The organism is Streptomyces sp. CHD11 (assembly GCF_018638295.1).
In the GTDB taxonomy this organism is placed as follows: Bacteria; Actinomycetota; Actinomycetes; order Streptomycetales; family Streptomycetaceae; genus Streptomyces.
Window position 1 is genome coordinate 112385 of record NZ_JABTTS010000006.1, and the last position, 57671, is coordinate 170055.

The 57671-nt window shown below is 71.7% G+C and carries 49 protein-coding genes (2 of these 49 running past the window's edge); 21 read left to right on the forward strand and 28 right to left on the reverse strand.

The window, feature by feature from the left end:
• Positions 1-2124, forward strand: the 3' portion of a protein-coding gene (locus HTV45_RS08285) for a bifunctional [glutamine synthetase] adenylyltransferase/[glutamine synthetase]-adenylyl-L-tyrosine phosphorylase (protein WP_215204992.1). The gene continues 879 nt to the left of window position 1, outside the view; 2124 of the gene's 3003 nt are visible here — the last part of the coding sequence; the start codon falls outside the window, past its left edge; its stop codon occupies positions 2122-2124.
• A gap of 61 nt (positions 2125-2185) precedes the next feature.
• Here the strand turns inward: HTV45_RS08285 and HTV45_RS08290 are convergent, their stop codons facing one another.
• Together HTV45_RS08290 and HTV45_RS08295 are read right to left on the reverse strand one after the other, a co-directional pair.
• Positions 2186-3067 carry a phosphatase PAP2 family protein gene (locus HTV45_RS08290; protein WP_215204993.1) on the reverse strand — a complete coding sequence of 294 codons (882 nt, stop codon included), beginning with the start codon at positions 3065-3067 and terminating at the stop codon, positions 2186-2188.
• A 131-nt stretch (positions 3068-3198) separates the two neighbouring features.
• Positions 3199-4233, reverse strand: a complete 1035-nt coding sequence (locus HTV45_RS08295; RefSeq protein ID WP_215204994.1) for a LacI family DNA-binding transcriptional regulator — start codon at positions 4231-4233, stop codon at positions 3199-3201.
• A 444-nt stretch (positions 4234-4677) separates the two neighbouring features.
• Here HTV45_RS08295 and HTV45_RS08300 point away from each other — a divergent pair, with 444 nt between their 5' ends.
• The 7 genes from HTV45_RS08300 to HTV45_RS08330 all read left to right on the forward strand — a co-directional run bounded on the left by HTV45_RS08300 (position 4678) and on the right by HTV45_RS08330 (position 17391).
• Positions 4678-5949 carry an extracellular solute-binding protein gene (locus HTV45_RS08300; RefSeq protein ID WP_215204995.1) on the forward strand — a complete coding sequence of 424 codons (1272 nt, stop codon included), beginning with the start codon at positions 4678-4680 and terminating at the stop codon, positions 5947-5949.
• Positions 5950-6046: 97 nt separating this feature from the next.
• Positions 6047-7051, forward strand: a complete 1005-nt coding sequence (locus tag HTV45_RS08305) for a carbohydrate ABC transporter permease (protein ID WP_215204996.1) — start codon at positions 6047-6049, stop codon at positions 7049-7051.
• 13 nt (positions 7052-7064) lie between these two features.
• Positions 7065-7976: a sugar ABC transporter permease gene (locus tag HTV45_RS08310; RefSeq protein ID WP_215204997.1), complete on the forward strand. Its 912-nt coding sequence runs from the start codon at positions 7065-7067 to the stop codon at positions 7974-7976.
• 144 nt (positions 7977-8120) lie between these two features.
• Positions 8121-9821 (forward strand): glycoside hydrolase family 13 protein, encoded by a 1701-nt coding sequence (locus HTV45_RS08315; protein WP_215204998.1) that lies wholly within the window; start codon positions 8121-8123, stop codon positions 9819-9821.
• 164 nt (positions 9822-9985) lie between these two features.
• Positions 9986-11359 (forward strand): alpha-amylase family protein, encoded by a 1374-nt coding sequence (locus HTV45_RS08320; protein ID WP_215204999.1) that lies wholly within the window; start codon positions 9986-9988, stop codon positions 11357-11359.
• A gap of 204 nt (positions 11360-11563) precedes the next feature.
• A complete protein-coding gene (gene pulA, locus HTV45_RS08325) occupies positions 11564-16975 on the forward strand; it encodes a pullulanase-type alpha-1,6-glucosidase (protein ID WP_215205000.1) in 5412 nt (1803 codons plus the stop codon).
• 56 nt (positions 16976-17031) lie between these two features.
• A complete protein-coding gene (locus HTV45_RS08330; protein ID WP_215205001.1) occupies positions 17032-17391 on the forward strand; it encodes a 5-carboxymethyl-2-hydroxymuconate Delta-isomerase in 360 nt (119 codons plus the stop codon).
• A 17-nt stretch (positions 17392-17408) separates the two neighbouring features.
• Here the strand turns inward: HTV45_RS08330 and HTV45_RS08335 are convergent, their stop codons facing one another.
• From HTV45_RS08335 to HTV45_RS08345, 3 genes are all read right to left on the reverse strand, one after another.
• Positions 17409-17846, reverse strand: coding sequence for a hypothetical protein (locus tag HTV45_RS08335; RefSeq protein WP_215205002.1), 438 nt, complete (start codon positions 17844-17846; stop codon positions 17409-17411).
• Positions 17843-18538: a TetR/AcrR family transcriptional regulator gene (locus tag HTV45_RS08340; protein WP_215205003.1), complete on the reverse strand. Its 696-nt coding sequence runs from the start codon at positions 18536-18538 to the stop codon at positions 17843-17845. Before HTV45_RS08340 ends, HTV45_RS08335 begins: the two co-directional genes overlap by 4 nt.
• Positions 18539-18644: 106 nt before the next feature.
• Positions 18645-19157, reverse strand: coding sequence for a tetratricopeptide repeat protein (locus HTV45_RS08345; RefSeq protein WP_215205004.1), 513 nt, complete (start codon positions 19155-19157; stop codon positions 18645-18647).
• A gap of 147 nt (positions 19158-19304) precedes the next feature.
• Here HTV45_RS08345 and HTV45_RS08350 point away from each other — a divergent pair, with 147 nt between their 5' ends.
• Positions 19305-19736: a hypothetical protein gene (locus tag HTV45_RS08350; RefSeq protein ID WP_215205005.1), complete on the forward strand. Its 432-nt coding sequence runs from the start codon at positions 19305-19307 to the stop codon at positions 19734-19736.
• Positions 19737-19855: 119 nt separating this feature from the next.
• Here HTV45_RS08350 and HTV45_RS08355 read toward each other — a convergent pair whose 3' ends face one another.
• The 6 genes from HTV45_RS08355 to HTV45_RS08380 all read right to left on the reverse strand — a co-directional run bounded on the left by HTV45_RS08355 (position 19856) and on the right by HTV45_RS08380 (position 25751).
• Complete coding sequence (locus HTV45_RS08355) at positions 19856-21352, reverse strand: DUF1996 domain-containing protein (RefSeq protein WP_215205006.1); 1497 nt, start codon at positions 21350-21352, stop codon at positions 19856-19858.
• Between the two features lie 216 nt (positions 21353-21568).
• Complete coding sequence (locus tag HTV45_RS08360; RefSeq protein WP_215205007.1) at positions 21569-21841, reverse strand: hypothetical protein; 273 nt, start codon at positions 21839-21841, stop codon at positions 21569-21571.
• A gap of 19 nt (positions 21842-21860) precedes the next feature.
• Positions 21861-22871 carry an NAD-dependent epimerase/dehydratase family protein gene (locus HTV45_RS08365; RefSeq protein WP_215205008.1) on the reverse strand — a complete coding sequence of 337 codons (1011 nt, stop codon included), beginning with the start codon at positions 22869-22871 and terminating at the stop codon, positions 21861-21863.
• Positions 22872-23322: 451 nt separating this feature from the next.
• On the reverse strand, positions 23323-24351 hold the full coding sequence (gene glnII, locus HTV45_RS08370) for a glutamine synthetase (protein WP_215205009.1): 1029 nt from the start codon (positions 24349-24351) through the stop codon (positions 23323-23325).
• 267 nt (positions 24352-24618) lie between these two features.
• Complete coding sequence (locus HTV45_RS08375) at positions 24619-25281, reverse strand: septal ring lytic transglycosylase RlpA family protein (RefSeq protein ID WP_215205010.1); 663 nt, start codon at positions 25279-25281, stop codon at positions 24619-24621.
• Between the two features lie 98 nt (positions 25282-25379).
• A complete protein-coding gene (locus HTV45_RS08380) occupies positions 25380-25751 on the reverse strand; it encodes an arsenate reductase family protein (RefSeq protein ID WP_215205011.1) in 372 nt (123 codons plus the stop codon).
• Between the two features lie 234 nt (positions 25752-25985).
• Here HTV45_RS08380 and HTV45_RS08385 point away from each other — a divergent pair, with 234 nt between their 5' ends.
• From HTV45_RS08385 to HTV45_RS08410, 6 genes are all read left to right on the forward strand, one after another.
• Complete coding sequence (locus HTV45_RS08385; RefSeq protein WP_215205012.1) at positions 25986-26300, forward strand: hypothetical protein; 315 nt, start codon at positions 25986-25988, stop codon at positions 26298-26300.
• Between the two features lie 202 nt (positions 26301-26502).
• A complete protein-coding gene (locus tag HTV45_RS08390) occupies positions 26503-27762 on the forward strand; it encodes a sensor histidine kinase (RefSeq protein WP_215205013.1) in 1260 nt (419 codons plus the stop codon).
• On the forward strand, positions 27762-28436 hold the full coding sequence (locus HTV45_RS08395) for a response regulator transcription factor (protein WP_215205014.1): 675 nt from the start codon (positions 27762-27764) through the stop codon (positions 28434-28436). Before HTV45_RS08390 ends, HTV45_RS08395 begins: the two co-directional genes overlap by 1 nt.
• 169 nt (positions 28437-28605) lie before the next feature.
• A complete protein-coding gene (locus tag HTV45_RS08400) occupies positions 28606-29046 on the forward strand; it encodes a hypothetical protein (protein ID WP_215205015.1) in 441 nt (146 codons plus the stop codon).
• Positions 29047-29069: 23 nt separating this feature from the next.
• On the forward strand, positions 29070-29840 hold the full coding sequence (locus tag HTV45_RS08405) for an ABC transporter ATP-binding protein (protein ID WP_251691685.1): 771 nt from the start codon (positions 29070-29072) through the stop codon (positions 29838-29840).
• A gap of 122 nt (positions 29841-29962) precedes the next feature.
• The gene (locus tag HTV45_RS08410; RefSeq protein WP_251691740.1) at positions 29963-32401 is read left to right on the forward strand and encodes an FtsX-like permease family protein; all 2439 of its coding nucleotides are present in this window, start codon (positions 29963-29965) and stop codon (positions 32399-32401) included.
• Between the two features lie 216 nt (positions 32402-32617).
• Here the strand turns inward: HTV45_RS08410 and HTV45_RS08415 are convergent, their stop codons facing one another.
• Positions 32618-32875: a hypothetical protein gene (locus HTV45_RS08415; protein WP_215205017.1), complete on the reverse strand. Its 258-nt coding sequence runs from the start codon at positions 32873-32875 to the stop codon at positions 32618-32620.
• A 112-nt stretch (positions 32876-32987) separates the two neighbouring features.
• Between HTV45_RS08415 and HTV45_RS08420 the strand changes: the two genes are divergently transcribed.
• Positions 32988-33422 (forward strand): VOC family protein, encoded by a 435-nt coding sequence (locus HTV45_RS08420; protein ID WP_215205018.1) that lies wholly within the window; start codon positions 32988-32990, stop codon positions 33420-33422.
• Between the two features lie 107 nt (positions 33423-33529).
• On the opposite strand, the gene glnA is transcribed toward HTV45_RS08420, so the two are convergent.
• On the reverse strand, positions 33530-34939 hold the full coding sequence (gene glnA / locus HTV45_RS08425; protein WP_215205019.1) for a type I glutamate--ammonia ligase: 1410 nt from the start codon (positions 34937-34939) through the stop codon (positions 33530-33532).
• A gap of 209 nt (positions 34940-35148) precedes the next feature.
• On the opposite strand from glnA, the gene HTV45_RS08430 reads away from it, so the two are divergent.
• Positions 35149-35619 carry an RDD family protein gene (locus HTV45_RS08430; RefSeq protein WP_215205020.1) on the forward strand — a complete coding sequence of 157 codons (471 nt, stop codon included), beginning with the start codon at positions 35149-35151 and terminating at the stop codon, positions 35617-35619.
• A 155-nt stretch (positions 35620-35774) separates the two neighbouring features.
• On the opposite strand, the gene HTV45_RS08435 is transcribed toward HTV45_RS08430, so the two are convergent.
• The 4 genes from HTV45_RS08435 to lipB all read right to left on the reverse strand — a co-directional run bounded on the left by HTV45_RS08435 (position 35775) and on the right by lipB (position 38974).
• Complete coding sequence (locus HTV45_RS08435) at positions 35775-36482, reverse strand: DUF4191 domain-containing protein (protein ID WP_215205021.1); 708 nt, start codon at positions 36480-36482, stop codon at positions 35775-35777.
• Positions 36483-36552: 70 nt separating this feature from the next.
• Positions 36553-36753: a hypothetical protein gene (locus HTV45_RS08440; protein ID WP_215205022.1), complete on the reverse strand. Its 201-nt coding sequence runs from the start codon at positions 36751-36753 to the stop codon at positions 36553-36555.
• 304 nt (positions 36754-37057) lie between these two features.
• The gene (gene lipA, locus HTV45_RS08445) at positions 37058-38023 is read right to left on the reverse strand and encodes a lipoyl synthase (protein WP_215205023.1); all 966 of its coding nucleotides are present in this window, start codon (positions 38021-38023) and stop codon (positions 37058-37060) included.
• Between the two features lie 153 nt (positions 38024-38176).
• On the reverse strand, positions 38177-38974 hold the full coding sequence (lipB, locus tag HTV45_RS08450; RefSeq protein ID WP_215205024.1) for a lipoyl(octanoyl) transferase LipB: 798 nt from the start codon (positions 38972-38974) through the stop codon (positions 38177-38179).
• 280 nt (positions 38975-39254) lie between these two features.
• Between lipB and HTV45_RS08455 the strand changes: the two genes are divergently transcribed.
• Positions 39255-40718 (forward strand): regulator, encoded by a 1464-nt coding sequence (locus tag HTV45_RS08455; protein WP_215205025.1) that lies wholly within the window; start codon positions 39255-39257, stop codon positions 40716-40718.
• Positions 40719-40763: 45 nt separating this feature from the next.
• Here HTV45_RS08455 and HTV45_RS08460 read toward each other — a convergent pair whose 3' ends face one another.
• The 3 genes from HTV45_RS08460 to HTV45_RS08470 form a co-directional block, all read right to left on the reverse strand.
• Positions 40764-41444 carry a hypothetical protein gene (locus HTV45_RS08460; protein ID WP_215205026.1) on the reverse strand — a complete coding sequence of 227 codons (681 nt, stop codon included), beginning with the start codon at positions 41442-41444 and terminating at the stop codon, positions 40764-40766.
• A 241-nt stretch (positions 41445-41685) separates the two neighbouring features.
• The gene (locus HTV45_RS08465; protein ID WP_215205027.1) at positions 41686-43083 is read right to left on the reverse strand and encodes an NAD(P)/FAD-dependent oxidoreductase; all 1398 of its coding nucleotides are present in this window, start codon (positions 43081-43083) and stop codon (positions 41686-41688) included.
• Between the two features lie 225 nt (positions 43084-43308).
• Positions 43309-44211 carry a TIGR01777 family oxidoreductase gene (locus HTV45_RS08470; protein WP_215205028.1) on the reverse strand — a complete coding sequence of 301 codons (903 nt, stop codon included), beginning with the start codon at positions 44209-44211 and terminating at the stop codon, positions 43309-43311.
• Positions 44212-44282: 71 nt separating this feature from the next.
• Here HTV45_RS08470 and HTV45_RS08475 point away from each other — a divergent pair, with 71 nt between their 5' ends.
• Complete coding sequence (locus HTV45_RS08475) at positions 44283-44774, forward strand: GNAT family N-acetyltransferase (RefSeq protein WP_215205029.1); 492 nt, start codon at positions 44283-44285, stop codon at positions 44772-44774.
• 104 nt (positions 44775-44878) lie between these two features.
• On the opposite strand, the gene HTV45_RS08480 is transcribed toward HTV45_RS08475, so the two are convergent.
• The gene (locus HTV45_RS08480) at positions 44879-46063 is read right to left on the reverse strand and encodes a MarP family serine protease (RefSeq protein ID WP_215205030.1); all 1185 of its coding nucleotides are present in this window, start codon (positions 46061-46063) and stop codon (positions 44879-44881) included.
• A 197-nt stretch (positions 46064-46260) separates the two neighbouring features.
• Here HTV45_RS08480 and HTV45_RS08485 point away from each other — a divergent pair, with 197 nt between their 5' ends.
• Entirely contained in the window at positions 46261-47184 is a 924-nt protein-coding gene (locus tag HTV45_RS08485) for a peptidoglycan recognition protein (protein ID WP_251691688.1), read from the forward strand.
• A complete protein-coding gene (locus tag HTV45_RS08490; protein ID WP_215205032.1) occupies positions 47181-47357 on the forward strand; it encodes a hypothetical protein in 177 nt (58 codons plus the stop codon). The genes HTV45_RS08485 and HTV45_RS08490 overlap by 4 nt, the downstream gene beginning before the upstream one ends.
• A gap of 28 nt (positions 47358-47385) precedes the next feature.
• Here the strand turns inward: HTV45_RS08490 and HTV45_RS08495 are convergent, their stop codons facing one another.
• The 7 genes from HTV45_RS08495 to HTV45_RS08525 form a co-directional block, all read right to left on the reverse strand.
• Positions 47386-47907, reverse strand: coding sequence for a DUF4240 domain-containing protein (locus HTV45_RS08495; RefSeq protein ID WP_215205097.1), 522 nt, complete (start codon positions 47905-47907; stop codon positions 47386-47388).
• Positions 47908-48086: 179 nt separating this feature from the next.
• Complete coding sequence (locus tag HTV45_RS08500) at positions 48087-49073, reverse strand: YafY family protein (RefSeq protein WP_215205033.1); 987 nt, start codon at positions 49071-49073, stop codon at positions 48087-48089.
• A 73-nt stretch (positions 49074-49146) separates the two neighbouring features.
• A complete protein-coding gene (gene aceE / locus HTV45_RS08505) occupies positions 49147-51852 on the reverse strand; it encodes a pyruvate dehydrogenase (acetyl-transferring), homodimeric type (protein ID WP_215205034.1) in 2706 nt (901 codons plus the stop codon).
• Between the two features lie 359 nt (positions 51853-52211).
• Positions 52212-52835 (reverse strand): GntR family transcriptional regulator, encoded by a 624-nt coding sequence (locus tag HTV45_RS08510; RefSeq protein WP_215205035.1) that lies wholly within the window; start codon positions 52833-52835, stop codon positions 52212-52214.
• Between the two features lie 219 nt (positions 52836-53054).
• A complete protein-coding gene (sucB, locus tag HTV45_RS08515; protein WP_215205036.1) occupies positions 53055-54842 on the reverse strand; it encodes a 2-oxoglutarate dehydrogenase, E2 component, dihydrolipoamide succinyltransferase in 1788 nt (595 codons plus the stop codon).
• Positions 54843-54902: 60 nt separating this feature from the next.
• Positions 54903-56291, reverse strand: a complete 1389-nt coding sequence (gene lpdA / locus HTV45_RS08520) for a dihydrolipoyl dehydrogenase (RefSeq protein WP_215205037.1) — start codon at positions 56289-56291, stop codon at positions 54903-54905.
• A 355-nt stretch (positions 56292-56646) separates the two neighbouring features.
• Positions 56647-57671, reverse strand: the 3' portion of a protein-coding gene (locus HTV45_RS08525) for a leucyl aminopeptidase (protein WP_215205038.1). Its footprint extends 520 nt past the window's final position; 1025 of the gene's 1545 nt are visible here — the last part of the coding sequence; its start codon lies beyond the right edge, outside the window; it ends in the stop codon at positions 56647-56649.

Genomic DNA, 57671 nt, shown 5'->3' on the forward strand with positions numbered 1-57671 from the left:
TGGGAGTTCCAGGCGCTGCTCAAGGCCCGCCCGGTCGCCGGTGACCTGGCGCTCGGCGAGGAGTACGTCGCCGCGCTGCAGCCGCTGGTGTGGGGGGCCGCCGAGCGGGAGAACTTCGTCGCCGACGTGCAGAAGATGCGCCGCCGGGTGGTGGAGAACATCCCCGCCGGCGAGATCGACCGCCAGCTCAAGCTCGGCCCCGGCGGGCTGCGGGACGTCGAGTTCGCCGTGCAGCTGCTCCAGCTGGTGCACGGCCGCGCCGACGCCTCCCTGCGCAGCGGCACCACCCTCGACGCGCTGAAGGCCCTCGCCGCCGGCGGCTACGTCGGCCGCAGGGACGCCGCCCAGCTCGACGACGCCTACCGTTTCCTGCGCTCCCTGGAGCACCGCATCCAGCTCTACCGGCTGCGCCGCACCCACCTGGTCCCCGAGGACGAGACCGATCTGCGCCGGCTGGCCCGCTCCCTCGATCTGCGCACCGACCCGGTCGCCACCCTGAGCCGTGAATGGCGGCGGCACGCCTCCGTCGTACGGCGCCTGCACGAGAAACTGTTCTACCGGCCGCTGCTCGACGCCGTCGCCGCCCTCGCCACCGGTGAGGCCCGGCTCAGCGCGGAGGCGGCCCGCGAGCGCATGGTGGCCCTCGGGTACGCCGATCCGGCCGCCGCGCTGCGCCACCTGGAGGCGCTGGCGTCCGGCGTCACCCGCAAGGCCGCCATCCAGCGCACCCTGCTGCCCGTGCTGCTCGGCTGGTTCGCGGACTCCGCCGACCCGGACGCCGGTCTGCTGAACTTCCGCAAGGTCTCCGACGCGCTCGGCAAGACCCCCTGGTACCTGCGGCTGCTGCGCGACGAGGGCGCCGCCGCCGAGAACCTGGCCCGGGTGCTCTCCGCCGGACGGCTCGCCCCCGATCTGCTGCTGCGCGCCCCCGAGGCGGTGGCGCTGCTCGGCGACGGGGACGGCGCGGGACTCGCCCCCCGCTCACGGGTCTCCCTGGAGCAGGAGGTCCTCGCCGCGGTCCGCCGCGCCGACAACGCCGTGCAGGGCGTCACCGCCGCCCGCGGGGTGCGCCGCCGCGAGCTGTTCCGTACCTGCGCCGCCGACATCGTCCGCTCCTACGGCACCGAGTCCCGGGCCGCCGAGGCCGAGCAGGGTGCCCTGGTGGACCTGGTGGGCGGCGCGGTCTCCGACCTGACGGCCGCCACCCTCGCCGGCACGCTGCGCGCTGTGGTCCGGGAGGGCTGGGGGGACACCCTCCCCACCCGGTTCGCGATCATCGGCATGGGCCGCTTCGGCGGCCACGAACTGGGCTACGGCTCCGACGCGGACGTCCTGTTCGTCCACGAGCCGCGCGACGGCGTGGACGAGCGGGAGGCGTCCGAGGCCGCGAACAAGGTCGTCTCCGAGATGCGCCGGCTGCTCCAGGTCCCCAGTGCCGACCCGCCGCTGCTGATCGACGCCGGCCTGCGCCCGGAGGGCAGGTCGGGCCCGCTGGTGCGCACACTGAAGTCGTACGAGGCGTACTACCGCCGCTGGTCGCTGGCGTGGGAGCGGCACGCGCTGCTGCGCGCCGAACATGTCGCCGGGGACGAGGAGCTGGGCCGCCGCTTCACCGAGCTGATCGACCCGCTGCGCTATCCGGCCGCCGGGCTCGAGGAGGAGGCCGCCCGGGAGATCCGCCGGCTGAAGGCCCGTATGGAGTCCGAGCGGCTGCCGCGCGGTGCGGACCCCAAGCTGCACGCCAAGCTCGGTCCGGGCGGGCTGTCCGACGTGGAGTGGACCGTGCAGCTGCTCCAGCTCCGGCACGGCGCGCGGGAGCCGGCCCTGCGCACGACGCGGACGCGCGAGGCGCTGGCCGCGGCCCGCACGGCCGGCCTGGTCCCGGAGGAGGACGCCGGCATCCTCGACGAGGCCTGGGTGCTGGCCACCCGCGTGCGCAACGCGGTGATGCTGGTCCGGGGCCGCGCGGGGGACACCTTCCCGGCCGCGCCCCGCGAACTGGGCGCCGTCGGCCGCTACCTGGGCTACGGCCCCGGCCACGCGGGCGACATGCTCGACGCCTACCGGCGTACGGCGCGGCGGGCGCGGGGTGTGGTGGAGGAGCTGTTCTACGGAGGGGCGTAGCGCCCGCCGGCGCCGAGGGCCCCGCGGTCAGCCCTGCCGGGGCGGTGGAGGGGCCCCGCGGTCAGCCCTGCTTGGGAACCGGAATCCGCTCCCGCTCCCGCTTCCGCTTCCGTTTCTCCCTTTCCGGGACCTGCCTCGGCAGGGCGTACGGCTGGCGGCCGTACCAGAGCAGGGCGATTCCGTACCCGACCCCCAGGCAGATCACACCGCCCACCGCGTCCAGCCAGAAGTGGTTGGCGGTGGCGACGATGACCACCAGGGTGGCCGCCGGGTACAGCAGACCCAGCACCCGCGCCCAGGGAACGGTGGCCAGGGCGAAGATGGTCACACCGGCCCAGACCGACCAGCCGATGTGCATCGAGGGCATCGCGGCGTACTGGTTGGACATGTTCTTCAGGTCCCCGGAGGCCATCGAACCCCAGGTCTGGTGGACCAGCACGGTGTCGATGAAATCCTGGCCGTTCATCAGCCGGGGCGGGGCCAGCGGGTACAGGTAGTAGCCGACCAGGGCGAAACCCGTCGTGGTGAACAGCACCAGCCGGGTCGCCGCGTAGCGGCCGGGATGACTACGGTAGAGCCACACAAGGACACCCAGCGTGACGACGAAGTGCAGGGTGGCGTAGTAGTAGTTCATGCCGACGACCAGCCAGGTCACCGAGTTCACCGCGTGGTTGACCGACTCCTCGAAGGCCAGGCCCAGTCGCTGCTCCAGGCCCCAGATCCCGTCGGCGTTGCGCAGTGCCTCGGCCCGCTGTTCGGGCACGGCGTTGCGGATGAGTGAGTACGTCCAGTAACTGACCGCGATCAGCAGGATCTCGAACCACAGGCGCGGACGGCCGGGGGTGCGCCGACGCAGGAACCGCCGCCCCGTCGTCTCGTCCGCGACGGGTGGTGCTGCGGCCTCTGCGCGGCCTTCCAGCGTGGTCACGGTCGGTTCACCCATGGGCACAGAGTCTGCCAGAAAAGACGTCCCCCTCGGATCATCCCCCGGTCGGGCCCGACCCGCATCCTCTCCCCCGGGAGACAGACGGCCCGCCTCCTCCTGCGGAGTGGGGAGAGGCCGTTCCCTACGCCCTAGGGACGACTCCGGTCCCCGGGGGCCGACGCGGTCGAACCGCGCACCACCAGCTCCGGCATGAACACGAACTCGCTGTGCGGGGCGGGTGTTCCGCCGATCTCCTCGAGCAGGGTGCGCACCGCGGCCTGGCCCATCGCGGGGACCGGCTTGCGGACGGTGGTCAGCGGCGGGTCGGTGAAGGCGATCAGCGGGGAGTCGTCGAAGCCGACCACCGAGATGTCCTTGGGCACGTCCAGACCACGCTGCCGGGCCGCCCGTATCGCGCCCAGCGCCATCATGTCGCTGGCGCACACCACCGCCGTGCAGCCGCGGTCCATCAGCGCGGCGGCGGCCGCCTGCCCGCCCTCCAGCGTATACAGCGAGTGCTGGACCAGCTCCGTCGCGACAGTCCCGGCGCTCAGGCCCAACTGCTCCTGCACGGCGCGGACGAACCCCTCGATCTTGCGCTGCACCGGCACGAACCGCTTCGGCCCGAGCGCGAGCCCGATCCGGGTGTGGCCGAGCGAGGCGAGGTGGGTGACGGCGAGCGACATCGCGGCCCGGTCGTCGGGGGAGATGAACGGCGCCTGCACCTTTGGCGAGAAACCGTCCACGAGCACGAACGGCACGCCCTGCGCGCGCAGTCGCTCGTAGCGCTGCATGTCGGCGGTGGTGTCCGCGTGCAGCCCGGAGACGTAGATGATCCCGGCCACCCCCCGGTCCACCAGCATCTCGGTCAGCTCGTCCTCCGTCGACCCGCCGGGGGTCTGGGTGGCGAGCACCGGGGTGTAGCCCTGGCGGGTCAGCGCCTGCCCGATGACCTGGGCCAGCGCCGGGAAGATCGGGTTCTCCAGCTCGGGAGTGATCAGGCCGACCAGGCCCTCGCTGCGCTGTCGCAACCGCACCGGGCGCTCGTAACCCAGGACGTCGAGGGCGGCGAGCACGGACTGGCGGGTGGTGGCGGCGACGCCCGGCTTCCCGTTCAGGACCCGGCTGACGGTCGCCTCGCTCACCCCCGCCTGAGCAGCGATATCAGCAAGCCGTGTGGTCACAGGAGTGGACTGTAGCCGCCGGTTCGCACCTTGCACACCGACAGGACGCCTGGCGCGCGCCGTCGGACGGCCCGCTGCGGGCTGCTGGGTCATCGCGATCCTCACGTCGTGGTCGGCGTCCGGTCCGCAAGGGATGATTCCGCCGGCGGTACCGGATAGCAAGTGCTTGCAGAGTCTTGCACAACAGTGCGAAGCCCTGCCGTACGGGCGGAAACCCGGGTTGCGCAACGGTCGAGAACAGGTCACGGCGACGTAACTCTCGGCGTCGCTTGCAAAACTTTTCTGCAAGGTCTTTCGAAAAGATTCCAGCGCTGTTACGTTCACGTCGCCCGGCGGCTCCATCGGCGCAGTCGGCACGTTTCGCAGGACGGCAGACGGGGCCGGCACCTGCGGGGCTCTGTCGTCAGAGCCCACCTCACGGGCATAACCCTCAAGGAGAACCTCATGCGGCGTGGCATAGCGGCCACCGCGCTGGTGGCGTCCCTCGCCCTCGCGGCGACGGCCTGCGGCGGAGACAGCGACAGCGGCGACAAGGCCGGCGGCCCGGTCACCATCACCTGGTGGGACACCTCCAACGCGACCAACGAGGCGCCGACGTACCAGGCCCTGGTCAAGGAGTTCGAGGCCGCCAACAAGGACGTCAAGGTCAAGTTCGTCAACGTCCCCTTCGACCAGGCGCAGAACAAGTTCGACACCGCCGCCGGTTCCAAGGGCGCGCCCGACGTGCTGCGCTCCGAGGTCGGCTGGACCCCCGCCTTCGCCAAGAAGGGCTTCTTCCTGCCGCTGGACGGCACCGAGGCCCTCGCCGAGCAGGACAAGTTCAAGTCCAACCTGCTCGAGCAGGCCAAGTACGAGGGCAAGACCTACGGCGTCCCCTTCACCACGGACACCCTCGCCTTCGTCTACAACAAGGCCCTGTTCGCGAAGGCCGGCGTCGAGGCCCCCAAGACCTGGGAGGACCTGAAGAAGGCCGCCGCCACCATCAAGGACAAGACCGGCGTCGACGGCTACTGGGGTTCCACGGCCGGCTACTACGCGCAGCCGTTCCTGTACGGCGAGGGCACCGACATGGTCGACGCCGACGCCAAGAAGGTCACCGTGAAGTCGCCCGCGGCCGAGAAGGCCTACGGCACCTGGCTGAGCCTCTTCGAGGGCAAGGGCCTGCACAAGGCCGACGTGACCGCGGACGCCTACGCGCACATCCAGGACGCGTTCGTCAACGGCAAGGTCGCCTCGATCATCCAGGGCCCGTGGGAGATCACCAACTTCTACAAGGGCACCGCGTTCGAGGACAAGGACAACCTCGGCATCGCCACCGTCCCGGCCGGCTCCGCCGGCAAGGCGGGCGCCCCGACCGGCGGCCACAACCTCTCGGTCTACGCCGGCTCCACCAAGGAGAAGCAGGAGGCCGCGCTGAAGTTCGTGAACTTCATGACCTCGGCCAAGGCGCAGGAGACCATCGCGCTGAAGAACTCCACGCTGCCCACGCGCGACGACGCCTACACCGACCAGGTCAAGGCCGACCCGGGCATCGCCGGCTACCAGACGGTCCTCTCGGCCGCCCAGCCGCGCCCGGCGCTGCCGGAGTACAGCTCGCTGTGGGGCCCGATGGACACCGAGCTGCCGCAGATCGCCGGCGGCAAGGAGTCCCTGGACAAGGGCCTCGGTGACGCGGAGACCGCGATCGCCAAGCTGGTTCCGGAGTTCAGCAAGTAACGCCCGCGTGGCCGCCGGACCCGCTTCCAGGAGGGGAGGGTCCGGCGGCCGCCGGCCTGTGTGCCGTCCCCCTTGACCATCCAGAAGGTGCCGAACCATGACAGTCGCCATCGACCGCGCGACCGGCAAGCGCCGCGGTGACCGCGCGCCCCGCCCCGGGCCGGTCAGCCGCCTGAAGCGCGGATACCAGAAGTACTGGTACGCCTACGCCATGATCGCGCCGGTGGCGCTGGTGCTCGGCGTCATCGTGCTGTATCCCCTCGGGTACGGCTTCTATCTCACGCTCACCGACGCCGACAGCCTCAACTCGGCCCGCACCATCGGCGTCAACGAGATCGAGGCCACCTGGAAGTTCATCGGCATCGACAACTACGCCGACATCCTGTGGGGCGAGACGGCCTACGACCGCTTCTGGTCCAAGTTCATCTGGACGATCGTGTGGACGGCGGCCTGTGTCGCCCTGCACTACGGCATCGGCCTGGGCCTGGCCCTGCTGCTCGACCAGAAGCTGCGCGGCCGCACCCTCTACCGGCTGGTCCTGATCCTGCCGTGGGCCGTGCCGACCTTCGTCACCGTCTTCGGCTGGCGGTTCATGCTCGCCGACGCCGGCATCATCAACTCCGGCCTGGAGTTCCTCGGCATGCCCACTCCGGCCTGGCTGGAGGACACCTTCTGGCAGCGGTTCTCCGCCATCATGGTCAACACCTGGTGCGGTGTCCCCTTCATGATGATCTCCCTCCTCGGCGGGCTGCAGTCCATCGACAACACCCTGTACGAGGCGGCCGAGATGGACGGCGCCAGCGCCTGGCAGCGCTTCCGTCACGTCACCCTGCCGGGCCTGCGCTCGGTCAGCTCCACCGTGGTCCTGCTCGGCGTCATCTGGACCTTCAACCAGTTCGCCGTGATCTTCCTGCTCTTCGGCAACACCGCGCCGGACGCGCAGATCCTCGTGACCTGGGCCTACTACCTCGGCTTCGGACAGCAGCCGCGCGAGTTCGCCGAGTCCGCCGCCTACGGAATGCTGCTGCTGGCCATCCTGGTCGTCTTCACCTCCTTCTACCGGCGCTGGCTGAACCGCAATGACCAGCAGCTCGCGATCTGAGGCAGGAGTCCCCATGAGCACTTCCACCGTCACCACCGCCGCTCCGGCGGACCGGCCTGCCGACGGCAGGGCCCCGGCCCGGCCGTCCCGCCGGCGCGGCGAGAGCGGCCCCCTGGCCCGCCTCACCTCGCACGGCATCCTGACCGTGGCCAGTCTGATCGCGCTGTTCCCGGTCGCCTGGCTGGTCTTCCTGTCCCTCGGCCCCGACCAGGACGACTATCTGCGTCCCGGCGGCATCTGGGGCAAGATGACACTGGACAACTACACATACGTCCTGCAGGAGACGAACTTCTTCGACTGGCTGAAGAGCTCGCTGATCGTCTCGCTCGGTACGACGCTCATCGGCGTCTTCGTGGCCGCCACCACCGGCTACGCGGTCTCCCGCATGCGCTTCCCGGGCTACCGGAAGTTCATGTGGGTGCTTCTGCTCACCCAGATGTTCCCGGTGGCCGTCCTGATGGTTCCGATGTACCAGATCCTCTCGGACCTGCAGCTCATCGACAGCTACCTCGGCCTGATCCTCGTCTACTGCTCCACGGCGGTGCCGTACTGCGCCTGGCTGATGAAGGGCTACTTCGACACCATCCCGTTCGAGATCGACGAGGCGGGACGGGTCGACGGGCTGAGCCCCATCGGTACGTTCGTGCGGCTGATCCTGCCGCTGGCCAGGCCCGGTCTCGCGGTCGCCGCGTTCTACAGTTTCATCACCGCGTTCGGCGAGGTCGCCTTCGCCACGACGTTCATGCTCGACGACGAGAAATACACCCTCGCCGTCGGTCTGCAGAGCTTCGTCAGCGAGCACGACGCACAGCGCAACCTCATGGCCGCCACCGCGGTCCTGATCGCGATACCGGTCTCCGCGTTCTTCTACCTCGTGCAGAAGAACCTGGTCACCGGCCTCACGGCCGGCGGCACGAAGGGCTGATCCCCTTCGGGCAACGACTCCCGCGCGCCTGACTCGCGCGGGTGGGCGGCCGCGGTGCCCATCCGACCCCGCTGTCACCGCGGCCGCCCTGTCCCCACCGCCCTCCCACTCGCTTCTCCCGACCGCACTCGTATCAAGGACGACATGAGCCAGCAGCACTCCGCCGCCCCGGCCCCGACCCCCACGACCGACGCGGCCGTCGCCACCGTCCCCCGTCGCGGCGACTGGTGGCGGGACGCCGTGATCTACCAGGTGTATCCGCGCAGCTTCGCCGACAGCAACGGCGACGGCATGGGCGACCTGGAAGGCATCCGCTCCCGCCTGCCGTACCTGCGCGACCTCGGGGTGGACGCCGTATGGCTCAGCCCCTTCTACGCCTCACCGCAGGCCGACGCCGGGTACGACGTCGCCGACTACCGTGCCGTCGACCCGATGTTCGGCACCCTGCTCGACGCGGACGCGCTGATCCGCGACGCCCACGGACTGGGCCTCAGGATCATCGTCGACATCGTGCCCAACCACTCCTCGGACCAGCACGAGTGGTTCAGGCGTGCTCTCGCCGAGGGCCCCGGATCGCCCTCGCGCGACCGCTACCACTTCCGCCCCGGCAAGGGCGAGAACGGCGAACTGCCGCCCAACGACTGGGAGTCGATCTTCGGCGGCCCGGCCTGGACCCGGGTCACCGAGCCCGACGGCACGCCCGGAGAGTGGTACCTGCACCTCTTCGCGCCCGAGCAGCCCGACTTCAACTGGGAGCACCCGGCGGTCGGCGACGAGTTCCGCTCCATCCTGCGCTTCTGGCTGGACATGGGCGTGGACGGCTTCCGTATCGACGTCGCCCACGGCATGGTGAAGGCCGAGGGCCTGCCCGACCTCGGAGACCATGAGCAGCTGAAGCTGCTGGGCAACGATGTCATGCCGTTCTTCGACCAGGACGGCGTGCACGACATCTACCGCCAGTGGCGGCTGATCCTCGACGAGTACTCGGGCGAGCGCATCTTCGTCGCCGAGGCATGGACCCCGACCGTCGAGCGCACCGCGAACTACGTCCGCCCCGACGAGCTGCACCAGGCGTTCAACTTCCAGTACCTGGGCACCCACTGGGACGCCGAGGAGCTGCGCACGGTCATCGACCGCACCCTGGACGCCATGCGCCCGGTCGGCGCCCCCGCCACCTGGGTGCTGTCCAACCACGACGTCACCCGGCACGCCACCCGCTTCGGCAACCCGGCGGGCCTCGGCACCCAGATCCGCGAGGCCGGCGACCGTGAGCTGGGCCTGCGCCGCGCCCGCGCCGCCACCCTGCTGATGCTGGCGCTGCCCGGCTCGGCCTACGTCTACCAGGGCGAGGAGCTGGGCCTTCCCGACGTCGTGGACCTCCCCGACGAGGTGCGCCAGGACCCGGCGTACTTCCGGGGCGCCGGCCAGGACGGTTACCGTGACGGCTGCCGGGTGCCGATCCCGTGGACCCGCGAGGGCTCGTCGTACGGCTTCGGCGAGGGCGGCAGCTGGCTGCCGCAGCCGGCCGGCTGGAGCGAGCTGAGCATCGAGGCGCAGACCGGCGACCCCGGCTCCACCCTGGAGCTGTACCGCAGCGCGCTCGCGGTGCGCCGGGACCACGCCGACCTCGGCGCGGGCGACGCGGTGGAGTGGCTGCGTGCCCCGGAGGGCGTCCTCGCCCTCCGCCGCGGCGACTTCGTCTGCGTCGCCAACACCACCGGCGCGCGGGTGACCGTGCCCGCCTACGGCCGGGTGCTGATCGCCAACGGAGAGGTCACCGAGAGCGGCGGCGAGGCGACGGTCCCGGCGGACACCACCGTGTGGTGGACCGCCGCCGCGGGCTGACATCGGTCCGTCCCGGCGACTTTTTTCATTGAAGTTGGTACGGCCCGCTGCCCTTTCGGGTGGCGGGCCTCTACCATCTGCGGTGCCGCAATCTTTCCGAAGTTTTCAGCAAGAAGCTTCAGCGGCGGCATTTCCCCACCCTTCGATGGAGAAGGTAACCCCACATGGCACGCAGAACCCTCGCCGTGGCCACCGCCCTTGCGGCAGCCACGGTTGTCATGAACCCGACTGGCGCGCAGGCGTCCCCGCCGGGCAGCAAGGACGTCACGGCCGTCCTGTTCGAGTGGAACTTCGCCTCCATAGCCCGCGAGTGCACCCAGACCCTCGGTCCCGCGGGCTACGGATACGTCCAGGTCTCCCCGCCCGCCGAGCACATCCAGGGCTCGCAGTGGTGGACGTCGTACCAGCCGGTGAGCTACAGGATCGCCGGACGGCTCGGCGACCGTACGGCCTTCCGGAACATGGTGAACACCTGTCACGCGGCCGGCGTCAAGGTCGTCGCCGACACCGTCATCAATCACATGTCCGCCGGCAACGGCACCGGCACCGGCGGCTCGTCGTACACGAAGTACGACTACCCCGGCCTGTACTCCTCGTACGACTTCGACGACTGCACCGCGCACATCACCGACTACGGCGACCGCGGAAACGTCCAGAACTGTGAACTGCTCGGCCTCTCCGATCTCGACACCGGGGAGGACTACGTCCGCGGCGCCATCGCCGGGTACATGAACGACCTGCTGTCGCTGGGCGTCGACGGCTTCCGCATCGACGCCGCCAAGCACATGCCGGCCGCCGACCTCGCCGACATCAAGTCCCGGCTGACCGACCCGAACGTGTACTGGAAGCAGGAGGTCATCCACGGTGCGGGCGAGGCCGTCCAGCCCGGCGAGTACACGGGCAACGGCGACGTCCAGGAGTTCCGCTACGCCTACGACCTCAAGCGGGTCTTCAACAACGAGAACCTCGCCTACCTGAAGAACTACGGCGAGGGCTGGGGCTACCTGAACAGCGGCGTCGCCGGCGTCTTCGTCGACAACCACGACACCGAGCGCAACGGCTCCACGCTCAGCTACAAGGACAACGCCACCTACACCCTGGCCAACGTCTTCATGCTGGCCTGGCCCTACGGCGCCCCGGACATCAACTCGGGCTACGAGTTCACCGACCACGACGCGGGACCGCCGAACGGCGGCCAGGTGAACGCCTGCTGGCAGAGCGGCTGGAAGTGCCAGCACAACTGGCCGGAGATCAAGTCCATGGTGGGCTTCCGCAACGCCACCCGCGGCCAGGCGGTCACCAACTGGTGGGACAACGGGGGCGACGCCATCGCCTTCGGCCGGGGCGGCAAGGGCTTCGTGGCCGTCAACCACGAGTCCGGCTCCCTGACCCGCACCTACCAGACCTCGCTGCCTGCGGGCACGTACTGCGACGTCCAGGCCAACACCCCTGTCACGGTGAACGGTTCGGGACAGCTGACCGCCACGCTGGGCGGCAACACGGCCCTCGCGGTGTACGCGGGCAAGTCGAGCTGCTGACACCGGGCCGGCCGTGCCGCCGTTCACGGGCGGTGGCACGGCCGGCGCCATCATGCAAAGCCTTACCGTTACTTGCAGAACCCTTGCTGTAAAGCTTTCAACGGCGATAGCGTCACGCCCGGCGCCCGGTGACGTGGCCGGAACAGGCCGTCGCCGTGGCGTGGGGTCGGACCCAATGAGCCGTAAGCGCAAGGAGTTCACGCCTTGATACCCAGAAGGCCCGCGCCCCCGGGGCGCCGCACCGCACGGGGCCGGCGCGTCGCCGCCGTCACCGTGGCCGCGCTCGCCGCCGCGCTGGTGCAGCCGGTCGCCGCCAGTGCCGCCACCCCGCCCGCGCCGCCGTCGGACGCGAAGCTCGCCCAGGCGCCCGCGCGGCACGACCTGACCCGCGAGCAGTTCTACTTCGTCCTGCCGGACCGTTTCGCCAACGGGGACACCAAGAACGACCGCGGCGGACTGACCGGTTCGCGCCTCACCCACGGCTACGACCCCACCGACAAGGGGTTCTACCAGGGCGGCGACCTCAAGGGCCTCACCAAGAAGCTCGACTACATCAAGGGGCTCGGCACCACCGCCCTCTGGATGGCGCCCATCTTCGAGAACCAGCCCGTGCAGGGCACCGGCAAGGACGCCTCGGCCGGCTACCACGGCTACTGGATCACCGACTTCACCCAGGTCGACCCGCACTTCGGCACCAACAAGGACCTCGAGACCCTCATCGACAAGGCCCACGCCAAGGGCATGAAGGTCTTCTTCGACGTCATCACCAACCACACCGCCGATGTCATCGACTACGAGGAGAAGTCCTACGGCTACCTCTCCAAGGGCGCCTTCCCGTACCTGACCAAGGACGGCGAACCCTTCGACGACGCCGACTACGCCGACGGCCACCGGAAGTTCCCGCGCGTGGACGCCGGTTCGTTCCCGCGCACCCCGGTCGTCCCCGGCGAGAAGAAGCGGCTCAAGGTCCCGTCCTGGCTCAACGACCCGGACATGTACCACAACCGCGGCGACTCCGCCTTCGCCGGCGAGTCCAGCGAGTACGGCGACTTCTCCGGCCTCGACGACCTGTGGACCGAGCGTCCCGAGGTCGTCAGCGGCATGGAGAAGATCTACCAGCGGTGGGTGAAGGACTTCGACATCGACGGCTTCCGGATCGACACGGTGAAGCACGTCAACATGGAGTTCTGGACCCAGTGGGCCACCGCCCTGGACGCCTACGCGGCCAAGAAGGGCAGGGACGACTTCTTCATGTTCGGCGAGGTCTACTCCGCCGACACCGACGTCACCGCCCCGTACGTCACCGAGGGCCGCCTCGACGCCACCCTGGACTTCCCGTTCCAGGAGGCGGCGCGCGGTTACGCCTCCCAGGGCGGCAGCGCGAAGAAGCTCGCGGCCGTCTTCGGCGACGACCACAAGTACACGACCGGCAGGGCCAACGCCTACGAGCAGGTCACCTTCCTCGGCAACCACGACATGGGCCGCATCGGCACGTTCCTGAAGCAGGACAACCCGGAGGCCACCGACGCCGAGCTGCTGAGGAAGGACATGCTCGCCAACGAGCTGATGTTCCTCAGCCGCGGCAACCCGGTCGTCTACTACGGCGACGAGCAGGGCTTCACCGGCGCCGGCGGTGACAAGGACGCCCGCCAGACCCTCTTCGCCTCCCGCACCGCCGACTACCTCGACGACGACCTGATCGGCTCCGACCGCACCCACGCCGAGGACACCTACGACACGCGAGCACCGCTCTACCGGCAGATCAGTGCTCTCGCCAAGCTCCGCAAGGCACACCCGGCGCTCACCGACGGCATCCAGCAGGAGCGGTACGCCGACGACGGCGCGGGTGTCTACGCCTTCTCCCGCACCGCGACCGGCAAGAACACCACCGAGTACGTCGTCGCCTTCAACAACGCCGGTGAGGCGAAGAAGGCCACCTTCGCCACCGGCTCCGCCCGCATGACGTTCAAGGGCATCCACGGCACCGACACCACCGTCACCAGCGACGCCGACAAGAAGATCACCGTCACCGTCCCGGCAGGCCGCGCGATCGTCCTTGAGGCCTCCGGCCCGCTCGGCAAGCCCGCCGCGAAGCCCACCATCACCCTGAAGGCCCCCGAGGCCGGCGCCACCGGCACCGTCGAGCTCACCGCCGGCGTCGAGGGCGGACAGCTCAACCGGGTCGTCTTCGCCGCCCGGACCGGCAACGGCAAGTGGCAGACCCTCGGCTCCGCCGACCACGCCCCCCACAAGGTCACCCACACCATCGGCGAGGACGTCCCCGCCGGGACCGCCCTGCGCTACAAGGCCGTCGTGATCGACTCGGCCGGCCGCACCGCGAGCACCCTGGCCGCCTCCACCACCGGCGCCCCGCCCGTGCAGGAGCGGCCCTCCGCCGCCTCCCGCGACTACGCGGTCGTCCACTACCAGCGCCCCGACGGCGACTACGACGACTGGGGCCTGTACGCCTGGGGTGACCTCGCGGACGGCGAGGCCACCGAGTGGCCGGACAGTCACCCCTTCACCGGCCGTGACGCCTACGGCGCCTTCGCCTACGTCAAGCTCAAGCCGGGCGCGTCCGACCTGGGCTTCCTCGTCATCGACAAGGACGGCACCAAGGACGTCGCCACCGACCGCACGATCGACCTCACCACGACGGGTGAGATCTGGATCGAGCAGGGCAAGGAGACCGTCGCCACCGAGCGGCCCGAGTACCCGGTCCAGGACACCACCAAGGCGGTGCTGCACTACCACCGCGCGGACGGGAACTACGAGGGCTGGGGCCTGCACACCTGGACCGGTGCCGCGGACCCCACCGACTGGTCGAAGCCCCTGGAACCGGTGAAGACCGATGCCTATGGCGCTGTCTTCGAGGTGCCGCTCGCCGAGGGTGCCGGCAGCCTCAGCTACATCCTCCACAAGGGCGACGAGAAGGACCTGCCCACCGACCAGTCGCTGGACCTGCGGGCGAACGGCCACGAGGTGTGGCTGTTGAACGGCCAGGAGAAGTACCTCCTGCCGCAGCCCGCGGGCTCCGCGGCCGCCCTCGACCCGACCACCTCCAAGGCGGTCTGGATCGACCGGGACACCCTCGTCTGGGACGGCTCCGAGGCCGCCGCCTCCACCCAGCTCCTCGCCTCCCGTACCGGCTCGGTCACGGTGCGGGACGGCATGCTGGACAGCGGCGACGCCCGCTGGCTGCGCCTGGCGAGGACGGCTCTCACGGACGCCCAGAAGGCGAAGTTCCCGCACCTGGCGAAGGGCACCGCCTGGTCCGTCGACCCACGTGACCGGGACCGGGTGCGCGAGGCGCTGCGCGGCCAGGTCGTCGCCGCCCAGCGCGCCGCCGACGGCGCCGTCCTCGCGGCGACCGGAGTGCAGATCGCCGGCGTCCTCGACGACCTCTACGCCTCCGGTGCCACGAAGGCCGGCCTCGGCCCGGTCTTCCGCCACGGCCGGCCCACCCTCTCCGTGTGGGCGCCCACCGCGCAGGACGTCGACCTGGAGATCGACGGCCGCACCGTCCGCATGAAGCGCGACGACGGCACCGGGGTCTGGTCCGTCACCGGCCCCGCCTCCTGGAAGAACAAGGCCTACCGGTACGTGGTGAAGGTGTGGGCGCCCAGCACCCGCACGATCGTCACCAACAAGGTCACCGACCCCTACTCGGTCGCGCTGACCACCGACTCCGAGCGCAGCCTCGTCGTCGACCTCGGCGACCGGCGCCTCGCCCCCGAGGGCTGGAGGTCCCTCGCCAAGCCGAAGGCGGTGCCGCTGAAGGACGCCCAGATCCAGGAACTGCACATCCGGGACTTCTCCGTGGCGGACCGGACGGCGAAGGACCGGGGCACCTACCTCGCCTTCACCGACAAGGACAGCGACGGCAGCAGGCACCTGCGGAAGCTGGCGGAGGCCGGCACCTCCTACGTACACCTGCTGCCCGCCTTCGACATCGCCACCATCCCCGAGAGGAAGTCCGAGCAGGCGACCGTCGACTGCGACCTCGCCTCCTACCCCGCCGACTCCGGCAAGCAGCAGGAGTGCGTGGCGAAGGCCGCCGCCAAGGACGCCTACAACTGGGGCTACGACCCGTACCACTACACGGTCCCCGAGGGCTCCTACGCCACCGACCCCGACGGCACCGCCCGCACGGTCCAGTTCCGTGAGATGGTCAAGGCGCTCAACGAGGACGGCCTGCGCGTCGTGATGGACGTGGTCTACAACCACACCGCCGCGAGCGGCCAGGCCAGGACCTCCGTCCTGGACCGGATCGTTCCCGGCTACTACCAGCGGCTGCTCGCCGACGGGTCCGTCGCCGACAGCACCTGCTGCGCCAACACGGCCCCCGAGAACGCCATGATGGGCAAGCTCGTCGTGGACTCGATCGTCACCTGGGCCAGGGAGTACAAGGTCGACGGCTTCCGCTTCGACCTCATGGGCCACCACCCGAAGGCCAACATCCTGGCCGTCCGCGAGGCCCTGGACGCCCTGACCCCCGAGAAGGACGGCGTCGACGGCAAGAAGATCATCCTGTACGGCGAGGGATGGAACTTCGGCGAGATCGCCGACGACGTCCGCTTCGAGCAGGCCACGCAGAAGAACATGGCCGGCACCGGTGTCGCCACCTTCTCCGACCGGGCCCGTGACGCCGTGCGCGGCGGCGGCCCCTTCGACGAGGACCCCGGTGTCCAGGGCTTCGCCTCCGGCCTCTACACCGACCCCAACTCCTCGCAGGCCAACGGCACCGAGGCCGAGCAGAAGGCCCGGCTCCTGCACTACCAGGACCTGATCAAGGTCGGGCTCTCCGGCAACCTCGCCGACTACACGTTCACCGACACCAGCGGCAAGGAGGTCAGGGGTTCCCAGGTGGACTACAACGGCGCCCCCGCCGGATACGCGGCGGTGCCCGGCGACGCCCTCGCCTACGCCGACGCGCACGACAACGAGTCGCTGTTCGACGCGCTCGCCTTCAAGCTGCCGGAGGACACACCGGCCGCGGACCGGGCGCGTATGCAGGTCCTCGCCATGGCGACGGCCGCCCTCTCGCAGGGCCCGGCCCTCTCCCAGGCGGGCACCGACCTGCTGCGCTCCAAGTCGCTGGACCGCAACTCCTACGACAGCGGCGACTGGTTCAACGCCATCCACTGGAACTGCGCGGCGGGCAACGGCTTCGGCCGCGGTCTGCCGCCGGCCGCCGACAACGAGGACAAGTGGCCGTACGCCAAGCCGCTGCTGGGCTCGGTGACGGTGGGCTGCCCGCAGATCGAGGGCACCACGGCCGCCTACCAGGACCTGCTGCGGATCCGCACGACGGAGAAGGTCTTCTCCCTCGACACGGCGGACCAGGTGCAGTCCCGGCTCTCCTTCCCGCTGTCCGGGGAGGACGAGACGCCCGGTGTGATCACCATGCGGCTCGGTGATCTGGTCGTGGTCTTCAACGCCACGCCCGAGCGGCAGGGACAGCGCGTCGGCGCGCTCGCCGGAACCGGCTACCGGCTGCACCCGGTGCAGCAGTCGGGCGGGGACACGGTGGTGAGGACGTCGTCGTACGCGAAGGCGTCCGGCACGTTCACCGTCCCGGCGCGCACGGTCGCGGTGTTCACCGCCACCGGCTGATCCCCGTACGGCACTGCGGCTAGTGTGAGCCCTCCTGACCGGAAGCAGGAGGGCTCATGCCGCAGATCACCGTCGACTACTCGGACCACCTGGCGGACGGATTCGACCGGCCCGCGTTCGCGCGGGACCTGCACACCGCCGTGGTGGAGATCGCGGCCGCCAGGCCGCCGGCGTGCAAGACGCGGTTCCGGCGGACCGGGGACGTCGTCGTCGGCACCGACCTCGCGGGCCACGCCCTCGTGCACGTCCACATCGCCCTGCTGGCCGGCCGCGCCGACGAGACCAAGGCCCGGCTCACCGAGACCGTGCTCGACCTGCTGCGCCAGTACGTCAAGCCCGCCGGGGGCGTCACGCTGCACACCTCCGCCGAGGTCCGCGACCTGGACCCGTCGTACCGGAAGTCCGAGGGCGAGTAGGTCCGCGCCGGGCGGGATCAGGACAGGCCCGGACGGTTCAGCCACGCCGGCCGCACCGGGATCCCGTCCTCGTCCTTCTCGTCCGGATCGAACACCGGCGCGGCCGGTGTGGCAGGCGGGGCCGGGGGCGCCGGGGCGGGTCCCGCGGCCACCGGCTCGGGAGCGGGCGGCGCGTCGGAGTCGGTCAGCAGTTCGCCCACGGTGAACCGGCTGGCGAACGTCTGCCACGAGCCGTCGACCACGAGCAGGAACCCGTCGGCGGTCCGCAGCAGCCGGCGGCGGCGCCGGCCTGCCGGGTGCTCCGGGAAGTAGTCGCGCGCCAGCCGCTCCAGCTCGGCGAGCGCCGCCTCCCGGGACCCCAGGACATGCACCAGCACCTCGGCCACCGTGTGCTTGCGCTGCCCGATCCCCCGCGTCGTCTCGACGACGAGAGCCCAGGTCGTCGCGGTGCTCACGTGCCCGCCAGCGCGATCAGCCGGACCGCCAGATCGGTGAACGGGCCGTCGCCCGGCTCGTTGCGGAGCAGCCCCCGCAGCAGCGCGGCCAGCTCCTCGTCGCGGGCCGCGGCGACGGCGGCGAGCGCGGCGAAGTCCTGCACGAGCTGCGCCTCCAGCTCCTCGCGCGGCACCCGCCGCCCGTCCAGCCAGATCAGCGCGGTCGACTCGACGAGCGAGATCCAGGACCGTACGACGAGCTCCAGCCGGGCCGGCACCGGGCCTTCCACCCCCAGGTGCGCCAGCATCTGCTCGTACCCCGCCTGCCGTACGGAGTCGATCAGCGCGTTGGTGGCCGAGGAACCCACCGCCGGACCGCCGCGCATCAGGGCGGCGAATCCGGGGCCGTGGCTGTCGACGAAGTCGAAGAACCGGGCCATCACCCGCCGCAGCCGCGATCCGAGCGGCCCTTCGTGCGGTTCCATGAACCGGGACGCCAGATCTTCCGAGGCGCGCCTCAACGCCGCCTCGTACAGGCTGAGTTTGCCGGGGAAGTAGTGGTAGACCAGCGGGCGCGAGATGCCCGCACGCGACGCTATCTCGTCGATGGAGACCTCGTCGGGGGAGCGCCGGCTGAACAGTTCGAGGGCTACGCCGATCAACTGCTGCCGTCGCTCCTCGACTCCCATTCTGCGACGTACCCCGGTGGTCATGCGAACACCTTACCGATCGATTCCGGCCTCGAACCGTCCGGACCGGCCCACGGGGTTCACCGGGTCGTCGCAACCAGCCGGTCGTCCGCCCGTCCTCCGGTTCGCGTCACTCGTCGGCGGGCTCGACGAGCAGACGCGCGTAGTTCGCCATCGAACGCTGGTATCGGGGCAGATGCGCCGCGAGCGCGCCGAGCACCAGCGAGAGCCCTTCGCGGTCCCGGCCGAGACTCGACAGGCACAGGGCGAGGCAGGCCCGTACGGCGTCGTCCAGTTCGTCGGACCCGGCGACGAGTTCGGGTGCCAGCAGGTGCACGCCCTCCTCCGCCCGGCCGGTGTTCCGCAGGGAACTGGCCAGCTGGATCTTCGCCCGCCGTGCCTTGTGGCGGTCGAGGCCCGCCGGCCCGCCGTCGAGCGCCTGCCGGTAGAGCGGCACCGCCCGGTCCGGGTGCCCCGTCGAGTCCCAGGCGCAGGCACGCTCGAAGGCGCCCAGCGGGCTGTCCGCGGGCAGCTCGGCGGCGAGCGCGTCGATGGTGGCCCGGAAGGCCGGCGCGTCCTCCTCGGCGTGGGTGTCGAAGGCGGCCCAGGCGGCGGCCACACGGTCTTCCCAGTCGCTGTTCATCGCGCCACCGTCGCATGCGCGTCCGGGGATCGCAGCGGAATTGAGCGTTGCGGGTCCCACAGCCGTATCGAAGGCGGAGAGCCCCCCGCCGGGGCTCCGTGCGGCGTGTCGCCGTCACGATGTCGCCGTCAAGGACCGGAGGAACACATGAGGGTGACCCGACCGATGCTCGCGCTGACCGGCGCGGTGGCGGCCCTGGCGCTGGCGGGCTGCGGATCCGGCGGCGACGGCGAGGACCAGGCGCCGCCCACCGCGACCGGCAGCCTGGAGCACCTGGCCGCCGAGGCGAAGTGCGAGCCGAACATGCAGACCGACGCCGACACCATCCGCCAGGCCCTGTGCGGGAAGGGCAAGGAGAAGTACGTCCTCGCCACCTTCGCCACCGACCGCGGCCAGCGCGAGTGGCTCAACACGGCCAAGGACTACGGCGGTTACTACCTCGTGGGCCGCAAGTGGGTCGCCGTCGGCGAGGAGCGGACCGTGACGGCCCTGCAGGGGACGCTCGGCGGCACCATGGAGGAAGGCTCCGAGCACATGAACCCCGGCGGCAGCCACAACCAGGGCGGCCACCACGGCTGACCCGGCGGCCGCGAGCACACGGGGAGCACACAGGAGGACACGAAGAGGCCGGCGGTGGGATCTCCCACCGCCGGCCTCTTCCGTTGACTACCGGGCTACCGGGCTACCGGGTCACCGGGCTACTGGCAGTCCTGGCCGCTGTTGATGCACTCGACCATCTGGTTCATCAGGTCCTCGTCGAAGAAGTTGATGAAGTCGTTGTGGTCGGTGAGCGGCTTGTGCAGCTGCTCCGGGAAGGAGTCCAGCGCGAACGGGTTCACGACCTGCCCGTTCTCGATCTGCGGGGCCGGGATGTTGTCGTAGACCAGGCGGACCTGGAGCTGCGGGATGGCCTGGAAGCCGTTCGAGCAGGTGCCGTCCGGCTCGACGAAGTCCATGTGCGTCCGGTGGTTGGCACTGTCGGTGTTCTGACCGTCCCAGCAGCTCTGGAAGTTGGACGTCCGGACCACGCCGCTGCCCTCGGGGCAGATCGGGTACTTGTCCGTCACCTGACGGTCCTCGAAGCCGGTGCAGCTCCACGCCGTGTTGGCGTTGCCCGGGCCGTTGGTGAAGGACTTGGCGTCACCGGTGATGATACGCAGCGCCCTCGGCATGGCGACGACGTCGCTCGTCCGGTTGCCGACGAACTTCAGCTCCGCCGCGGTGGGCGCGACGATCTTGCCGACGTTGCCGTCCTGGCCACCGCCCGGCTGGTCCTGGTCGATCTCCTGCGTACCGTCCTGGATCCGCAGCACCGGCCAGAAGTAGGTCGACCTGTCGCCCTGGTTCTGGCACGTGGTCTCGCCGTTGGCCAGGTCCTCGTCGCTCGCGAAGGCGGTGTTGGCCTGGTTGCCGACGTAGTCGTGATGGTGCTGGGCACCGTTGCTGACACCGGGAGCGGCGATCACGTTGTCCGAGTTGCGCAGCCCGTTCTCGTTGGTGCCGCAGTCGGTGGTGAAGGTGCCGGTCGAGCCGCCGTCACCGTTGGCCGCCAGCCCGTTGGGCAGGTTGCGGGAGTTCGGCGGGACGTCCTCGATCCTGATGAAGTCGTCCGCGACGGGGCCGTTCTGCGCCTGTCCGCCGTTGCCCTGCTCGCCGCCGTTGTCCTGGCCGCCGTCGTTGTCCTGGCCGCCGTCACCCTGGTCCTGGCCGCCACCGCCCTGATCGACGGGAACGCCCTGGCACGGGGCGAACCGGCCGAAGTCGCGCGGTGCCTTGCCGCCCGCCCGGTTGATGTTGATGTTGATCCGGTCCAGCGTGGCCGTCCGCTTGGACTTCAGCGGCCCGAGGATGGCGTTGTCGACATAGCCGGCGTCGCCGGCCTGGGCCTGGCGTGTCTCCGCCAGACGCGTGTAGGCCTCGGTGATCTGCCGGTCGAGCCGCGCCAGTTCCCTGGCGACGCCCTTGCGGGCACTGCGCGGCACCTGCGTCAGCCTCTGGCCGACGTCCGGACAGTTGATCGTCGCGACCTGCGCGTTCCGCGATTTCGTCCGGTTGTGGTGACCTCCGTTGTCCTCGTGCGCCGAGGCGTAGAAGTTGGCCCAGACCAGCCCGCCCCCACCGAGCGCCAGGGCCGCCGCCCCGGCTGTCACCTTGGTGGCCAGTGGCATACGGCGTTTTCTTGTGTTGCGTCCCATGGAACTCCTCTTGACCTTCCTTGCGGGGGCACCATTGCGGGGCATTGAGCGGCCCGACAGGAGTGAAGCGGCTCCCTTGATTACGGGAGCCGCCCCACGGGTGTTCACCCGTCCCGGAAATCGATGAGAAGTCAGTACCGCCACACCGGTTTCAACACCCCTCGCAGCACCGGGAGTTGCGGATCACCCACAGGGGGTGAAGCGGTGGGTCCGGTTTTACCGGCCGTGGTCGGGATGGGCGAGAACCGCCGGCACGCGCCGGTTGCCGCCGTCCGGCACCTGAAGACCCGGTTCGGCGAAGACGCCGGCGGTGTGCTCGGCGATCGCCCGTTCCGTCACCGCCGTCCGGCCCGTGACCGCGGCGTTGGTCCGCCCCTGCGCCGTCGGCTCCAGCCCCTCCGCCTCCGGGGCGGCAGGCGCGTGAGCGGCCGGTCGCCGCCCGACTGCCGCGCGGGCAACTGCCGCCCCGCCCGTGCCGTCGGCCGGCAACTCCTGCGCGCGGAGCCGGCTACACCCCCCGGGCCACGCCCAGTACCTTCGCCTCCACCGCCGGATCGAGTCCCTTCGACGTCCGGTCCGGGCGCTGGGGCGCGGTGCCGCCGATCCCCGTCAGCCAGCGCCAGGTGTCGGCCACGGTCTCCGCGACCGGCCGGCAGCGCAGTCCGGCCGCGACCGCCCGGGAGACGTCCGCCGAGTGCAGCGCGTCGTGCAGGTCGCTGCCCGGCGGCACCCACACCGGGAGCTGCGTCCACGGTTCGATGCCCGCCTCCAGGACCACCTCCGGCGGCGTCCACCGCAGCTCGGCCGGTCCGCCGGTCGCCCGCACACAGGCCTCGAGCAGCTCGCCCGTCGTCGCGTGCCCCTGCGGGGAGACAACGCTGTACGGCCCGCTCAGCCCCTGCTCGGCCGTGCCGAGGATCCACTGGGCGAGGTCGCGCACATCCACGTACTGCAGCGGCAGGTCGCGCGGCCCGGGGGCGAGGACCGGGCCGCCGCGCGCCATCCGGTTCAGCCACCAGGGCAGCCGCCCCACGTTCTCGTACGGCCCCAGGATCAGCCCCGCCCGCACCAGCACCGACCGGTCCGCGCCGAAGGCGTCCACGGCGGCCAGCTCGCCGCCCCGCTTGTCCCGCGCGTAGTCCGTGAGATCCGCGTCCGGGGACGCGCCGTCCACCACCGGAGCGTCCTCGGTGTACCCGGCGGGGCGCGGCCACTCGTACACCGAGCAGCTCGACACGTACACGTGACGCCCGGCCCGGCCGCGCAGCAGCCGCGCCGCGTCCCGCACCGCGCCCGGCGCGGCCGACCAGGTGTCGACGACAACGTCCCACTCACCGGGGTCCTCGTCGAGCGCGGCCAGACCGCCGGGCGCGGTGCGGTCGCCCAGCAGCGTCCGCACGCCCGCCGGAGCCTCGTGCCGGCCCCGGTGGAAGACGGTCACCTCCCAGCCCCGCCCGACGGCCGCCTCGGCGACGGCCCGGCCCACGAACTCCGTACCACCCAGCAACAGAAGTCTCATACCGGGGACTCTGCCCGTCCGGGCGGCGGGACGGAACGGCGCTCTGCTGACGGCAGACCGGGCCGTGCGGCTCAGCGGCCGGCCGGCGGGACGTACGTGCGGCCGACCCCGCGCACCGTGCGGATCGTGTCCCGGGCGAGCAGTTCCAGCTCCGGGTGGGTCTCCAGGTGGGTGAGGACGCTTTCGCGCGAAGGGTCCGCCGAGGACGTACGCGGTGGGCGGCGGCCGGAGGCCTGGAGGGGGTCCGGGCGTCAGCGGGCCGGCGCGTACGCCGCGCGACAACGCACCCGGTCGAAGCCGTGGTGCCGGCGGGACGGCCGGAACGGCTCGAGGTCACTGGGCCTCGTCGCACCGCACTTCCGGTGGCCGGCCATGTCCCCATCGACGCAGACGACGCGAGGGGCGCCCGCCGTGAACGGCGGACGCCCCTCGTGAGGACCGCGGGACGGGGTCAGACCTGGCCGGCCTTCTCCAGCGCGGTGCAGCACGTGTCGACCAGCAGACGGGTCACCAGGTACGGGTCGACGTTGGCGTTCGGACGGCGGTCCTCGATGTATCCCTTGCCGTCCTTCTCGACCTGCCACGGGATGCGCACCGAGGCGCCGCGGTCGGAGACGCCGTAGGAGTACTCGTTCCACGGGGCGGTCTCGTGCAGGCCGGTGAGGCGGTCGTCGATGCCGGCACCGTAGTTCTTGACGTGGTCCAGCGGCTTGGAGCCCTCACCGAGGGACTCGCAGGCGGTGATGATCGCCTCGTACCCCTCGCGCATGGCCCGGGTGGAGAAGTTGGTGTGCGCGCCCGCACCGTTCCAGTCACCCTTGACCGGCTTGGGGTCCAGGGTGGCGGAGACGCCGAAGTCCTCGGCTGTGCGGTACAGCAGCCAGCGGGCCACCCAGAGCTGGTCGGAGACCGTCAGCGGGGCCAGCGGGCCGACCTGGAACTCCCACTGGCCCGGCATGACCTCGGCGTTGATGCCGGAGATGCCCAGGCCCGCCTTCAGGCAGTTCTCCAGGTGCGCCTCGACGACGTCACGGCCGAAGATCTCGTCGGAGCCGACACCGCAGTAGTAGCCGCCCTGCGCGGCCGGGAAACCGCCCTCGGGGAAGCCGAGCGGGCGGGCACCCTGGAAGAAGGTGTACTCCTGCTCGATACCGAAGACGGGTTCCTGGTCGGCGAACTTGCCGGCCACCTCGGTCAGCGCGGCCCGGGTGTTGGACTCGTGCGGCGTCATGTCCGTGTTCAGGACCTCGCACAGCACCAGGACGTCGTCGCCGCCGCGGATGGGGTCCGGGCAGACGAAGACCGGCTTGAGAACGCGGTCGGAGGCGTGCCCCTCGGCCTGGTTGGTGGAGGACCCGTCGAAGCCCCAGATCGGCAGGTCCGCGCCCTTGGAGCCGTCGTCCATGATCTTCGTCTTGGAACGCAGCTTGGCGGTCGGCTGGGTGCCGTCGATCCAGATGTACTCGGCCTTGAAGCTCACGGTCCACATCCTTCGGGGTGGGGCTGACGCTGGTGCGGGTGCTGCGGCACTGGGGCGCCGCCGTCGATGGCACGCAGCTTGTCAACAGGCGATTTCCCGGCCATTGCCCGCATGTGAACCCCGTGTTACCGGACGTCGGCCCGTCCCGCCCCACTCTGTGAGTGCGCGGGGCGGGACGGGGCTGTATGCGACGGCTCAGGACAGCACAGGAAGAAGCCCGCCGCTCCCGACCGTGAGCAGCGGGCCCCCCGGGAGGGAATCCGGGCCTTACCCCACCTTCTCGATCACCGCGCGGCGGATCACGAACTTGCCGGCCTCACGGACCTGCTCGTAGGCCGCGTTGTTGAGCAGCACACAGCTGCCGGACACCGAGGTGACCTCCACCGTCGTGGACTTGTTGTTGTCCAGGTTGGTGACCTTCAGCTTCGTCCCGGCCGGGAACTGGTTGCTGGACGCCGCCGGGGCGCCGTCCTCACCGGAGAGGGTGACGGTCGACCCGTTGCACACCTGCTCACCGGCGGCCTGCCCGGCACCTGCTCCCTGGCCGCCCGCGGCCGGCTGCGAGGGCGCGGGCTGTGCGGGCTGCTCCGGCTGTGCGGTCTGGGAGCCCTGAGCCGACTCCCCAACCGTGCACCCGGACGCCTCCTGCTGGAGCTGGATCTGCGCGATGACCGCCTCGCGGTTGGCGATCCGCGCCTCGGACTGGGCGTCGGGGGCCGCCCGCTGGCCCTCGATGAACCTCTCGTTGTTGCCGAGCGCGGTGGCCAGCCCCTGACAGACGGTCGAGTCCGCCGCCGACTTGGTGGCGGCCGCCGGCGGGGTGGCGTTCGACGTCGTCGCCATGAGGAAGGCGCCGCCTCCCGCCACCGTGGCGGCGCTGAGCAGCAGCGCGAGCTTCTTCTTGGGACCGAGTGATCTCCTGCGCGACATGCGCGCCTCCTGAAACGGTAGGGGGGCGTACGCCGCTATGTACGAGATACCGAACGCAGTTGCTCAGCCGTCGGACCAAGTCGCCGAAGTGGCCTGCGTCACAGCGTCTTTCCGCGGGAGAGGGCGTCCCGTACGGCGTCCTCCGAGCGGCCCACGACCGCCGTTCCGTCGTCAGCCGTGATGATCGGCCGCTGGATCAGCCGCGGATGCGCGGCGAGCGCCGCCACCCACCTGTCGCGCGCACCGGCGTCCCGTGCCCATGCCCCGACCCCCAGCTCCTTCGCCTCCGCCTCCTGGGTCCGCGTGATGTCCCAGGGCTCCAGGCCCAGCCGCTCCAGCACCGCCCGGATCTCGTCCTCGTCCGGCACCTCCTCCAGATACCGGCGGACGGTGTACCCGGCCCCCTCGGCGTCGAGCAGGCTGAGGGCGCTACGGCACTTGGAACAGGCCGGATTGATCCAGATCTCCATGACGGACACCGTACGCCGTCCCCCTCGCTGTTCGATTTCTTCAGCCGTGCCGCGGGTGTCTGTCGGGGCTCCTGTGACACACCGCCAAAACCCGGCATCACCAGGCGTTTTACCTGACCGTTCAGGCCTGCTGATTGTCAGTGCCGGACGGTAGACTGGAAGCAGTGTTCGAGGGAATCGCCGGGGTCGTCGTGGACCCCGGCAGGCCGCCCCGACCGCGACAGGAGGATGCCCGTGCCCGCTGCCGCACTGAAGTCCAAGCCCCTGCCCACCCAGTCCACCGCGAAGCGTCCCGTGCTGCTCGAAACGCCCTGCGCTCCCGCGGAGAAGCGCCCGCTGCCGCCGGGCCGCCCCCGGCACTGGTACGTCACGCACAACCGCCGGCTCAAGGCGATGCGGCTCGCCATCGCCCTGCTCGACTCCGGCGTCTACCTGCCCACCCAGGCACGCGACGAGAAGATCCGCACCACGGCGGAGCTGATCGGCGTCCACCCGCCGTCGGACACCACCTGCCACATGGTCCGCGCCTTCATGCGCTACAACCGCTAGAGCGGGAAGCGGGACCGGTGCCGGGCGCCTCCACGCGTGAGGTGCCCGGTACCGCCGTGGCCACACGCCGGGCGCGCGCTGAGGCACTATGGGGCGGGCAGGGGGCACACCATCCCCGTCACCGAAGTCGGCGTGCGGAGACGATACTTGCGCCGGAGGAACCGCGCGGTCACGCCCCCGCCGGAGAAGAAGGGCACGACGGTTGGCTGAGCAGAGGACGGTTTCCGTCCCGTCGTCCTGGATGACGCCGTCCGGCCGGTACGGCCGCGCCGTCGCCCGGGCGTGCGACCTCGGTATCGCCCTGGTGGTCCTGGCGGCGGCGGACTACTACAGCGCCGAGTACGACCTGCTCCTGGGCGGTCTGATGGCCCTCGGCCTGCTGGCCCGCAGACGGTACCCGGGCACGGTGATGGCGGCCGTGCTGGCACTGACCGCCGTCCAGTTCGCCCTGTACGACCTGCCCGAGTTCCAACTGGCCTCGGCACCCGCCTCGTACAACGTGGCCGTGCTGTTCGCCATGATGTCGGTCGTCCACCACTCCCGGACCACCTGGATGCCGTACCTGGCGGGCGCCGCGGTGCTGCTGGCCACGGCGGCCGGCACGGTGGGGGCGCCCGCTCTGGGCATCGAGCCGTTCGCCGACCCCGAAACGCTCCTGATCTACTGGGGAATGACCCTGACGGTCTGGCTGACGGCCTTCGCCCTGCACACCCGGCGCCTCTACGCCGAGAGCCAGGCGGCCCGCGCCTGGCACGCGGAGCGGGAACAGGAGCAGGGGGCCCGGCTGGCCGCCACCCGGGAGCGGGCCGAGATCGCCCGTGAACTGCACGATGTGGTGGCGCACAGCCTGGCCGTGATGATCCTCCAGGCCGACGGCGCCGGATCAGTGCTGCGCAAGTCGCCGGACATGGCGGAAACCGCGCTGAAGACGATCGCCGCCACGGGCCGGGACGCCATCGACGACATGCACCGCATCGTCCGGGTGCTGCGCGAGGGAAACCCGGACTCCGGCACCCCGGACTCCGGCACCCCGGACTCCGCCGGCGGCTCGCCGCGGCGCCTGATCACCCTCGACGAGATCAAGGTCGTCGCCGACCGCGCACGGGCCGCCGGGCTGGCCGTGGACCTGTCGGTCGAGGTCGGCGAGGAACGGCTGTCGCCCGCGGAGGAGATGACGGCCTTCCGCATCGTCCAGGAATGCCTCACCAACGTGCTCCGCCACGCCGGAGCCGGGGCAGGGGTCGACATCCGGCTCCGCGAGGAGCAGGGCACACTGCTGATCGACGTGACCGACGACGGAGCGGGCAACCTCGCGGGCAGCGTCGCCGGCGGCAGCTCCGGGGGGAACGGACTCGTGGGAATGCGGGAGCGGGCGGAGCTCGCCGGCGGCACCTTCGAGGCCGGTCCCCGGCTCGGCAGCGGATGGCGCGTACACGCCTCGATCCCGGTAAGGACGGCATGATGGCACAGGCGGACAGAGCGATCCGAGTGGTCGTGGTGGACGACCAGCCCCTGATCAGGGCCGGCTTCTCCATGGTGCTGGCCGGTCAGGACGACATCGACGTCGTCGGTGAGGCGGAGAACGGGGAGGACGCCCTCGAACTGCTGCGGAAGGTCGAGGCGGACGTCGTCATCATGGACATCCGCATGCCCCTGATGGACGGCATCCAGGCCACGGAACGGCTGATGCGGTGGGACGACCCGCCCGGCGTGCTGGTGCTCACCACCTTCGACAACGACGACGACGCCTTCGCCGCCCTGCGCGCCGGAGCCGGCGGCTTCCTGCTGAAGAACGCACCGGCCACCGAGGTGGTGAACGCCATCCGGGTCCTGGCCGCGGGCGAGTCGGTGGTGGCGCCGCGCATCACCCGGCTGCTCCTCGACCGGGTCTCGGACCGGCTGGCACCGGCGAACGGACAGGCCGAACGGCTGGACGTCCTCACCGTGCGCGAGCGGGACGTACTCGCCCTGGTCGCCCGTGGGCTGTCCAACGGCGAGATCGCGGCGGAGCTGTACGTCGCGGAGGCCACGGTGAAGACGCACCTGGGCAACCTCATGGCCAAACTGCACCTGCGCGACCGTGCCCAGGCCGTCGTGTTCGCCTATGAGTCCGGGCTGGTCCGGCCCTCCCCCTGAGGGTGCGGAAGCGGCCCGGGGTTCTGCCCCCGGGGTCGCAGGGCACCCCCGTCCGGTGTGCCAGATCCGCGGCGTCCGATCTCGGATTCGTGGCCGATGTCCGGCGGGCCGCCGGGATCCAGACTTCTCACTGTCGCCGAACGCGGCCGAGAAGACACCGGAGGACCCGATGAGCACCACGCCCACCACTTACACCACGCCTGACCGCAAGCGCAGCCGTCTCGTCATCGGCGCGGTCACCGCCGTGATCGCCGGAGCCCTGGTCGCCGGCGCGGGCTACTGGTGGCTGGACCGCGACGAGCTCAGCCAGGCGTCCGCCGACGACTGCCGGCTGGCGCAGCGCATCATCACCGAGGCGGGGGAGATCTCCACCGGCTCCGCGCGGGACGCGCAGGCGTGGTGGAAGAAGACCGGCGACGAGCGCCGCGCGCAGATGGAGGACGGCTACCTCGGCGCCAGGATCTCCCAGTACGAGGGATGGGCCCTCGCGACCGCCCAGAAGTCCCCCGAGGCACCGTCCGCGAAGGACGTGAAGAGCCTCGAGGAGGAGGCGCGGGGACACTGCTCCGACTCCGGCGTCACCCTGTCCATGCCGCCGCTCGGCGCCTGACCCGGATCGCGGGAACCACCCCCATGGCTGTCCACACCGCCGCCCGCGGCCGCACACCGGACGACGACGTCATCACCGCCACCGCCCTGACGAAGACCTACCGCCAGGGCACCACCGAGGTGCGCGCCCTCGACGGGGTGTCCGTCGGCGTCCGGCGCGCCCGCTTCACCGCCGTCGTCGGCCCCTCCGGGTCGGGCAAGTCGACCCTGATGCACTGCGTCGCCGGACTCGACACCGCCACCTCCGGCAGCATCGTCCTGGACGGAGCGGAGATCACCGGACTGTCCGACCGGCAGCTGACCCGGGTGCGCCGCAAGCGCATCGGGTTCGTCTTCCAGTCCTTCAACCTGCTGCCCCAGCTGACGGCCTACGAGAACATCGTGCTGCCCGTCACCATGTCCGGCGGACGACCGGACCGCGAGCTGGTGGACCACCTCTGCGACGTCCTCGGCATCGCCCACCGGCTGTCGCACCGGCCCGCCGAGCTGTCCGGCGGTCAGCAGCAGCGGGTCGCCGTGGCCCGCGCGCTGGTGGCCCGGCCGGCCGTGGTCTTCGCCGACGAACCCACCGGCAACCTCGACTCCCGGGCCGGCGGCGAAGTCCTCACCATGCTGCGCCGGTCCGTCGACGAACTCGGCCAGACGGTCGTCATGGTCACCCACGACCCCGCGGCGGCGCGGTACGCGGACCGGGTGCTGACCCTCGCGGACGGACGCGTCGTCCGGGACGAGGACTCCGTCCCCGCCGGGCGGTCCGCCGCACCCGTCACCGGCCCCGGGGCGGGCCGGCGATGAGGAACCCCTGGCGCGCGACCGTCCTGGGCTCCCAGGTGGCGGAACTCCTGCGGCGGCCCGGACGGTTCGCGGCGACCGGACTGTCGCTGCTGATCGCCGCGTTCGTCGTCTTCGGGACCGTCATGGCCCAGCAGATCATCACCGCGACCGTCGTCGGGAACTTCCGCGGGACACCCGAGGCGGTGTCCCTGGTGGCCGAGCCGGGCGGCGGGGAGGACATCGGCGAGGACCGCCTCCGCGCCGTGCGCGGGATACCGGGGGTCACCGAGGCCGTCGGCCGGCTCGAGGGAGGCGCCCCGCTGGACGGCAGCGCCGTCGAACGCTACCTCGCCCTGTCCGCGGACCCCGGCACCGGCGCCCTGGCGGAAGTCCGCCTGACCGAAGGCACCTACCCCTCCGGGCCGGGCCGGCTCGCCGTCGACACGCGTGCCGCGCGGGAGTACGGTCTCGCCCCGGGCTCGTCGCTCACCCTGCTGCAGCCCGCACCCGACGGCGACACCACCCGGCGCGTCACGGTCGAGGTCAGCGGCATCGTCCGCAGCACCGCCACGGACGACACGGAGCCCACGGGGTACGCCCCCGGACCCCACCTCGGGCGGCTGCTCGGCGTGTCGGGCTATTCCCGCGTCGACATCCGCACCGGCACCACGTCCTCCGCGCCGGCGGACCCGGCCCGCCTGGCGGAGCGGATCCGGCAGGCGGTGCCCGGAGCACAGGTGCGCTCCGGGGACGAGGTGCGGCGCCAGGAGGCCCGTCAGGCGGTGTCGGAGGCGAAGGACACCCTGGAACTGGTCACGGTCTTCCTCGCCGTCGCCGTCGGCGCGGCCGTGCTCGTCGCCACCTCCACCTTCCGCATCGTCTTCGCCCGGCGGGTACGCCAGCTGGCGCTGCTGCGCGCCATCGGGGCGACCCCGCGCCGGCTCGCCGCCGCGCTCGTCGCCGAAGGAGCGGTGGTGGGACTGCTGGCGGGTGCGACCGGAGTGCTGGCGGCCTGGGGCTGCGGGCTGCTGGTCCCCCCGGTCGCCGGACGGTTCGGACACGACCTGTCCGTCCCGCCCCACCTCCCGCCGGTGGAGGCCGTGCTCACCGTGCTCGGCACCGGTCTCCTCGCGGTCCTCGCGGTCCTGGCCCCGTCCCTGTCCGCCTCCCGGGTCTCCCCGCTGCAGGCGCTGCGCAGCGCGGCGTCCGGAGAGGGAACGGCGAACGGCCCCGGCCGGACCGTGCTGGGCCTGCTGTGTGCGGTGGGCGCCGCGCTTCTCGCCCGGCAGCAGTACACCGGACTGCCCCAGCCGGGCGACACGGACCACGACCGGTTCGCGGCGCTGACCCTCGTGGTGCTCTCGGGCGGGCTGGCCTTCCTGGCCCTGATCGCCCTCGGACCCCGTCTGGTCCGGCCGGTGCTGGCGGCCGTCGCCGTGCCGCTGCGCCGCACCGGTGCGGCCGGCCGCCTCGCGGTCGCCGGCGTCGGGGGCGCGCCGGGCCGGGCGGCCTCGGTCTCGGTCGTCGTCGCCCTCGGTGTCTGCCTGGTCGGCTCGACGCTGACCTGCCTGGCTTCCCTGGACGCCTACGAGCGGTACCGGCAGGCGGTGGAGGCCCCCGCCGACTTCCGCCTGTACCCGAGGGACAGCGGCACGCTGGACCGGTCGCTGGCCGCCGATCTCGCCTCCCGTCCCGGACTCGCCGACGTCACCGCGTTCCGCACGGCGGAGGTCGTCGAGAGCGCCCGCAGCGCCACGATCTCCGACCTCGACCTCACCGCCGTCCGCTCCGGCGCGGGCCTGACCGCCCGCACCGGCTCCCTCGACCGCCTCGCACCAGCCCACGTGGTCGTGGACGCCGGCCACGCCCACCGGCTCGGCCTCCGGGCCGGCGACCGCGTGACGCTGACCTTCGAGGGACACCCCGTCCAGCTCACCGTGGCGGCGACGCTGCCCGGAGCGGGACCCTACGGCGGCAACTTCTTCGTCCCCGCCGCGGACCTCACCCGCATGGGAGCGGACGCCGCGCCCACCGAGATCACCGCCAACGCCTCCGGGAGCGGCGCCCAGGGACGGATCCGCGCGCAGCAGGCCATCACCGACACGCTGACCGGTCCGCGGCGCGGCGACGGCCGGATCATCGCCGAGGACTCGGCCGGGCAGGCCGGAGAATCGGACGACCTGCGGACGATGGCCACGACGGTGATCATGGTGCTGGGACTGACCGTCCTCGTGGCGGTCGCCGGAGTCGCGACCACGGCGAGTCTCACCGTTGTCGAACGCAAACGCGAGTTCGGGCTGTTGCGGGCCCTCGGCCTCGGCGGAGCGGCCGTGCACCGCATGGTCACGGTGGAGTGCGCGCTCTACGGCGTACTGGGCGGGGTCCTCGGCCTGGCCCTCGCCCTGCCGTACTCCTGGCTGGTGGTCCGTGTCGCCGAGACCGGAGCCCCGTTCAGCGTGCCGGCCGGGCAACTCGCGGCGGTCTTCACCGCCCTCGTCCTGGTCACCGCCACCGCGGGCATGGTGCCCGCCCTCCGCGCCTCCCGGACCTCACCGACGGTCGCCGTCGCCGGGTCCGATTAGGGCCTGTCCGGCGGATCAGGTCGCGGGAAGACGCGGTACCTACGGGCGCCGGTGAGCGCGGGAGCCGGCAACCGACGGCAACGCCGCAGACGGCTGCGGAAGACCCCACGTCCGCGGCACGACCCGCCGGGCACGACCCGCCAGGCAGGTCCCGGCCGGGGCGCGGATGGTGGGCCGCGCGCGGCGGAGACCGGTGAGGGGGCGGCGACGCGGGGATCAGTACGGACGGAAGTTGCTGTATCCGAGCAGTACGATCACCGCGGCGACACACCCGAGGACCACGGCCGTCGACACCCACGGCGAGCGCCCGGCCGATCTCCTGCGCTCCGGCTCACCACGGAAGGGGACCGGCCCGGGAGGGTTCTCCTTCCAGCGCGCGGCGAGCATTCTGGCCCGCGCCGACGGCTCCTTGTGCTCGGCGCCGTCCGCCCATGTGATGTCGAACTCCCGCTCGTCGTCGTCCCTGTCGGACATCCCCGACCTTCTCTCGAACAACCGTGTTAGATACAGGATCCCTCTCCGGCTGCGAGGAGGGAAGCTTTCCGGTCGGATGGAACGCGTGTGCGCCCTCCGGTAGGGTGCGCCGATGCCGATGATCAGGGAGTTCCAGGTCACCTTCGACTGCGCGGAACCAGAGAGCCTCGCCCGCTTCTGGTGCGAGGTGCTGGGGTACGTCGTGCCGCCGCCGCCGCAGGGATTCGCCACGTGGGACGAGTACGACCGATCGCTGCTGCCCGGGCACCAGGGGGAGGGCTTCGCCTGCGTCGACCCCTCGGGAAAGGGCCCGCGGCTGTACTTCCAGCGCGTTCCCGAAGGGAAGACGGTCAAGAACCGGGTGCACCTCGATGTGCGGGTCGGGACCGGCCTCGCGGGGGAGGAGCGGCTCGCCGCGCTCCGGGCCGAGTGCGCACGGCTGGTCGCGCTCGGGGCGGTGTGCGAGCGGGTGATGACCGCCGACGCCGACTACGAGTCGTGCATCGTGATGCGGGACATCGAGGGCAACGAGTTCTGTCTCGACTGAGCACCGGCTGAGCACCGGGGGAAAAGCCGTCGCCGGAACTCCCGCGGGAGTGCCGGCGACGGCTTCGGTTCCGGCCGGGGGAGCGGTCACCCGCCCCCCGGGCGGGATCACACGTCGAAGTACATCTCGAACTCGTGCGGGTGCGGGCGGAGCTGGAGCGGGGCGATCTCGTTCTGGCGCTTGAAGTCGATCCACGTCTCGATCAGGTCCGGCGTGAAGACGTCGCCCTGGAGGAGGAACTCGTGGTCGGCCTCGAGGCGGTCGAGGACGGCGCCGAGGGAGGTCGGGACCTGGGCCACGTTCGCGTGCTCCTCGGGAGCCAGCTCGTAGAGGTCCTTGTCGATCGGCTCGGCCGGCTCGATCTTGTTCTTGATGCCGTCCAGGCCCGCGAGGAGCAGGGCGGAGAACGCCAGGTACGGGTTGCCGGAGGCGTCCGGGGCGCGGAACTCGACGCGCTTGGCCTTCGGGTTGGAGCCGGTGATCGGGATACGCATCGCGGCGGAGCGGTTGCGCTGCGAGTACACCAGGTTCACCGGGGCCTCGAAGCCCGGCACCAGACGGTGGTAGGAGTTCACCGTCGGGTTGGTGAAGGCCAGCAGCGACGGGGCGTGCCGGAGGATGCCGCCGATGTAGTAGCGGGCGGTGTCCGACAGGCCGGCGTAGCCCTGCTCGTCGTAGAAGAGCGGCTCGCCGCCCGCCCACAGGGACTGGTGGACGTGCATGCCCGAACCGTTGTCACCGAAGATCGGCTTCGGCATGAAGGTCGCGGTCTTGCCGTTGCGCCAGGCGACGTTCTTCACGATGTACTTGAAGAGCTGCAGGTCGTCGGCGGCGGCGAGGAGCGTGTTGAACTTGTAGTTGATCTCCGCCTGGCCGGCGGTGCCCACCTCGTGGTGCTGGCGCTCCACCTTCAGGCCGGACCGGGCCAGCTCCAGGGAGATCTCGGCACGCAGGTCGGCGAAGTGGTCGACCGGCGGGACCGGGAAGTAACCGCCCTTGTAGCGGACCTTGTAGCCGCGGTTGTCCTCCAGCGCACCGGTGTTCCAGGCGCCCGCCTCGGAGTCGATGTGGTAGAAGGACTCGTTCTCCGACGTCTTGAAGCGCACGCTGTCGAAGACGTAGAACTCGGCCTCCGGGCCGAAGTACGCGGTGTCCGCGATCCCCGTGGAGGCCAGGTACGCCTCGGCCTTCTTGGCCACGTTGCGCGGGTCACGGGAGTACTGCTCACCCGTGATCGGGTCGTGGATGAAGAAGTTGACGTTCAGCGTCTTGTCACGGCGGAACGGGTCGACCCGGGCGGTCGACAGGTCCGCGCGCAGCGCCATGTCGGACTCGTGGATGGCCTGGAAGCCGCGGATCGAGGAGCCGTCGAACGCCAGCTCCTCGTCAGGGTCGAACGCCTCCGCCGGCACGGTGACGTGCTGCATCACACCCGGGAGGTCGCAGAACCGGACGTCGATGAACTTGACGTCCTCGTCCCCGATGAACTTCTTGGCCTCGTCGGCGTTCTGGAACATCCAGCTCCTCCTACTCCCGACCGTCCCGCCGGGGTGGTAGATCGTTCGTGCGGCCAGTGCGGGTGGCACACGCTGCACTAGACCCTAGGGACGGGTCATTTCTCGTGCGTGACCCATTTGTTTCGCACAAGTTAACCGGGCTTCTTCCACGGTAGCCCCGGCATACCCCGCCGTCCTGTGGTCATTTCCGGGCGCAGTACCGTGGACGGGTGGACAACAGGCAAGTAATCGGATCATGGCTCTCCGGGCCGCGTGCGGCCATGGAGGAGGCCGGTGCCGACTTCGGCTACCGGGGTGAGCAACTGGGGCTGCCGGAGGACGGACCGGGCTCGATCGCGCGCCCCGGCCGCAGGCTCGGCGCCCTCGCCGTGGACTGGGGTCTGTGCATGCTGATCGCATACGGCCTGATCACGGACGGCTATGACGCGCGGACGACCGGTAACTGGACGCTGCTGGTCTTCCTCGCCCTGGGCGTCCTCACCGTCGGGACGGTGGGTTTCACCCCGGGCAAGCGTCTGTTCGGGCTGCGGGTCGTCGCCCTGGACACCGGCCGGGTCCAGCCGCTGCGCGGGCTGGTGCGCTCGGCCCTGCTGTGCCTCGCCGTCCCCGCCCTCATCTGGGACCGCGACGGACGCGGTCTGCACGACCGCCTGGCCCGTACGGTCGAGGTGCGCATCTGACCGACCCGTGCGGTTCCGGCGTCCGCGGTGACGGACGGGTGACGGGTGACGGAACGAGGACGGGGCGCCGGAAGTGATTCCGGCGCCCCGTCCTCGTTCGTGCGAAGGTCCGTGCGAAGGTCCGTGTGCAGAGAGTCCGTGCGCAGAGAGGGAGGTCAGCGGCCGCGCTGGCCGCCGCCGCCCTTCGGCAGCTTCATGCCCTTGGGCATCGGGCCCTTGGGGAGCGGCATGTTGCTCATCAGGTCACCCAGGGCGCGCAGCCGGTCGTTGGTCGCCGTGACCTGCGGACCGGAGAGCACACGGGGCAGCTTCAGCATCGTCGTGCGCAGCTTCTTCAGCTCGACCTGGCCCTCGCCCGTACCCACGATCATGTCGTGCACCGGGACGTCCGCGACGATGCGGTTCATCTTCCTCTTCTCGGCGGCCAGCAGGCTCTTCACCCGGTTCGGGTTGCCCTCGGCGATCAGCACGATGCCGGCCTTGCCGACCGCGCGGTGCACCACGTCCTGGCTGCGGTTCATGGTCACCGCGGGGGTCGTCGTCCAGCCCCGGCCGATGTTGTCGAGCACGGCCGCCGCGGCGCCGGGCTGTCCCTCCATCTGTCCGAAGGCCGCCCGCTCGGCCCGGCGCCCGAACACGATCGCCGTCGCGAGGAAGGCGAGCAGGAAGCCCAGGATGCCGAGATAGATGGGGTGCCCGATCAAGAAACCGATCGCGAGGAAGACACCGAAGGTGACGATTCCGACAGCCGCGAGTACAAGACCGATCTTCTTGTCGGCCCTGCGGGTCATCTTGTAGGTCAGGGCGATCTGCTTGAGTCGCCCGGGGTTCGCAGCGTCCGCTGCGGTTTCCTTCCTCGCCATGCCATGAGTCTACGTGTCCCCCGGAGCGCCTTCGACGGCAGTGCCCGGGGACGGGCGGGGACGGGCGGGTTCAGGGGCGGGTGGCCCCGGTGCGGTCGAGGACGAGCTGGGTCTCGACCCGGTCCCTGGCGCGACGGCGGTCCTCGAGAACGGAGGTCCAGGCGTTGCGGCGGGCGGTGCGCTGACCACCGCTCATCAGCAGCGACTCCACGGCGCGCAGGGCGGTGGCGAAGGACGGGATGGCGGTGGCGCGGACGGGCGCGGCCTGCATGACGGGGGGCTCCCTGGGGGCGGACGAGTAGGAAGGTGCGTGCTGTACGTGCTGTGATACCAGGCTCACTGACTGGTGTTACCAGGACGTGACCGGCCGGTCAAACAGGCATGAAGCCCTGCGGGCGGTCCTGGAACGCCGACGCGGTCCCGACCTGTGCCCTCATCTGCGAGGACGGTCGGGACCGCGCTGTCTCGGCCATTACCGGGCGGTAGGCCTTGTGCGTGAATTCACACGGTGTCGCCGGTGTCGTGCGCCGGTCCCGGGGGACGGCCCGCCGCGGCCCGGATTCCCGGTCCTCCGGTCAGACGGACTGGGAGGCCACGTACGCGCCCCGCTTCTCGACGGCCATCCCGTAGAGCCGGCCGGCCCGGTAGGAGGAGCGGACCAGCGGCCCGGACATCACACCGGAGAAGCCGATCTGCTCGGCCTCCTCCTTCAGCTCCACGAACTCGTGCGGCTTCACCCAGCGCTCCACGGGGTGGTGGCGCACGGAGGGCCGCAGGTACTGGGTGATGGTGACCAGCTCGCAGCCGGCGTCGTGCAGCTGCCGCAGCGCCTCGCCGACCTCCTCACGGGTCTCGCCCATCCCGAGGATCAGGTTCGACTTGGTGACCAGACCGTACTCACGGGCGTCGGTGATGACCTTCAGGGACCGGTCGTAGCGGAAGCCCGGACGGATCCGCTTGAAGATCCGGGGGACCGTCTCGACGTTGTGCGCGAAGACCTCGGGGCGGGAGGAGAAGACCTCCGCCAGCTGCTCCGGTACGGCGTTGAAGTCGGGGGCCAGCAGCTCGACCTTCGTCCGGCCCTCCGCGCGGTCCGCGGTCCGGGCGTGGATCTGGCGCACCGTCTCCGCGTACAGCCAGGCGCCGCCGTCCTCCAGGTCGTCGCGGGCCACGCCGGTGATGGTGGCGTAGTTCAGGTCCATGGTGACGACCGACTCGCCGACGCGGCGCGGCTCGTCACGGTCCAGCGCCTCGGGCTTGCCCGTGTCGATCTGGCAGAAGTCGCAGCGCCGGGTGCACTGGTCGCCGCCGATGAGGAAGGTGGCCTCGCGGTCCTCCCAGCACTCGTAGATGTTCGGACAGCCGGCTTCCTGGCAGACCGTGTGCAGGCCCTCGCTCTTGACCAGGTTCTGCATCTTGGAGTACTCGGGGCCCATTTTCGCCCGGGTCTTGATCCACTCGGGCTTGCGCTCGATGGGGGTCTGGCTGTTGCGGACCTCCAGGCGCAGCATCTTGCGTCCGTCGGGTGCGACTGCGGACACGACCGGCTCCCTAGCGATTGATTCTTCGGCGTTCTTTAGCGTACGCCCGTGGTTCTGAATGCCCGGCGAGGGTGTCGGCCTGCCGAGTACGTGTGGCCCCGGTCCTCGTCGCGGCCTGTGCGGCCATGACGTGCAACGCCGGACGGACGGCCTTTATGCCGGTGTCCTCTCGATCTCCCGGGGCTTCGGATCCGCGGTCCCGATGACGTCCCGGAGGTGGCGCTCCACGACCGGGAGCACCTCGGCGATCGTCACGTCCCGGCCCAGCTCGTGCGCCAGGGAGGCCACGCCCGCGTCGCGGATCCCGCACGGGATGATCGCGTCGAACCACTTGTTGTCGGGGTTCACGTTGAGCGCGAAGCCGTGCATCGTCACGCCCTTGGCCACGCGGATGCCGATCGCGGCGATCTTGCGGTCCTCGCGGCGCTGTCCGGCGTTGGAGGGCGCGTACTGCGGGCCGTTGAGGCGCGGGTCGAACTCCTCGTCGTGCAGCCGGGGGTCGAAGTCCAGGGAGAGCCCTCCGGGCGCCGGGCGCTGTTCCACCGGGTCGCCGAGCACCCACACGCCGCTGCGGCCCTCGATCCGGGTGGTCTCCAGGCCGAACTCCGCGCAACTGCGGATCAGGGCCTCCTCCAGCCGCCGGACGTGGGCGACCACGTCCACCGGGCGGGGCAGCTTCTGGATGGGGTAGCCCACCAGCTGGCCGGGGCCGTGCCAGGTGATCTTGCCACCGCGGTCCACGTCGATGACCGGGGTGCCGTCCAGGGGACGCTCGCTCGCCCCGGTGCGCCGGCCGGCCGTGTAGACCGGGGGGTGCTCCAGCAGGATCACGGTGTCGGGCACCTCGTCGGCGAACCGCGCCGCGTGCACCCGGCGCTGCTCGTCCCAGGCCCGCTGGTAGTCGACGGCCTCGGCCCCGAAGCCCATCCGGACGAACCGCAACTCACTCACGGCGAAGCGCCTCCCTAGAAGGTCGTCAGGCGCGAAACGCGCCCACGCCACTGTACGACCGTTCGAGGGAGCCTCGATCGGCGGTCGATTCCCCGGTCGCGCCCCCGCCCGGCTGCACGTCAGCCTCCGGTCAATCCTCACACGATCGGATGAATGCCCGTCAAAGGCCGCGATCGGGTGTTCACTCTCCGCTACATTCGCGCCGTTCGCTAGGCCAAAAGGGCTGCTCACAGGCAATCCGGGCACAGCAATGGCCGGAAGGCAGGAGACCGCACCGCAGATGACGGAACGACCCGCGCAGCGCAACCCCAACCGACAGCTCGCCGCGCTCATCGCAGAAGCGGGGTTCTCCAACGCGGGACTCGCCCGTCGCGTGGACCAGCTCGGTCTCGAACACGGGCTCGACCTGAGATACGACAAGACCTCCGTCACCCGCTGGCTGCGCGGGCAGCAGCCGCGCGGCACGACACCGGCGCTGATCGCCGAGGTCTTCACCCGGCGCCTGGGGCGCCGGCTGAGCGCCCAGGACCTGGGGCTGGACGCCTGCGCCCCCGTCTACGCCGGGCTGGAGTTCGCGGCCACCCCGGAAGAGGCCGTCGACATCGTGGGCGGGCTGTGGCGCAAGGACTCCGGCAGCCACGCCGAACTGCGCAAGATCGCCTTCACCTCGGCGGGGCTGGTGGTGCCGAGCCGGGACTGGCTCATCGGGCGGGCCGACGAGAAGGTGGCCCGCGCGGAGCCGCCGCCGCGGGTGCCCGCGCAGAGCCGGCCGGTGCCCCGCGCCGTGGGGCCGGCCGAACTGCTCGCCCGCCGGCGCGGTACCGCCGAACGCGGGCCCGGGCAGCGGGTCACCGGCGGCGACATCGCCGCACTGCGGTCGGTCGGCGAGCTGTTCCGGACCCTCGACGACGCGTACGGCGGCGGGCATGCCCGCCAGGCTCTCGTGCGCTATCTGGAGCACGAGTGCGAGCCGATGCTGCGCGGCACCTACGGTGAACAGACCGGGCGCCGGCTGTTCGCGGCCGCCGCGGACCTGACCCGGCTGGCCGGCTGGACGTCGTACGACATCGCCGCGCACGGGCTCGCGCAGCGCTACTTCGTGCAGGCGCTGCGGCTCGCGCAGGCGGCGGGGGACCGGCCCTACGGCGCGTACGTCCTGGTCACCATGAGCCGGCAGGCCGTCTACCTCGGCCATGGACGGGAGGCCGTGCAACTGGCCAGGGTCGCCCAGCAGGGCGCGGGCGGCTCCGCGCCGCCCGCCGTGCAGGCGCTGCTGCACGCGGCCGAGGCGCGCGGGCACGGCGTGCTCGGGGAGGTGCGGGCCTGCACCGCCGCGCTGGTGCGCGCCGAACGCGCGCTGGAGAGCGGCCGGCCCGGTGACGAGGTGCCGCACTGGGCACGTTCCTTCGACGAGGCCCAGCTCGCCGACGAGTTCGGGCACTGTCACCGGGACCTCCAGCAGTTCCGGGCCGCCGCGCAGCACGCTGAGCGTTCGCTGCAGCTGCGGGCGCCGGGGTACGCCCGGAGCCGGCTGTTCTGCCGGATGGTGCTGGCCACGGCGCGCCTGGGGCTCGGCGAACTCGACCAGGCCTGCCAGCTGGCCGCGGAGGCCGCCGGCCAGGCGGCGGAGATGCGCTCGGTCCGCGCCCTGGAGTACGTCCGCGACTTCGAACGCAAACTGGAGCCCTACCGTGACGCGGCCCCCGTACGCACCTACCGCGACCGCGTCGCCGCCCACGGCTGACCTCGCCCGGCGCTTTCGGGCCGGGTCACGGCGGCGAAGCGGGCGTCAGCGCCTGCCGCGTTTGGGCGTGGCCGCAGGTCTCTTGTGTGCTCCTTCGCTCCCGGAGGGGGAGCTGTCCGTGCGCGGTCGCTTGCTCTTGCTGGCGTTCGATGAGGCGGGCGCGTGCTGGGCCCTGAGCCGACGCCGCTCTTCCGCCGCGAGGGCTTCGGCGTTCGTGGCCCGCAGTTGTTCGTGTTCCCTCTGGTACACCGCCGCCGACGACATGACCTTGAAGGCTGCCTCCACAGAGGTGTCACTCGCGTGCTGGCGCTGCGGGTCCGACGGATCGGCGGCGTACGCAGCGCCCACCGTCCCGAGGTCTCCCCAGGCCATCCGCGACAGGTCCTGCTCGGTCTTGGCGTCGACGAGATGCGCTGCCGCCGTCTGCAACGGATCCTGCTGCGCCGGGGTCGTGTGAGGATATTGAGACCGGGTGTCCCACACCGCGCCGGCCAGGCTTTCGGCCGGAGGGTCCCACTGCGGTGTTCGCAGGAGGGGCACCGCCCCGGAGTCGTTCCCCGTGAGGATCTCCCCGGGACGCACGCTGGTCTGGGGATCCCATGCGTCGAATTCGTGCCTCAGCTGGGGATCGGCCAGCATCTGACGGGCGGCGATCGCGTCGACGACGGGATCGGTGCCCATACGCCAGGCGTTGTCGTAACTGGGATAGGCGGCATCGTAAGACATGTCGGGTGACGTGTGTGACTGCTCGGCCGGCGAGCCGGGAGCACCGTAGTACGACTGGTCGTCAGAGGCCCGAGGTGGTGAGTCCGGCACTGAAGCTTCCCTCCCGTAGGCAGATCCGCCGCGGCCGCCGTGATGCGGTGCGGGGCGCGGATACAACGATCCGAGGCCACCGTCCGGTTCACCGGATGCTGCGTTCCGGCGCGGGGCCGGCCCGCCCGCCCGGACCCGCGGGGACCGCGCCTCACGCCGCCCGGGCCGTCGGCACCGGCTCCGCCGTGTGCAGGGACCGGTGCCCGCCCAGGTCCGTGAGGATCGCACCTGCGGCCCGGTGCGCCGAGTGCAGCGCGCCCTGTACGGACGCGGTGTCCCGGTGGTCGCCGCAGACGTACAGCCCCGCCAGGAGCCGCACCGGCCGGCGCAGGTCGTGCGGCGGCCGCATCGTCGGGACCGCCTCCGCGGTGTGGTGGACGGCCAGCGTCTCCCAGCGTGCCGTGGACACCCCGTACAGCCGGGCCAGATGCATGCGTACGGCGGTGTCCACATCCGGTGTCGCCCGGCCCAGGACGGTCGAGGTCACCAGAGTCCGGCCGGCCGGGGCGCGGGTCGGGTCGACCCGGCTGACGACCGCCGTGTGGGCGACCGGTCCGCCCCGGTCGGCGTCGAGCAGTAGCGAGGCACCGGTGGCGGGCGGCTCGTCGGTGGTGTGGTGCACCACCGTCACGGGGTGGAAGCCCGGCACCCGCAGCCCCGGCAGCAGCTCCGCGGCGGCCCGCGCGCCGGTCGCGACCAGCACCGCGCCGCACCGGAACTCGCCGTGCTCGGCGGTGGTCACCGAGGTCGTCGACACGGACGTGACCCGTACCCCCGTGCGCACCGTGCCCGGCGGCAGCGTCCGCGCCAGCCGCTGCGGCAGCGCCTCCGCGCCGCCCTCGGGCAGGCACAGCCGCCCGCTCGCGAAGGCGTGCAGCGCGAGGTCAGCGCACCGGCTGGAGGTGGTGAGATCCGGGTCGTACAACAGGGCGCTGAGCAGCGGGCGCAGGAAACCGTCGACGGTGCGGGCGGGCAGGCCCCGGGCCACCAGCGCCTCGGCGGCGGGCAGTTCGGGCCGGGCCAGCATCCGTTCGACGGGCGTACCCGCCAGCCTGGTCAGCGCGGCCCCCAGCCGGGCCTGGTCGACCGCCGTGCCCAGCGGAGCGCCGCTGCGGCTGCGCGGCACGGACACCTGCCGCCCTGGCACGGCCACCGGCCTCCTGGGCCCGCTCCCGGGCCGGGGGGCGCCCGCAAAGGCGCGTACCGCATGAAGTGCGCCCCTCGCGCTGCGCCCCCCTCTCTGCTGGGCGGCGGCGCGATGGTGCCGTCCGTCGCTGTGCAGCAGCACGCCGGGGTCGAAGGGCCGCAGGACCAGCCCGTCGAGACCCGGGGCCCGGCGGAGTTCGGGATACGCCGTGGACAGCAGCCGCCCGACCCTGTCGAGCCGGAAGCCGTCGACCTTCTCGGTCGCCATGCGGCCGCCCACCTCATGGGCGGCCTCCAGGACGACGGTGGTGACTCCTGCGCTGGTCAGTCGTCGTGCCGCGGAGAGCCCGGCGATCCCGGCTCCCACGACGACGACGTCCGCCTGGTACGTGGGCTCTGGCACGTGCCCCTCCTCGAGGTTGCGCGGGCGCTGGAGACGTCATGCCCTCAACAGGCCCCAGGAATACCCGAGTTCGGCTCGAGGTTAGGGTCGTGATCGACCCCCCGGTCAGTCGCGCACGGCCAGAGCACGGGCGCACGACGGTCGCATACGCACGTCGCGCGGGCACGATGTGGTCACAGGGGAGTCAGTGCCGAAGCATTCAGGGCGCGGCGCGGTCGCGTACGGTCACAGCGCCGCCCGTACCGCCTCCTCGATCCCGGGGAACGCGAACCGGAAGCCCGACTCCAGCAGCCGCGCCGGCACCACCCGGGCGCTGCCCAGCACATCCCCGGCCATCTCGCCCAGCACCGTCCGCAGGACCGGGGCCGGCACCGCGAACACCGCCGGCCGGCGCAGTACGCGTGCCATCGCCTCGGTGATCTCACGGTTGGTCACCGGGTGAGGGGCCGTCAGGTTGAACGGTCCGGACAGCCCGTCGGTGTCGAGGAGATGACGCAGCGCCGCCACCTCGTCGTGCAGCGCGATGTACGACCAGTACTGGCGTCCGTCACCCAGCCGTCCGCCCAGACCGGCCCGGAAGAGCGGGAAGAGCCTGGCCCACGCCCCACCCCCGCGCGCCACCACCAGACCGGTCCGCGCGAACACCGTCCGCACGCCGGCCTCCCGCGCGGGGGCCGCCGAAGCCTCCCACTCCACGCACAGCCGGGGCAGGAAGCCCTCGCCCGGCGGCGCGCTCTCGTCCACCGCGTGGTCACCGGTCTCGCCGTAGTAGCCGATCGCGCTGCCGTTCAGGAACACCCGGGGCCGTACGTCCTCCGGCAGTCCGGCGACCGCCCCGGCGAGCGCGCCCGTGCCCCGCACCCGGCCGGCGCGGATCCGCGCCTTGTAGGCGGGCGTCCAGCGCCGGCCGCCCACGTTCGCCCCCGCCAGGTTCACCACCGCGTCGCATCCGGCGAGCCCGTCCGCGTCCACGGACCCCCGCTCCGGGTCCCACCGGACCTCGTCCGCCGTCCGGGGCTCGCCCCGGACCAGCCGGACCACCGTGTGCCCGTCCGCCGTCAGGGACCGCACCAGGGCACTTCCGATGAGCCCGGACGCCCCGGCCACCGCGATTCGCGCACGTTCCATGACGTCCATCCTGCCCCCCGCGGCCCGGAAATCACGGACCCGGCCGCCCGGTCCGCCCGTACAGTGGCGTCATGCCCGAGCCGCTCATACGCGTCGCCCGGCCCGGCGACGAAGGCGAACTCGCCCTTCTCGACCGTGCGACGTGGTCCCGCCTGCACGCCGTGACCCCGCCGCCGCGGCCGCCGTACGACTCCTTCTTCAGCGAGCGTTCGGGGCCCCGGGACCATCACGTCGCCGAGCGGGAGGGACGGATCGTGGGCTATGTCCGTCTCGGCTTCCCCAGCGCACTGGACAGCAACAGGCACGTGCGGCAGATCCACGGCCTCGCCGTCGCGGACCAGGCGCGCGGGGCGGGCGTGGGCCGGGCCCTGGTGCGGGCCGCCGTCGCCGAGGCCCGGGAGCGGGGCGCCCGCCGCATCACCCTGCGCGTGCTCGGCCACAACACCCCCGCCCGCGCGCTGTACGCGTCCGAGGGCTTCGTCGTGGAGGGCGTGCAGCCGGGGGAGTTCTTCCTCGGCGGCGAGTACGTCGACGACATCCTGATGGGCCGGCCGCTGGTCTGACCGGCCCTTCGGTCCACCGGCCCTTCGGTCCACCGGCCCTTCGGTCCACCGGCCCTTCGGTCCACCGGCCCTACGAGGCCGTCGGCCCTACGAGGCCGTCGGCCCTACGAGGCCGTCGGCTCACCGGTGTGCACCGGTGCCGTCGCGTCCGCCGCGCGCTCGGCGTCCTCCGCCACCTCGTCCGCCGTCAGTACGTAGCCGGTCCGGGCGTCCGTGGTGGAGCGCGCGAACACCACACCGAACACCCGCCCGTCGGTGGTCAGCAGCGGGCCGCCGGAGTTGCCGGGGCGGACGGTGGAGCGGATCGCGTAGATCTCGCGGGTCACCGACGCGTCGTTGTAGATGTTCTGCCCCCGGGCCTGGATCCGGTTCGCGACCGTCGCCGCCTGCAGGTTCAGATCACCGTCCTGCGGATAGCCCGCGACCACCGCCGAAGCGCCGCGCCCCGCGTCGTCCACGAACTCCAGCACCGGTGCCCGCAGACCCGGCACGTACAGCACGGCCACGTCCTTCTGCGGATCGAAGAGGACCACCCGCGACTCGTAGGCCGGCCCGACCCCGCCCACACGCACCGTCGGCTCGTCGATGCCCGCCACCACATGGGCGTTGGTCATCACATGCTCCCGCGCGTACACGAATCCGCTGCCCTCGCGGCCCTGCGCGCCCGCGACGCCCTCGACCTTCACCGTGCTGCGCTGGGCCGCGCGGGTCGCGGCCGCGGTGACACTGTCGCCGGAGGGCTCGGCGACCTCGGCGGTCGACTCGTTCTCGAACGGGTTGAACACCTGCGGGAAGCCCGCCTCGGTCAGCGCCGAGGTGGCCCCGGAGAACCAGCCCGGAGTGGTGTCCGGCATCACGTCCTGCACCGTGTCCAGCACCCGCGAGTCCCGGATCGCCGACGTCACCAGCGGGGAGGACGACACCCCCAGCACGCTCGCCACCACCCACGCCACGATCAGCACGGCCACCGAGTTGGCCAGCGCCCCGCCGATCCCGTCCGCCACCCGCAGCGGGCCCCGGTCCAGCTCCCGCCGCAGTCTGAGCGCCAGCCGCCCCGCCAGCTCATGGCCCACCACGGCCGGCAGCAGCACTGTGAACACCGCCGTCACCGTCGCCCGGGTCGTCCCGGCCGTCACCAGTTCCATGACCCACGGCAGGATCCACACGCCGACGACCGCACCGCCCACGAAACCGGCCAGCGACACACACCCGGCCAGCAGCCCGCGCCGGTAGCCGGACGCCGCGTAGGCCAGGACGACCAGCAACAGCATGATGTCGAGCAGGTCCACGCGCGCCGCCTTTCTCTCGGAACCACCGACCCATCAATACGGGGCGGAAGAGCCCGTTGATCAGCCTCGCGCGGGGGCGGCCGCCGGAGTGCGGCCACGCGCGTGCACTGAGGAAAACGTCACGGACCGGCGCGATGGTTCCACCGGGTGGCACAACACATATCGCGGAGCCCGCCGATCGGACCCACAGTGAGACCATGCGTGTCACCGGACGACCGCGCGGAGCGCGGAAGCGCCGCCCGTCCCGGATACCCGGCGGGCCCGGCACCCCGAGGCTGCCCCGAGCCGCCACGACGGCGCTCGGCAGCCTGCCGGGCCTGGCCGCCGCCGTCTCCCTCGTGCTGTGCGCCCACGGCGTCGAACGGGCCGCCGGTTCCGCCGACGCCGGTTCCGCCGCCGCCCGGACCACCCCCGCCTTCCAGGCCGCACGGCCGCCGATCGTGCCGCGCGCGGTCTGGCTCGGCGACAACGCCCGCGATCAGCCGCCTCCGCGCTACGACGCCGAGGTCGTCGCCGTCTTCGTCCACCACACCGACTCGCCGAACGGCTACGACTGCGCGGACTCGCCCGACATCATCCGGGGCCTGTACGAGGGCCAGACCCTCGGCCGCGACTGGGACGACCTCGGCTACAACTTCGTCGTCGACCGCTGCGGCACCATCTACGAAGGCCGCGCGGGCGGCACCGACCGCCCCGTCACCGGCGCCCACACCCAGGGCTTCAACCACGGCACCACCGGCATCGCCGCCCTCGGCACCTTCACGGAGGGCGCGGACGTACCGTCCGGGATGCTGGACGCGATCGCCGCGCTGGCCGCCTGGAAGCTGGGCACCTCGGGCACCGACCCGCGCGGCGAGGTGCGGCTGGTCTCCAGCAACGGCGGCAGCCGCTACGCGGCCGGCACCACCGCCACGCTGCACGCGGTCGCGGGACACAGCGACGGCTACATGACCAGCTGTCCGGGCGCCGCCCTGCAGGCCAGGCTCCCCGACATCAGGACCCTCGCGGCCGGCCTCCAGGGCCGCGACACCGCACAGCAGGCCACCTGGAAGGACACCCCCAACGGCATTCACGAAGCCCCGAAGCGGAACGTCACACAGAACGAAGAGCAGATGTCATGAGCGCCACCCCTGACCGAAGTACCACCTGGGCGGCCGCCCTGCGCCGCCCCTGGACGGCGCTGTGCGCCGCGGTGGCCGTCGTGCTGGGCCCGGCGGCCCACACGGCCTCCGCCCTCATGCAGGCCAACGCCGCCCCTCTGCGCCACACTGCCGGCCCGCACCGGCGTCTGTGACCTCCCGGCCGCCCCGCTGCCCCGGCCCCTACTCCCGGAACCGCTCCCAGAGCCGCGGATAGCGTTCGGCGAGCAGCGCCTCGTTCTCGAAGTCGAGCGGCGCCCCCTCCGGTTCCGCGGGGGCCGTGGGGAGCTGGACGTCGGGCGCCACCGTCCCGGTGAGCTGTTCGTACGCCTCGTCCGCCGCGTAGCCGAGGTCCTCGCCGTCGCCGTCGAATTCCTCGTCGAAGTCGTCGTCGAGCAGGTCGGCCAGCTCGTCCGGGTCGTGCAGCGCGCCCTCGAAGACCTCGCGGCCCTGGCCGATCAGCCAGCAGCGGAAGGAGTCGAAGGCGTCGTCGCTCGCCCCGTCGAGGAGCACCCACGCGGCGCCCCACAGGTCCCAGCGGTAGGCGCGGTGATAGCGGGACTCGAAGTGACGCGCGAAGTCCAGGACCGCCTCGGGGTCCAGGCGCAGCAGCCGTTCGACGAGCAGGTCCGCCTGCTCCTCCGGGTCGCCCTCGGCGTCCTCCCGGGCGTCGTCCACCAGCTCCCAGAACTCCGTCTCGTCCATCACGAGCACCAGCATCGGCCCTACACCTCCCGGACGCACCCCGGAACTCCCCAGCGGCGCGGGGAACTACGCGAACGGGGTCTGGGGCGGAGCCCCGGGGACGGGACGGGAAGGGGCGGCGGGGGCGAAGAACAAGCCGCGAACAACCCCCTCGGCCTCCCTTCCGTACAACGACCGGTTCACCTCCCGTACAACGACGCCATCCGCGCAGCATCCGCCGCGAACCGCTCCCGCAGGGCCGCCGGCCCCACCACCTCCACCTCCGCCCCCAACGCCATCAGCTGGGTATGGGCGACCTCCTCCGACTCCACCGGCAGACGCACCGTCACCCACCCGTCCGCCCCCGCCTCGCCCGCCCCGGCCAGAGCCTCCCGCGCGGCCACCGGGTCCACCACGTGCGCGAGTCGCCGCACGCCCCGCGCGGAGAGCCGTACCACCACCTCCGCCCGCAGGATCGAGCGCGCGAACTCCTCCGCCCGTTCCTCCCAGAAGCCCGGCAGATCGAAGTCCGCCGCCCGCTCGAACCGCTCCCCGCCCGCCTCCACCGCGGTGAACCGCCCGATCCGGTACACCCGGAACACCCCCTGCCCCGCCACCCGCGCACACAGGTACCAGACACCCGCCTTGAGCACGAGCCCGTACGGTTCCAGCTCCCGCTCCACCTCGCGCCGGTGCTCGCCCTCACCGCGCCGGTAGCGGGCGGTGATCCGCCGGTCGTCCCACACGGCGTCCGCGACGGCCGGCAGCAGCTCGGGTGTCGCCGGCTCGCTGAACCAGGTGGGGGCGTCCAGGTGAAAGCGCTGGGCCGCCGTGCGGGAGGCGTCCCGGAGGGACGGCAGCAGGGCGGCCGACACCTTCAGGCGGGCGGCCGAGGCCGCGTCCTCGAGCCCCATCTCGCGCAGCGCCCCCGGCACCCCGGACAGGAACAGCGCCTCCGCCTCACCGCGGGCCAGCCCCGTCAGCCGGGTCCGGTACCCGCCGACCAGCCGGTAGCCGCCGATCCGCCCCCGGTCCGCGTACACCGGCACCCCGGCCTCCGACAGCGCCTGCGCGTCCCGGGTGACCGTCCGCTCCGACACCTCCAGCTCCCGCGCCAGCTCGGCGGCGGTCATGGAGGGCCGGGACTGGAGCAGCAGCACCATCTTGATCAACCGGGCAGCACGCATGCGCCCCATCATGCAAGAGCCCCCCGCCGGGTGGGACGGGGGGCTCTTGCGGGTCTCCCGCGGTGCTCAAGCCCTACAGGCCGTACTTGCCGCGCGCTTCCTTCACGGCCGCGGCCTTGACCTCGCCGCGCCGGGCCAGCTGGGCCAGGGCCGCGACGACGATGGACTCGGCGTCGACACCGAAGTGGCGGCGGGCGGCGTCACGGGTGTCCGACAGGCCGAAGCCGTCGGCGCCCAGCGACGAGTAGTCCTGCTCCACCCACTGCGCGATCTGGTCCGGGACCTGGCGCATGTAGTCGGACACCGCCAGCACCGGGCCCTCGGCACCCTGAAGCGCCTGCCGGACGAACGGCACCCGGTCCTCGCCGCGCAGCAGCGCGTCGTCGGCCTCCATCGCGTCCCGGCGCAGCTCGGTCCAGGAGGTCGCGGACCACACGTCGGCGGCCACCCCCCACTCCTCGGCGAGCAGCTTCTGCGCCTTCAGCGCCCAGTGGATCGCCGTGCCGGAGCCGAGCAGCTGGATGCGGGGCGCGTTGGCGGCGGGGTTCAGCCCGGCCGTCTCCGCCGTGTTGAAGCGGTACAGGCCCTTGACGATGCCCTCGTCGACACCGGCGGCCGACGGTTTGGCGGGCTGCGGCACCGGCTCGTTGTAGACCGTCAGGTAGTAGAAGACGTCCTGGTCCTCGCCCGGCTTGCCCTCGCCGAACATCCGGCGCAGACCCTCCTTGACGATGACACCGATCTCGTACGCGAACGCCGGGTCGTAGGTCAGCGCCGCCGGGTTGGTCGCCGCGATGACCGGGGAGTGGCCGTCGGCGTGCTGGAGACCCTCGCCCGTCAGCGTGGTGCGGCCCGCCGTGGCGCCGATCAGGAAGCCGCGGCCCATCTGGTCGCCGAGCTGCCACATCTGGTCGCCGGTGCGCTGCCAGCCGAACATCGAGTAGTAGATGTAGAACGGGATCATCGTCTCGCCGTGCGTCGAGTACGACGTGGAGGCGGCGACGAACTCGGCCATGGCGCCGGCCTCGGTGATCCCCTCGTTGAAGATCTGGCCGTTCTTCGCTTCCTTGTAGTACATCAGCTGGTCGCGGTCGACCGGCTCGTACGTCTGGCCCATCGGCGAGTAGATGCCGAGGGACGGGAAGAGGCTCTCCATGCCGAAGGTGCGCGCCTCGTCGGGGACGATCGGCACCCAGCGCTTCCCGGTCTCCTTGTCGCGGACGAGGTCCTTGACGAGGCGGACGAACGCCATCGTGGTGGCCACGTTCTGCGAGCCGGAGCCCTTGTCGAAGGCGGCGAACGCCTTGTCGGCGGGCTGCGGCAGCGGCGCGACCGGGTGCACCCGGCGGGCCGGGGCCGGACCGCCGAGGGCGGCGCGGCGCTCCTGGAGGTAACGGACCTCGGGGGAGTCGGCACCCGGGTGCACGTAGGGCACCACGCCGTCGACGAACTGCGCGTCGGAGACCGGCAGTTCCAGCCGGTCGCGCATCGCCTTGAACTCGTCCACCGTCAGCTTCTTCATCTGGTGGTTGGCGTTCTTCGACGCGAAGCCCTCACCGAGGGTGTGGCCCTTGACCGTCTGCGCGAGGATCACCGTCGGCGCGCCCTTGTGGGCGAGCGCCGCCTTGTACGCGGCGTAGACCTTGCGGGACTCGTGGCCGCCGCGCGAGAGGTGGAAGCACTCGAGGATCTTGTCGTCGCTCAGCAGCTTCGCCATCTCGGCGAGCGCCGGGTCCTTGCCGAAGAAGTCCTCGCGGATGTAGGCGGCGTCGCGCGTCTGGTACGTCTGGACCTGCGCGTCCGGTACCTCGCGCAGCCGGCGTACCAGGGCGCCCGTGACGTCGAGCCGGAACAGCTCGTCCCACGCCGTGCCCCACAGCGTCTTGATGACGTTCCAGCCGGCGCCGCGGAACTGGGCCTCCAGCTCCTGCACGATCTTGAAGTTGGCGCGGACCGGTCCGTCGAGGCGCTGCAGGTTGCAGTTGACGACGAAGGTCAGGTTGTCCAGCTGCTCGCGGGAGGCGAGGGTGAGCGCGGTCGTGGACTCGGGCTCGTCCATCTCGCCGTCACCGAGGAACGCCCAGACGTGGGAGTCGGCGACGTCCTTGATGCCGCGGCTGGTCAGATAGCGGTTGAAGCGCGCCTGGTAGATCGCGGAGATCGGCCCGAGGCCCATCGACACGGTGGGGAACTCCCACAGCCAGGGCAGCCGGCGCGGGTGCGGGTACGACGGCAGTCCGTTGCCGCCCGACTCGCGGCGGAAGTTGTCGAGCTGCTCCTCGCCGATCCGGCCGTCGAGGAAGGCGCGGGCGTAGATGCCGGGGGAGGCGTGGCCCTGGATGTAGAGCTGGTCGCCCGAGCCGTCGCGCTCCTTGCCGTGGAAGAAGTGGTTGAAGCCGGTCTCGTAGAGCCAGGCGGCGGAGGCGAAGGTGGCGATGTGGCCGCCGACGCCGTACTTGCTGCCCCGGGTCACCATGGCGGCCGCGTTCCAGCGGTTCCAGGCGGTGATCCGCTGCTCCAGAGCCTCGTCGCCGTCCACGGCGGGCTCGGCGGAGGTGGGGATGGTGTTGACGTAGTCGGTCTCGAGGAGCTTCGGCAGCGCGATGCCGGCTCCCTCGGCGCGCTCCAGGGTGCGGCGCATCAGGTAGGCGGCACGGTGCGGCCCGGCCGCCTTGGTGACGGCGTCCAGGGAGGCCTGCCACTCGGCGGTCTCCTCGGGGTCGCGGTCCGGGAGCTGGTCGAGCTCGCTCGGCTGGATGGCGTTGGGGTCGGTCGTCATGTCGCCGCCTTCCTCAGTCGAAGGGGGGTGCCCTAGGTCTTTGGCAGGACAGGGCGGAGGGCTCGGGTGGAAGCCCAACGGTGACCATAACTCCCTGATCGATGATCGATCAAAGGGTTGAGGGGGAAAACCTCTCGATACCGGGAAAGTCGGCACGCGGTGCCTCCGGCGGTGGCACGCGGTGACTGTTTGTGCAGGTGAGGGGAGGTGTGCGCGGAAGAGCACGGGTGCTTCGGCGGGCCGGTCGTGGCTGATCGCGCACTGCCCCGCGTCCCCCTCGAAGGGGCGCGGGGCGGTGACGATGTCGCGGCTGCGCCGCGTGGGCGCAGAAGGGTGGCGGGGGCGAGGCGACCTCCGCACTACGCCCGCGGCGCACACCCCAGCACGTGCGACTTCACCAGTTCCGCGATCCGCGGATCCCGCCGCCGGAACGCCGCCACCAGCTCCTCGTGCTCCTCCGCGTACGACTGCTGCACCGTACCCAGCCACCGTATCGACAGCGCGGTGAACACCTCGATCCCCAGCCCCTCCCACGTGTGCAGCAGCACCGAGTTGCCCGCCGCCCGCACCAGCTCCCGGTGGAACCCCACCGTGTGGCGCACCTGCCCGGTCCCGTCCGCCATCCGGTCGGCCTCGTACAGCGCCGCGACGTGCGGCTCCAGCGCCGAGCAGTCCTCCGCCAGCCGGGCCGCCGCCAGCTCCGCGGCGATCGCCTCCAGACCGGCCCGGACGGGGTAGCTCTCCTCCAGGTCGGCGGCCGTCAGATTCCGTACCCGCACGCCCTTGTTCGGCGCGGACTCGATCAGCCGCAGCGACTCCAGCTCCCGCAGCGCCTCCCGCACGGGGGTCTGGCTGACCTCCAGCTCCGTCGCGATCCGCCGCTCCACGATCCGCTCGCCCGGCTTCCAGCGTCCGCTGATGATCCCTTCCAGGATGTGCTCGCGGATCTGTTCGCGCAGCGAGTGGACGACGGGCGCGGTCATGAGGGGCTCCTTAGCGGGGCCCGCGGGCCCCCGGGGGGCTTTGACGAATAGACAATACGGCTGCGAGCCCACCCCGGAGGGGCGCACAGGGTCGCTTTCCCCCCAGGTGAGACGAGACTTACACGCCCCTACGCCGGTGCCCCCGCCCGGGAAGCCACCAGGGGCTTCCGGACGGGGGCACCGTACGGCCGGGTCAGCGGCCGGAGATCACCGGTCGGGTCACAGGCCGAGCTCGACCTCGAACTCGCCGGCCTCCAGGATCGCCTTGACCGCCGTCAGGTAACGGGCCGCGTCGGCGCCGTCCACCAGGCGGTGGTCGTAGGAGAGGGTCAGGTAGGTCATGTCGCGGACGCCGATGACCGTGCCCTCCTCCGTCTCGATGACGGCCGGACGCTTGACCGTGGCACCGATGCCGAGGATCGCGACCTGGCCCGGGGGCACGATGATCGTGTCGAACAGCGCGCCGCGCGAGCCGGTGTTGCTGATGGTGAAGGTCGCGCCGGACAGCTCGTCCGGAGTGATCTTGTTGCCGCGGACCTTGCCCGCCAGCTCCGCCGTGGCCTTGGCGATACCGGCGATGTTGAGGCCACCGGCGTTCTTGATGACCGGGGTCATCAGGCCCTTCTCGGAGTCCACCGCGATACCGATGTTCTCGGTGTCGAAGTAGGAGATGGTGCCCTCGGCCTCGTTGATCTTGGCGTTGACGACCGGGTGGGCCTTCAGCGCCTGTGCCGCCGCCTTGACGTAGAACGGCATCGGGGAGAGCTTGACGCCCTCGCGCGCCGCGAACGCGTCCTTGGCCCGGCCGCGCAGCTTCATCAGCCGGGTGACGTCGACCTCGACGACCGAGGACAGCTGGGCCTGCTCGTGCAGGGCCTTGACCATGTTGTCGCCGATGACCTTGCGGATCCGCGGCATCTTCACGGTCTGGCCGCGCAGCGGGGAGGCCTCCAGGACGGGGGCCTTCTTCGCGGCGGGCGCGGCGGCGGCCGGAGCCGGGGCAGCGGCCTTCGCGGCCTCGGCGGCGGCGATGACGTCCTGCTTGCGGATACGGCCGCCGACGCCGGTGCCCTTGACGGTGGACAGGTCGACGCCGTTCTCGGCGGCGAGCTTGCGCACCAGCGGGGTCACGTAGGCGCCCTCGTCCGTGGCCTGCGCGGCGGCCGGGGCCGGAGCCGCGGGAGCCTGCGGGGCCGGAGCGGCGGGCGCGGGCGCCGGGGCAGCCGGAGCGGTCTGCTGCGGAGCCGGAGCGGTCTGCTGCGGCTCCGGAGCCGGAGCCGGCGCCGGAGCAGCGGGAGCCGGGGCGGGGGCAGCCGGGGCCGGCGCGGGCTGCGCGGGGGCCTCGGGAGCGGCCGGGGCGGGAGCGGCGGCCGGCGCGGCACCGGCCTCGCCGATGACGGCGAGCTTGGCGCCGACCTCGGCCGTCTCGTCCTCGCCGACCACGATCTCCAGCAGCGTGCCGGAGGTCGGCGCCGGGATCTCGGTGTCGACCTTGTCCGTCGACACCTCCAGCAGCGGCTCGTCGGCCTCGACGGTGTCGCCGACCGACTTCAGCCAGCGGGTGACGGTGCCTTCGGTGACGGACTCGCCGAGCGCGGGCAGGACCACGTCCGTGCCCTCGGCGGAACCGCCGCCGGCGGAGGCCTCGGCGCTGGGCGCCGGAGCCGGGGCGGGCTGCTCGGTGGACGGCTGGGCCTGCGGCTCCGGGGCGGGAGCCGGCGGGGCGGCCTCCTCGGCGGCCGGGGCCTGCTCCGCCGCGGGGGCGCCGGAGCCGTCGTCGATCAGGGCCAGCTCGGCGCCTACCTCGACCGTCTCGTCCTCGGCGACCTTGATGGAGGACAGCACGCCGGAGGCGGGGGCCGGGATCTCGGTGTCGACCTTGTCGGTCGACACCTCGAGCAGCGGCTCGTCGGCCTCGACGTGCTCGCCCTCGGCCTTCAGCCAGCGGGTGACAGTGCCCTCGGTGACGCTCTCGCCGAGCGCCGGCAGGGTTACGGAAACCGCCATGGTTTCGGTTGCTCCTTAGAAGTGCGGAAGTCTGGTCGTCGCGCCCGGTGACCGAGGGCGTCAGTCGTGGGAGTGGAGCGGCTTTCCGGCCAGGGCCAGGTGGGCCTCGCCCATCGCCTCGTTCTGCGTCGGGTGCGCGTGGATGAGCTGCGCGACCTCGGCGGGCAGCGCCTCCCAGTTGTAGATCAGCTGGGCTTCACCGACCTGCTCGCCCATGCGGTCGCCGACCATGTGGACGCCGACCACCGCACCGTCCTTGACCTGGACGAGCTTGATCTCGCCCGCGGTCTTGAGGATCTTGCTCTTTCCGTTGCCCGCCAGGTTGTACTTCAGAGCGACGACCTTGTCCGCGCCGTAGATCTCCTTGGCCTTGGCCTCGGTGATGCCGACGGAGGCGACCTCCGGGTGGCAGTACGTCACGCGAGGGACACCGTCGTAGTCGACCGGCACGGTCTTCAGACCGGCCAGGCGCTCGGCCACCAGGATGCCCTCGGCGAAGCCGACGTGCGCGAGCTGGAGGGTCGGGACGAGGTCACCGACGGCGGAGACCGTCGGAACGTTGGTGCGCATGTATTCGTCGACCAGGACGTAGCCGCGGTCCATGGCGACCCCGGCCTCCTCGTACCCCAGGCCCTGCGAGACCGGGCCGCGGCCGATGGCGACGAGGAGCACCTCGGCCTCGAACTCCTTGCCGTCGGCGAGGGTGACCTTCACACCGTCCTGGGTGTACTCGGCCTTCTGGAAGAAGGTGCCCAGGTTGAACTTGATGCCCCGCTTGCGGAACGCGCGCTCCAGCAGCTTCGAGCTGTTCTCGTCCTCGACCGGGACGAGGTGCTTGAGACCCTCGACGATCGTGACGTCGGTGCCGAAGGACTTCCACGCGGAGGCGAACTCGACGCCGATGACGCCGCCGCCCAGGACGATCGCGGACTTCGGCACGCGGTCCAGGACCAGGGCGTGGTCGGAGGAGATGATGCGGTTGCCGTCGATCTCCAGGCCCGGCAGCGACTTCGGCACGGAGCCGGTCGCCAGCAGGACGTGGCGGCCCTCCACGCGCCGGCCGTTCACGTCGACGGAGGTGGGGGAGGACAGCCGGCCCTCACCCTCGATGTAGGTCACCTTGCGGGAGGCGACCAGGCCCTGCAGGCCCTTGTACAGGCCGGCGATCACGTCGTCCTTGTACTTGTGCACCCCCGCCATGTCGACGCCCTCGAAGGACGTCTTGATGCCGAACTGCTCGCTCTCGCGGGCCTGGTCGGCGATCTCGCCCGCGTGCAGCAGGGCTTTGGTGGGGATACAGCCGTTGTGCAGGCAGGTGCCGCCGAGCTTGTTCTTCTCGATCAGGGCGACGTCCAGGCCCAGCTGTGCCCCGCGCAGCGCCGCGGCGTAACCGCCGCTGCCACCGCCGAGGATCACTAGGTCGAAAACGGTGCTGGCGTCGTTCGCCACGTCACGTCCTCCATGCATGTGCGCCACGCCGGTCTCCAGTGACCGGTCGGCGGCTGGTGTCCGGCCGCTCATTGTTCTCGGCCCTTAAGGTGGGGCCCTGTCCTGCCGAGCCCTATCCTCGCACTTGTCACGCCTGAACGAGACGCCGGGCCGTTGTGTGACACGTCCCACGTCCGCCCGCCGGGGCGCGGGCGGCGCCCGGTGCACGGCTCCGCCGCGCGGACGCGCTCCCTCATCTGCCGCCGCGCGTCCCCGTGCGGGACCACGCGACGGACCGGCGGACCCGCCCGCGGCCCGCGTCCGGTACCGGGGCCCCGCACTGCCCGCGTGCGAGGCCCCGGTACCGGACGAGGAGTCAGACCAGGTCGCCGGAGGCGGCCCGCTCCGCCAGCCGCACCAGCGTGCGCACCGCGGAGCCCGTACCGCCCTTGGGCGTGTACCCGAACGGGCCGCTCTCGTTGAAGGCCGGGCCGGCGATGTCGATGTGGGCCCAGGTGATGCCCTCGCCGACGAACTCCCGAAGGAACAGACCGGCGACCAGGCCGCCGCCCATCCGCTCACCCATGTTGGCGATGTCGGCGGTGGCCGAGTCCATGCCCTTGCGCAGGTGCTCCGGCAGCGGCATCGGCCAGGCCGGCTCGCCGGCCTCCCCGGCCGCCTCGACCACGGCGGAGCGGAAACCGTCGTCGTTCGCCATGATCCCGAAGGTGCGGTTGCCCAGCGCCAGGACCATGGCGCCGGTCAGGGTCGCGACGTCCACGATGGCGTCCGGCTTCTCCTGGGAGGCGGCCCACAGCGCGTCGGCGAGGACGAGCCGGCCCTCGGCGTCGGTGTTGAGCACCTCCACGGTCTTGCCGCTGAACATGCGCAGCACGTCGCCCGGGCGGGTCGCCGAGCCGGACGGCATGTTCTCGGCCAGCGCCAGCCAGCCGGTGACGTTGACCTCCAGGCCCAGACGGGCGGCGGCGACGACCGCGGCGAACACCGCGGCGGCGCCGCTCATGTCGCACTTCATCGTCTCGTTGTGGCCGGCCGGCTTCAGCGAGATGCCGCCCGAGTCGTACGTGATGCCCTTGCCGACCAGGGCGAGGTGCTTCTTCGCCCTGGACGAGGTGTACGACAGCTTCACCAGGCGCGGACCGGCCGCCGAGCCGGCGCCGACGCCGAGGATGCCGCCGTAGCCGCCCTTGGCCAGGGCCTTCTCGTCGAGCACCTGCACCTTGATGCCGTGCTCCTTGGCCGCCGTCTGGGCGACGGCCGCGAACGCCTCGGGGTCGAGGTCGTTGGGCGGGGTGTTGATCAGGTCACGAGCGCGGTTGAGCTCCTCGGCGACGGCCGTGGCACGCTCGACGGCGGCCTTGAACGCCTTGTCGCGGGGCT

Coding starts and splice junctions, on each gene's coding strand:
- HTV45_RS08485 (WP_251691688.1), top strand. CDS start 46,261: ATGCGTGTCACCGGACGACCGCGCGGAGCGCGGAAGCGCCGCCCGTCC.
- HTV45_RS08375 (WP_215205010.1), bottom strand. CDS start 25,281: ATGTCGCGCAGGAGATCACTCGGTCCCAAGAAGAAGCTCGCGCTGCTG.
- HTV45_RS08475 (WP_215205029.1), top strand. CDS start 44,283: ATGCCCGAGCCGCTCATACGCGTCGCCCGGCCCGGCGACGAAGGCGAA.
- HTV45_RS08490 (WP_215205032.1), top strand. CDS start 47,181: ATGAGCGCCACCCCTGACCGAAGTACCACCTGGGCGGCCGCCCTGCGC.
- glnA (WP_215205019.1), bottom strand. CDS start 34,939: ATGTTCCAGAACGCCGACGAGGCCAAGAAGTTCATCGGGGACGAGGAC.
- HTV45_RS08350 (WP_215205005.1), top strand. CDS start 19,305: ATGAGGGTGACCCGACCGATGCTCGCGCTGACCGGCGCGGTGGCGGCC.
- HTV45_RS08415 (WP_215205017.1), bottom strand. CDS start 32,875: ATGTCCGACAGGGACGACGACGAGCGGGAGTTCGACATCACATGGGCG.
- HTV45_RS08305 (WP_215204996.1), top strand. CDS start 6,047: ATGACAGTCGCCATCGACCGCGCGACCGGCAAGCGCCGCGGTGACCGC.
- HTV45_RS08455 (WP_215205025.1), top strand. CDS start 39,255: ATGACGGAACGACCCGCGCAGCGCAACCCCAACCGACAGCTCGCCGCG.
- HTV45_RS08470 (WP_215205028.1), bottom strand. CDS start 44,211: ATGGAACGTGCGCGAATCGCGGTGGCCGGGGCGTCCGGGCTCATCGGA.
- HTV45_RS08410 (WP_251691740.1), top strand. CDS start 29,963: ATGGCCCAGCAGATCATCACCGCGACCGTCGTCGGGAACTTCCGCGGG.
- HTV45_RS08380 (WP_215205011.1), bottom strand. CDS start 25,751: ATGGAGATCTGGATCAATCCGGCCTGTTCCAAGTGCCGTAGCGCCCTC.
- HTV45_RS08400 (WP_215205015.1), top strand. CDS start 28,606: ATGAGCACCACGCCCACCACTTACACCACGCCTGACCGCAAGCGCAGC.
- HTV45_RS08315 (WP_215204998.1), top strand. CDS start 8,121: ATGAGCCAGCAGCACTCCGCCGCCCCGGCCCCGACCCCCACGACCGAC.
- HTV45_RS08435 (WP_215205021.1), bottom strand. CDS start 36,482: ATGGCGAGGAAGGAAACCGCAGCGGACGCTGCGAACCCCGGGCGACTC.
- HTV45_RS08320 (WP_215204999.1), top strand. CDS start 9,986: ATGGCACGCAGAACCCTCGCCGTGGCCACCGCCCTTGCGGCAGCCACG.
- HTV45_RS08345 (WP_215205004.1), bottom strand. CDS start 19,157: ATGAACAGCGACTGGGAAGACCGTGTGGCCGCCGCCTGGGCCGCCTTC.
- HTV45_RS08340 (WP_215205003.1), bottom strand. CDS start 18,538: ATGACCACCGGGGTACGTCGCAGAATGGGAGTCGAGGAGCGACGGCAG.
- HTV45_RS08290 (WP_215204993.1), bottom strand. CDS start 3,067: ATGGGTGAACCGACCGTGACCACGCTGGAAGGCCGCGCAGAGGCCGCA.
- HTV45_RS08405 (WP_251691685.1), top strand. CDS start 29,070: ATGGCTGTCCACACCGCCGCCCGCGGCCGCACACCGGACGACGACGTC.
- HTV45_RS08500 (WP_215205033.1), bottom strand. CDS start 49,073: ATGCGTGCTGCCCGGTTGATCAAGATGGTGCTGCTGCTCCAGTCCCGG.
- HTV45_RS08460 (WP_215205026.1), bottom strand. CDS start 41,444: ATGTCTTACGATGCCGCCTATCCCAGTTACGACAACGCCTGGCGTATG.
- HTV45_RS08510 (WP_215205035.1), bottom strand. CDS start 52,835: ATGACCGCGCCCGTCGTCCACTCGCTGCGCGAACAGATCCGCGAGCAC.
- sucB (WP_215205036.1), bottom strand. CDS start 54,842: ATGGCGGTTTCCGTAACCCTGCCGGCGCTCGGCGAGAGCGTCACCGAG.
- HTV45_RS08355 (WP_215205006.1), bottom strand. CDS start 21,352: ATGGGACGCAACACAAGAAAACGCCGTATGCCACTGGCCACCAAGGTG.
- HTV45_RS08365 (WP_215205008.1), bottom strand. CDS start 22,871: ATGAGACTTCTGTTGCTGGGTGGTACGGAGTTCGTGGGCCGGGCCGTC.
- HTV45_RS08495 (WP_215205097.1), bottom strand. CDS start 47,907: ATGGACGAGACGGAGTTCTGGGAGCTGGTGGACGACGCCCGGGAGGAC.
- HTV45_RS08420 (WP_215205018.1), top strand. CDS start 32,988: ATGCCGATGATCAGGGAGTTCCAGGTCACCTTCGACTGCGCGGAACCA.
- HTV45_RS08310 (WP_215204997.1), top strand. CDS start 7,065: ATGAGCACTTCCACCGTCACCACCGCCGCTCCGGCGGACCGGCCTGCC.
- aceE (WP_215205034.1), bottom strand. CDS start 51,852: ATGACGACCGACCCCAACGCCATCCAGCCGAGCGAGCTCGACCAGCTC.
- HTV45_RS08330 (WP_215205001.1), top strand. CDS start 17,032: ATGCCGCAGATCACCGTCGACTACTCGGACCACCTGGCGGACGGATTC.
- HTV45_RS08440 (WP_215205022.1), bottom strand. CDS start 36,753: ATGCAGGCCGCGCCCGTCCGCGCCACCGCCATCCCGTCCTTCGCCACC.
- HTV45_RS08300 (WP_215204995.1), top strand. CDS start 4,678: ATGCGGCGTGGCATAGCGGCCACCGCGCTGGTGGCGTCCCTCGCCCTC.
- HTV45_RS08395 (WP_215205014.1), top strand. CDS start 27,762: ATGGCACAGGCGGACAGAGCGATCCGAGTGGTCGTGGTGGACGACCAG.